Origin of the sequence: Bradyrhizobium sp. F1.13.3, from assembly GCF_040548265.1 — a bacterium.
Taxonomy (GTDB): Bacteria; Pseudomonadota; Alphaproteobacteria; order Rhizobiales; family Xanthobacteraceae; genus Bradyrhizobium.
In genome coordinates this window covers 55,847-111,922 of the sequence record NZ_JBEPRI010000022.1, presented here as the reverse complement: position 1 = coordinate 111,922, position 56,076 = coordinate 55,847, and the positions used below count along the sequence as shown (strand labels likewise).

The following is a 56,076-nucleotide window of genomic DNA, read 5'->3' as shown; positions in this document are numbered from 1 at the left end:
GCTGCACGTTTCGTTACAACCGCATTGAGCAACAAGGCGTGTTCACCAGGTCGTATCCCGCCGGAGGCAGGGCTTAAGCTTTTAGGAACGACCACGCAGTTTGATCTGCTTCTTTAGCTTGGAATAGCGAGCCTCGACCGATGCCTGACTGCGGCCGAGGTATGCTGCAATGTCGCTGAATGACGCTCCGCTCGCGCGCATCTGAAAAAGCATTTCGTCGTCCTCTGCGGACCAAATCGCCGAACTTTTAGGAGCCCCGGATCGGACCAATTTCCACCCTGCTGCCGATTTTGCGATCAGACAAAAAGCAGGACCGCGATCAGCCAAATTATGGCGGGTGGCATCCTAAAAACAACCGCTTACAGGTTGGGCAGTCGTACAGGCGCACGCCGGATCGGCAGTGTTATCACTGTGTCCCAGCAGGAGGGCCTCACCGCTAGGAGCGCCACGCGAAAAGGCCGCAGCGGCAAACCACTGCGGCCAGCCGGGTTAAAATGAAGACGTGAAATATTGATTCCAGCCCCGGCAAGACAAGCCTACAGCGACGGCTCAAGTCCGCAATGTCGGCGATGTCACACTTATGGAAAACTTAAATGTCAGTCTTGCTGACTGAGGGAGGGCTCGCCGGGGCTGGCTAAAGCGAGCCCTCAACCTCGTGTGCGACGCCGCCCCCCGGCTGCCTCATCGCAGAAACAATCTGCACACCCGATCTCGTCGAATTCATGTCAACCAATAGCGATGGTTCGCAAGCCGCGTACTTAACTCACCACCGCGCGATGATATTTTGGCGAGCAGGCCGCCTCATGTTGGCGACGATCACAGCAAGCAGCGCATCGTGCACGTGTGGCCGGAAGATCAACCCGGCAAGCTCATTGAACCGGCGCCTATTGATTGGGCCGCGTACCGCGCAAGCCGCGCACTTATCCAAGCCACTGCGCGAAGGCGTGTCCGCTCCTTCGGCTTGTTCGCCCTCGCTGCTTGCGGAAGCGTTGTAACCGACCGTACACGGCCTGGCGACTGCGACCCAAGCGCTCGCCCAACTCGGTCGCAGTCATGCCCTCGTCGAATAGCGCAAGTAGTTGCGCTTCTTGTTCGGGCGACCACGGGCGGATCTCTTGTCGATTGTTGGACATAGATTCATGCCAGCAAAAGCGCTGCGGAGCGTCATCGTACGTCAAGATCGTAAACGATAAGTTCAGGAGGAGCCGTGAACGTCGCCTGACTCGCGCTTGCAAACCCAGGGGCACGTGTAACGTCGACCCAAGATACGGCGTCCAGGGTGCTCGTGTAACGATCTGTAAGTATTGGCATGCAAAATAGCGCCTTTCTGCGCGTGATCAGTCCGACCAAGGAGATCGCCGTGATATCAGATAATGATGACGAACTTGCTGTTTTGACGCGAGAGATCGCTGACAAGGTGACCTATGTTCATAGCCAAACGATCCTGACCGAGGTCCTTGGGCGAGACGGACACGACGTATCCGACTATGAGAGAGCGCTAGCCAAAGAGCGGTCGGGCTTGGCAACACGGATCGCGAGGCAGTTTAGACTGCTTGAAATAGCTTCGGCCAATGAAGGACCCGAGACAGCCGCGTCAACTCAAGGATAATCATGTCGGATCGCCGGAAGATCGATCGTTCGGAGGTCGACTTAGCCGCCTACATTTTTGGAGATGGCGGCAGCCGACGTTGCCGCGTGTTCAATATCTCGCAGGACGGTGCTGGGATCGAGTTATCGACGAAGCTGCACATGCCTGCCACATTCAAGATGATGTTGGAAAGAGACCGTATCATCAGAGATTGTCGTCTCGTTTGGTCCAGTGATACTCGCATCGGCGTCGTGTTCAAAGCCGATTGAGTCGGCTCTGGTAGGTTGTCGGTGCCAGCCAAGTGCCCCAGGGGACGAAGTCGGGTAGTGCTACCACGCTATCTAGCGGCAGGCGTCGAGCGTTGTTGCTGCGGGTCAACGACGACGCACGCGGCGTGTGCTGTGAGGAGGGCGCCCGGTGATCCGCTTGCCAAAACCCTGTCACTTTCGACAGGTGCGGGCCGTCCCGACATGTAGGCATGATCGCGGCTTAAGGACGAGGGCCGCGGACATGCGACGCTATTATTCCCCGATTTTACACGACGGCGAGACACAGGCGGACGATGTGGGAGAGCTATTTGGCTCTGCGGAGCAAGCCGTCCAGTACGGCGCCCGCGTCGCTCGGGATATCGCCAGCGATCCAGATTGCGACCGTGATGCAGGCACGGTTGTAATCGTGATCGACGCCTCCGGTGCCGAGATCGCGCGGCATAGGGTTGGCGAGGCAGAACGCTAAGTTGTCCGCGCGCATTGGGTCGGCGGTCGAGACGTCAAGACGGGGTGGTTCGTCGGGTGAGCTGTGTTCCTTGTGCCCAGACATCGTTGTCAACATACGTTTTGAACTGAGCCGTCGCACTGCCGAAAGCGGCGTCATCTAGGGCAGCTGAATTGCAAAGAGAGCGGCCTCTATACTCAAATCCCGCCGGACCATTCCGCGGTCGTTGCGCGAGCTGTGCGATCGAGCATCTGTATTCGTACTGCTTCCATTCCGTAGAGTGATAGTCAGGCACCAAGCCAATCGAGAACAATACCCGGTCGCCACCAGCTACCGAGTAAGCCCCATCCGAAATCGTATAGTAATAGGGGTCTCTAGACGGAGGCTGGAACGACCACCATGCCCAGAACAGCGACAGCGACAAAGCTGCCCCACCAGTAACGATGGCGAACCTGCCCAACCGGCTCTGCACAATCCGCGCCAGTACCATCTGGGAGCGCGCTCCTATTGATGGGTGCCGTAGCGATTGCCGGTTTTGGAGTTCACGTACGTGCCGCCACGATGAGATGAGCCGGAGATGCTCCCAACGAAGCTCCCCCCGTGGCTAGAAGCGTGATGTCCGCCGCCGTAACTGACGCGGCCTCCGTGTGATCCGCCGCGTGCACTCGCATCCTGGGTCAGAGCTAGAACCACCAGCAATCCCATAGTGGCTTTGATCGTATTCTGCACTGTTGCCCCCGCAAATTTTTGAAATTCTGGTTCCGCAAAAAGTTTGAGCCCTACGGGCACTCGCGGAGTGCCAGCAGGTTGTCGTTATAGTAGCCGTCGGCGTGTGTTCGAACGTATTTGCCATTGGGGCCATCGACTACGCCGATGTCAGCCCGCTTGCCATCGACCATTGTGAAAAAAGTGTTTGAGCCCGACTCGATGGATTGAATCACCTGCAATCTAGGCCATTTCCAGTTAGACCCGCCAAGGTGAGTGATGCCCTCATGCGGATTGTCTCTAGGCTGCTTGTTGATACACGTGACCTGAGCATCGGCCATGGCAGTTGATCCTCCGTTCTAGGAAAGGATGTTTCCAGCGAATGCGGTCAGACCCCTGGCGGCCCTTGCGCCACGTCGACGACATGTCGTTCCGTACCTACTGTGATGACGATGGTGTAGCTCTTCTGTGCGCCGGCCTGATCGGTTGGCGGCGCCACATGAAGTTGACCACCGTACCATTCACCTGGCATTAGCGTGTTGTCTTTGATGACCGACTGCTCAAGCACGGCCATGTTGCGCTGCCCAGTTTCCACCGTTGCAGCAATCATAGTCTCGTTCTGCGCTGCTGCGTTGTTTTGTGCGATTACTGCAGCGGTCGGGCTGTAAAACGTGCCAGTGCGCCCGCTCGGAGTGGTGTAGCTCCCATGTCCCGCGTGCGATGCGCTGTAGGCATTGGCTCCTGCTGCCAAGCCTGTGAGGAGGGCGGCTGCGACCTGCCGATTTCGCTCCTCTTGCACCAACATCTCGTAGGTCACGACTTTCATCTCGAAGTCAGAGCCAGCGGCGTGCTGGACAGCTTCGACTTGCGCGACGCGGAAGTCGACCGGCTGCTTGCTTAGATTGTTGATGCCGACGATGAACACAGGTCTCCCGTTCGCCTGGAGCTGGCGCGAAGCTGGTTTGACGAGAACGAGCGAGTTCTTTTGTCGAGACACCAGGGCTGGCTGCCCATCTCGCATAAGCGCCTGCTGCTGCGGATTTGACGCTCGAAAAGAGACGGTCTCGCCACTAGATACGCAGCCGCCTAGTGCGACGCAAAGCGCCACGATGCCAAATCTACGCATGTAAAAAGCCCCCCGGCCTAAAAACAACGGGGCGCACTGAACCTCAACCAGTGCGCGAAATCAATAGGTTGCGCGCGTAAAATGCAGCAACTTGGGAAAAATATGCAAGGCTTGTGGACGAAAAAGCGGAAGCGCCCCGAGGCGGGTGTTTGTTCTGCGAATCATGTGACAGCAAAAGGCCCGCCGGTTCACACTGGCGGGCCTGGCGCTCCTGGCGCTCAAATCCGCAATTGGATTGGCGGCCGAGAGCATTGGGGGCTGGAAGCCCAGCCGTGCCATGTTCGCCTTTGGCTGACAACACCTGAACGTCGGAAACCGGTAGTTGTCCGGAGTCCATTTTCGGAACGGGGTGTTCTACTGTCGGAACACCGGCGCGATTTAAGTACCATCAAATTTCAAGTTGACCCGGATGGCCGCAGTGGGGCTGGAACCACGCTGCGGCCTTTCGCTTGAGCGAACCCAATTCTTTTTTGATCCGTATTTAACGGCGCAATGTTTTCCGGGGGACGATTTGGGAGCATCCAAACCATAGTGGCTACTATATTGGAGCGCGAGCTGGCCGCGCGCGGCGTGCAATCATTGAGGCATTCCGATTGCATGGAGATCGTGGGAAATCTGACTGTTGGCTTGAAGCAGCTGGACCAGGAATTGGCCGCACGAACGATCAAGCAAAGCTAAGCTCGAATGAGAGACGGCCCCGGCTTCAGGGGGGCTTTGAGGTTAGGCCGGGGCCGCTCCGCCAGCTCGGGCGGCGAGCCAGCGCGGATTCAAGCGGAAACGCCCCCGGCAGGTTCCTTAAGGCGCCAACAAATCCTCGCCCGGCGTCAGCAGCCGCACATAGGTGCCGCTCTCATGCAGCTCCAGCCAGCCCTTCTCGACAGCGCACCTAATGCCGGCACCGAACTCTGCGCCGCTTGCCTTGAGCGTGTAGAGGAAGGGGTAGTTGATCTTCTCGATATGGATTCTGCCGTCCTGTACTGCCTCGATGCCCGAAGCCAGCTGAACGAGCTGACGCGCGGCGGCTTCCGGATCGGCAAAAGGGCATTCGGTGACGTGCTTCATCGCTGGAATCAAAACCTCAAGTCCATGCTTGGCCTGACTTGCCCGCGACTGTCATGCCAGTTCGGAACGATATGCACAGATCCTGCGGCGCCGCATGCTGAACAGATCAGGCGCAGCCCGACGCGCGACCACGGCTGATCCTGCGGGAGTGCGTCGAGCCGCACGTCGACCCTACGATGGCAGCGGCCGTTCAGGCATTGAACGTTGCAGGTCACGTGGCCGTCTGCCAGCCATTCCGCGGGGCTGCGGGGCGGATAATGGCCGGCCCATTTCGTGTATCGGTGAGTGCGCATGCCGCCATCAAAGCGGCATCGTAAGCAGCGCGCAAAATATCGATTCCTAGTAGGTCCTGACGCTCGCGAGCTACTGAGTGTCGTGGGTGTGGAGAACCAGCCGAGCAGCTTCCCGGCCGCCAAGCTGAGGCGAGCTATTTCCCGCTCAGCGCGGCGGCGATCTTGCCTGCGATCAGATCCGCAGCCCGCTTTGCAGGATCGACGGCAATATGCGCGTAGCGCGCCGTGGTGCTGGCCTGACTATGCCCCAACAGGCGCCCGATAATAGGAAGGCCAAGATCGGAGCCCGCCCCGACGCTGGCGAAGCTATGGCGTAGGTCATGGATCCTGACGTCATCAATCCCAGCGCGCTTGCGGACTGCACGCCATGGTCGGTTTAGATCGAAGCGTGGGGTTTCGTCTTTCGTGCCGGCCGACTCACCTGCGATCACATAGACCCCGATCCGGGGGAGGGCGTCCAGAATCGCGATAGCGGGCGCGGACAGGACAACCGTCTTCTGGCCAGTCTTTGAATCCGGCAGGAATAGGAGGCCGCGGCCTGCGTCGTATTCCCTCCAACGAAGATCGAGAATCTCGCGCAATCTGCAGCCGGTGAACAACAGCAAACGCAACGCTGCTGCGGCATGCTGATCGATCTTGGTCAGGCGATTCTCAGGCTTGGGGGCGTGCTTGGTCTTCTTCGTCGGATCAGGGTCCCACGGAATGCCAGCGCTTTCAGCCTCGCGGAGCGCGTCACCAAGGCGCTGTAGTTCTTCCCCCGTCAGGTAGCGCTGCCGTTGCTTCTCGTCGAAATGCTCGATGCCAACGGCGGGATTCTCAGCGCCCTTCGGTAAAATCTTCTCCCTCAGCCCGAACGCCCAGATGGCGCCGATTAATGCCACAACGCGGTTCGCGGCGACTTTGTGCGTCTCGCCTATCCTGTTGTGAAGGCGGCTCACGTCGGAGTGCGTGACAGCCGTGGCTTTCTTCCTGCCGAGGGCAGGGCGAATGTGGTTTTTGATATATCCGCCGTTCAATCGAATGGTCCCAGCCTTCCGCTTTGGCTCAAGATGCTTCGTGGTGAAGGCGTCTAGCAATTCATCAACCGTTTCGGCCTTCCTGGCGGCGCCGCGCTCAGCGGCTGGGTCGGCGCCCAGCTTCACCTTGGCAAGTAGCTTTTCAGCGGCTTCCCGGGCCTTCTCAGGCGACAGCGTTGCGGGAGTACCAATCACCATGCGGCGTTTGCTGACGCGCCTACCGCCCTCGCCTGGCCGATATTCGACTATCCAGGAGAGGGCGCCATTGGCTGTGGCTTTGACGCCAAAACCCGTCAGGTCGGAGTCATAGAAAATCGTTGTTTTCGTAACGGAAGGCAGGCCGGTAACGGCACGTCGTCCAAGCTTAAGGATTGGCATTGTTTCCCCCAGAGTCGCCACCGAGTAGCCACCGGGTTATGTATTGAGCGGAAACAACGGGAAAGCAACGGAAATGAGGCGGCGTTAAATATTCATTAGATTCAGGAATTTACGCAAAGAACGAAAATCAGAGCCACCAAGCGGCACCCACCGGAAAACAGTCTGCTAAGTTTTGGGTACTGCAGGTCGTTGGTTCGAATCCAGCTGCCCCGACCAGTCCGGAGTTGGGTCAGAACCGCACCAGAGAACAACAGCCATTCGGCGAGGCGCGAGAAGATCCAGGCGAGAGCGCAAGCAGCCGAGCATGGCGCGCGTTCAGTGTCGATGCCCGGAGCTGCCAAAAGTCTTCCTAAACCCTCGGCCCTCATTCTCTGCGCAACGCGACTTCCGCGCGATTTTTCAAGGCATTGGGCGGGTCGGGCGGCGCGGAAATCGTAAAACTTTGTCGAACCTTTAGGCGTCGCCCTAGACATATAGGTGTTGGGGGATTTCAGCGCCCAATGCCTAACGGACGCCGCCAAGCGATGATATTCCGCTTGCGCGGCGTTGCGCTTTTCCAACCATCAGTTCGTCGCGTACCAGCCGAACGGAAACGGCAGGAATGGCCAGGCCAGCTGATTGTCGTTGGCGGCCTTCCGCGGCTCTTGCTCCGGCGTCTTCGCGAGCGGCGCAGGCGGCGTCGATCGCAGCGCCAAGCGCAGACATGCACATTGCAAATTCATCGTGGTGGCCCCGCCCATCAATAGTTTTCAAAAATTCGCGTCAGCCCGGAAATAACCGCGCGCCCTCAAAAAAATGACGCGCTCATTCTCAAATCGTACACAGTCTAGGAAAATCGGCGACCGCTTTCAACCGGTCTTGCCGCGCGCTCACAGGAAGTAAGGTTGATCGGTTAGGTTAAGGGCGAGCGGTTGTTGCGGCCGCCTTAGTGGCTGTTATCAGATCGGTCCGGCTCGCGATGGGCTGCCTGAAACTCGTGCTCACACGACATCACAGTTCGTCGCAGCGCTCGTATCCTGTGAGTTCTGCATCATGTCTTTCGATCGCGACGTCCGAACCATCGGTCCGCAGGCGAGCTGGACCGAGATCTGGCACCTCTGGACGGTGCTCGTGCCGCGCCGCTCGATCAACGGGCAGCTCGTTTACGGCAAGGTCTGGCGCCGCCACGATGGCCGCGACTGGATCTACAAGAAGTTCACCGAGTACGACAGCGAAGCGGCAGCCTGAAGCGGCGTCGCTGTCGTCCGGCGTGGTATCGCTGCTGCCCCTTCAAGCGGCCTTTGCGGCCGCAGGCTTGGGCGGCGGCGGCTTCAGCGGCTTGTCCTGCCTCTTCGACCAGGAGATGTAATAGGCCACCGTCGTCATGATCGCGATGCCGGCGACGCTGACGAAGATCTGCGCGAGCAGCGAGCCCGAGCTCATCGACAGCTCGAAATGACCGACGAAGGACAGGAACACGCCGACGCAGAACACGGCGAGCGACTGCTGGCCGCACACGATGATGGGGTCGAACCCTTTCCATTCCAGGCCCGGCCAGTCCTTCGGCACGAAGCGGATCACCAGGATCACGATCACGACGAAGTGGATGAAGCGGTAGGGCGCGAGGTTGGTCTTGTCGTTCGGGTTGAACGCCGAGAACAGCCATTCCGGGAACATGCCGCCGAGGGTCGGGAAGCGGCCAGCCATGGTCATGACCAGCGCGAACAGCATGTAACCGAGGCAGAGCCACAGCGTGGCCGGCGCGTTGATCAACGTCATCGAGCGCCGCGCGCCGCCCAGGGCGCACCAGGCTCCGAACACGAACAGCACCTGCCAGGCATACGGGTTGAAGTACCACTGTCCGGCCGGATAGGCGTTCAGGTTCAAACCGAAATGGCGCGCCGTCAGCCACAGCACGATGGACAGTGCCATCGTCAGGTCCGGCTTGCGCAGCATGAACCAGAGCACCGGCGGAAACAGCCCCATCAGCACGATGTAGAGTGGCAGCACGTCGAGATTGAGCGGCTTGAAGCGCAGGAACAGGCCCTGGCGCAGCGTCTCGGTGGCGTTGTCGACCAGGCCGGCGACGTTGAACTCGTTGATCATCTCGGAATCGCCGAAGCGCAGCGCCAGATAACTGATCGAGGCGATGTAGATCACGAACAGAATGATGTGGGCGACGTAGAGCTGCCAGACCCGCTTGGTCAGCCTCGTGGCGCCGACCAGGAAGCCGCGCTCAAGCATCATCCGTGCATAGACGAAGGAGGCGGTGTAGCCGGAGATGAAGACGAACAGATCGGCGGCGTCGGAAAAGCCGTAATTGCGGGTGGTGATCCAGTTCACCACGTTGTCGGGGATATGGTCGAGGAAGATCGCCCAGTTCGCAATGCCGCGAAACAGGTCGAGCCTGAGGTCACGGCCCTTCTCGGGGAGCGTGGCGTTGATATTCAGGAAGGACATGCGACGGGAGCTTTCGGAGGGGACGGACAGGGAGAGGTCAACGAAGCAGGGCCGCCAGGCGAGATCCCGGCGCGGAAGGCGGGTACGCAATTGTCACGATGCAGCATAATGATTATACCCATCGGCGAGGCATCCCGGGGGCCGGAATCACCGATCAGTTCCCAAAAGGTGTCTCTATACTATGCCCGCGGTTTCCACCAACTGCTACCGTGACGCATCGAAATCGAACGAAAAGACGAACAAGAGGCCCGGACCATCCATGACCGCACGCATTTTCAAGCCCGCCAAGAACGCGATGCAATCCGGCCGGTCGAAGACCAAGGAATGGCAGCTCGACTACGAGCCCGAGCAGCCGCGCGCGGTCGAGCCGCTGATGGGCTGGACCTCGTCCGGCGACATGAAGCAGCAGATCACGTTACGCTTCCACAGCAAGGAAGAGGCTGTCGCCTATTGCGAGCGCAAGGGTATCGCCTACCAGGTAATCGAGCCGAAGGAATCGGTGCGCCGGCCTGTCGCCTATTCCGACAATTTCTCGTTCCGCCGCGGCGAGCCCTGGACGCATTGAGGGCGGGCCGCGCGTCGAGACTCTCGTTATGCCTGGGCTTGCCGTCTTCGCTGAAGCTTCGCCGGCCCAACACCGAATGCCCGGCGAAGCCTTGGCGGAGCCGGGTCCCGGGCATCTACGTTTTTAGCCTCGGCGTGAAAGCCCGCGGCTGGCCGGGACAAGCTCAGGCAACCACGCGGGTTCTTCCCATCGTCCTGCCCTTGGCAGCCATTCCGCTCCGTGCTTCGCTGCCGCGCATAAGACGAGCATGACGAGGTGGGCTATGGCGGGGCGTGACCAGCTCGACGGCGTCGATCTGAAAATACTCTCCGAGTTGCAGCAGGACGGGCGGGTTCGCAACAACGAGCTAGCGCTCCGCGTCGGGGTGTCCGGGCCCAACTGCGTGAGGCGGCTGAAATCGCTGTTCAGCCGCGGCGTGATCCGGGCGGTGCGCGCCGTCATAGACGAGCGGCTGCTCGGCTACGAGGTGGTGTCGTTCGTCTCGATCCAGCTCGGCAGCCAGGCCCAGCCGGTGCTGGCCGCGTTCGAGAGCTCCATCGCCGCGATCCCGCGCATCCAGCAGTGCTGGCGGATTTCGGGAGACACCGACTATCTTCTCAAATGCGTGGCGCCGAGCGTCGAGAGCATGCGCCAGCAGCTCCTACATTTCGCCGCGATGCCGAACGTGAAGAACGTCCGCAGCTTCCCGGTGCTGGGCGTGGCGAAGGACGTACCGCTGCCGTTGCAGGAGATCGCGGCGGCAGGATAGTTCGGCGGCGACGGATCCCAAACGTGGCTCGCACAACGAGATCCGGAAATCGAAGGCGCGGGATGATTCCGTTATCGGGAAACAGGTTCGGATAAGACGGATAAAAAGATTAGTAACTCACCTAACTGTGACATGTGATTTGGGAAGTCCTGCAATGCGCCGAGACGTGATTGCCGGTTCCCGGCGCCGGCCTACATGCGAAGTGTGAACCTCAGCCTGCGTCGCATGCCGAGGCCTCTTTGTGGGACCCTGAAGCAGGAAAGACAACATGATCTCGACCTCGAAGACGTTCGTCGCATCCGCTGCGACGCTGTTTGCCTCTGCGTTTCTCATGATGACCGCGCCGGCTGCCCAGGCGGAAGACTACTGCATCACCAATGGCGCCCAGGCCGCGCACGGTTGCGGCTATCCGACGATGGAGGCCTGCCGGGCGGCGGCCGGCGGCATCGGCGGCTCGTGCTCGCAGAGCGGCGGCGCGAAGACTTCGACCGACGCGCTGGCCTTCCAGCCGAAGCAGACGCAGTCGCGCACCAAGCTCCGCCCGGGCGGGCAGACCAACTCGAACTGATCGGGACCGGTTTCGAAATGTTGCGGCCTCCGAGTTGGATCTCGGAGGCCGCAACAGCATGACAGGCCGCGCGTCAGCGATACCTGCCGCGAAACTCGCGAGGTGAGGCGCCGGCCCAGGTGCGGAAGGCGCGGGAAAAGCTTTTCTCGTTGCGGAAGCCGGCGATCTCCGCGATCCGCTTGATCGGGCTACGACCGCGCATCAGCTCCTGCTTGGCGAGCTCGAATTTTGCTTCTTCCTTGAGATCGCGCAGCGAGGTCGATTCCTCGCGCAGGCGCCGGTGCATGGTGCGGGTGGAGAGTGCCAGCTCGCTCGCGACATCCTCGGCTCCGAGACTGCGTCCGCGCGCATTGCGGAGCACGCGGCGAACGCGCTCGACCAGCAGCCGGTCGCGCCGATAGGGGAGCACGGTCAGCCGCAGCGCGCCCTTGAGCATGTTGTCGAGGTCCGCCGCGCTACGGGTGAGCGGCAACGACAGATAATGCTTGTCGAAGGTGATGGAAGCGCGGTCCGCATCGAAGCGGATGTTTCGGCAAAAGATGGTCGGATAGACCGAGACATGGCCGGGCTCGGGGTGCGGAAATTCCGCGGTGCGGAGCGCGATCCTGGAATCCACAGCCCAGCAGGAAAAGCCGAGGACATAGCGGAGCAGGGTGACCAGGCAGAATTCGCGCAAATGCCCGAGGTCACGCAGCTCGCGGATGGACACGACCGCGGTCTCCTCGCTGACGGCGAGATCGAGCAGCACGTCCTCGGTGAGCAGACGATGGTGCCGGCACCAGCGCTTGAGTGCGACCTCCAGCGTTGGGGCGGTGATCGAGGCGCGGCACAGCATGCCGTAGGTGCCGAAGGGCAGCCGCCGCGAGAACCAGCCGAGCGCCTCGTCATCGAGTTCGCGCATGGCATGGCCCGCCAGCGCCTCGAACTGGCCGGCCGTGACCCGCCCATCCGGAGAATTGACAAGGTCTGGCGTTACCTGACCCCGGCTCAGCGCCTCGGTCGGATCGCGGCCGTAGCGTTCGTAAGCGGCAACGACCCCGCGGACGAAGGCGGCTGGGGTCACGGCGCGGCGCGGGATTGCGGTTGCGACCTGAAAAGGCATCGGAAATCCTCTGGGAAAATCCTCGCCAAGTTTGGCGGAAAATGCAACCTTTTCGACGGCAGAAGGGCCCCGATGCCGCTAGGTTCGGTCCCCAAAAGACGGAGGAATCGCCTTGAATATCCCGAGCATCGATTTCGATCTGGGCGAAGACATCAGCATGCTGCGCGACACGCTGCGCGCCTTCGTGGAGGCGGAGATCGCCCCGCGTGCCGCCGATATCGAGAAAGCCAATCTATTCCCGGCGGACCTGTGGAAGCGCCTCGGCGACCTCGGCCTGCTCGGCATGACCGCGCCGGAGCAATATGGCGGCTCCAACATGGGCTATCTCGCCCATATCGTCGCGATGGAGGAGATTTCGCGCGGCTCGGCCGCGGTCGGGCTCTCCTACGGCGCCCACTCCAATCTCTGCGTCAACCAGATCCGCCGCAACGGCAATGATGCGCAGCGCGAGCGCTATCTGCCAAAACTGATCTCCGGCGAATATGTCGGCGCGCTCGCGATGTCCGAGCCCGGCGCCGGCTCCGACGTCGTCTCGATGAAGCTGCGCGCCGACAAGCGCGGCGACCGCTACGTGCTCAACGGTTCGAAGATGTGGATCACCAATGGCGGCGATGCCGACGTGCTGGTGGTCTACGCCAAGACCGATCCGGAAGCGGGTCCGCGCGGCATGACCGCCTTCCTGGTCGAGAAGGGGGCCAAGGGCTTCAGCCATGGCCAGCATCTCGACAAGCTCGGCATGCGCGGCTCCAACACCTATCCGCTGTTCTTCGACGAATGCGAGGTGCCGGAGGAGAACGTGCTTGGCAAGGTCGGCGAGGGCGTCAAGGTGCTGATGTCCGGGCTCGACTATGAGCGTACGGTCCTCTCCGGCGGCCCGCTCGGGATCATGGCGGCCTGCATGGACGCGGTGGTGCCCTACATGCACGAGCGCAAGCAGTTCGGGCAGCCGATCGGCGACTTCCAGCTCATGCAGGGCAAGCTTGCCGACATGTACGCGACCTGGCAGGCCACGCGCGCCTATGTCTATGCAGTGGGCCGCGCCTGCGACCGCGCTGATCACGCGCGCAGCTTGCGCAAGGATGCCGCCGCTGCGATCCTCTATTCCGCCGAGAAGGCGACGTGGATGGCCGGCGAGGCGATCCAGGCGCTTGGCGGCGTCGGCTACACATCCGAATTTCCGGTCGGACGTCTGTGGCGCGATGCAAAGCTCTACGAGATCGGCGCCGGCACCTCCGAGGTCCGGCGCATGCTGATCGGGCGCGAATTGATGGCCGAGACGGCTTAAAACCTTCACGCAATTGGATCCAACATGCCGCTCCATTCCAGCATCGATATGTCTTCGTCGGACTTTGCGCGCAATTCCGAGGCCATGCGCACCCTCGTCGCGGATTTGCGCGAAAAGCTGAGCCAGGTCGCCGGCGGCGGCGGCGAGGTCTCGCGCAACCGACATACGTCGCGCGGCAAGATGCTGGCGCGCGAGCGGGTCGACCTGCTGGTCGATCCCGGCACCGCGTTCATGGAGCTGTCGCCGCTCGCGGCCTATGGCCTCCATGGAGGCGACGTGCATTCGGCCAGCGTCGTCACCGGGGTCGGGCGCATCGCGGGCCGCGGATGCGTGATCGTCGCCAACGACGCCACCATCAAGGGCGGTACCTATTATCCCATGACCGTGAAGAAGCATTTGCGCGCGCAGGACGTGGCGCGGCAGAACAATCTTCCCTGCGTCTACATGGTGGATTCCGGCGGCGCCTTCCTGCCGCTGCAGGACGAGATATTTCCGGACGAGCGTCACTTTGGCCGCATCTTCTACAACCAGGCCCAGATGTCCTCGCAAGGTATCCCGCAGATTGCCATCGTGATGGGGTCCTGCACGGCGGGCGGCGCCTATGTCCCCGCGATGTCGGACGAGAGCATCATCGTGCGCAATCAAGGCACCATTTTCCTCGGCGGGCCGCCGCTGGTGAAGGCGGCGACGGGCGAAGTGGTGACCGCGGAAGAACTCGGCGGCGCCGACGTGCATTCGCGGCAGTCGGGCGTGACCGATCATTACGCCCAGAACGATGCGCACGCGATCGGCATCGCCCGCCGCATCGTCGGCACGCTGAAGCCGTCCGTGCGACCGAACCTCAACATGCATCCGCCGCGTGATCCCTTGTTTGCGGCGGAGGAGATCTACGGCGTGGTGCCCGTCGATGGGCGCAAGCCGTTCGACGTGCGCGACATCATCGCGCGCGTGGTCGACGGCTCCGAATTCGACGAGTTCAAGAAGCTTTACGGCACGACGCTGGTCTGCGGCTTCGCCCACATCTGGGGTTTTCCGGTCGGCATCATCGCTAACAACGGCATCCTGTTCAGCGAGAGCTCGCTGAAGGGGGCGCATTTCATCGAGCTGTGCTGCCAGCGCGGCATTCCGCTGGTGTTCCTGCAGAACATCACGGGCTTCATGGTCGGCAAGAAATACGAAGCCGGCGGCATCGCGCGGGATGGCGCCAAGCTGGTGACGGCGGTCGCGACAGCGTCGGTGCCGAAATTCACCGTCGTGATCGGCGGCTCCTACGGCGCCGGCAATTACGGCATGTGCGGTCGCGCCTATTCACCGCGCTTCCTGTGGATGTGGCCGAACGCGCGCATCTCGGTGATGGGCGGCGAGCAGGCCTCGATGGTGCTGAGCCAGGTCCGCCGCGACAATATCGAAGCCAAGGGCGATAGCTGGTCGAAAGAAGACGAGGAGACATTCCGCAGCCCGATCCGCGCGCAATATGAGAGCCAGGGGCATCCATACTATGCGACCGCGCGGCTGTGGGATGACGGCGTGATCGACCCGGCCGATACAAGGCTGGTGCTCGGCCTCGGCCTCTCGGCGGCGTCGAATGCGCCGATCGAACCGACGAAATTCGGCCTGTTCAGGATGTGATGCGATGGACCGCTCAAAGCTCTACCGTCGTTTTCGCACGCTCCTGATCGCCAACCGCGGCGAGATCGCCTGCCGCGTGATCCGCACCGGGCGCGCCATGGGCCTGCGCACGGTCGCGGTCTATTCCGAGGCGGACCGCGGTGCGATGCATGTCGCGCTCGCCGACGAGGCCGTGCTGCTCGGGCCCGCACGCGCCCGCGACAGCTATCTCAATGCCGAGCGGCTGATCGAGGCCGCGCGCAAGACCGGCGCGGAGGCGATCCATCCCGGCTACGGCTTCCTGTCGGAGAATGCCGAATTCGCCCAGGCGTGCTTCGATGCGGGACTGGTCTTCGTCGGCCCGACCGCCGGGATGATGACGGCGATGGGCTCGAAGTCCGGCTCCAAGGCGCTGATGGAGAAGGCCGGCGTGCCGCTGGTGCCCGGCTATCACGGCGAGGCCCAGGACGAGGCGACCTTGGCGAAGGCGGCCGAGAAGGTCGGTTTTCCCATTCTCGTGAAGGCGTCCGCCGGCGGCGGCGGCCGTGGTATGCGCATCGTGCGCTCGGCGGAGGAGCTCGCGCCTGCGATCGTTAGCGCCAAGCGCGAGGCCAAGGCCGCGTTCGGCGACGACCGCATGCTGATCGAAAAATACGTCGACAATCCCCGGCATATCGAGGTGCAGATCATCGGCGACAGCCACGGCAATCTGCTGTCGCTGTTCGAGCGCGAATGCACGCTGCAGCGCCGCCACCAGAAGGTAATCGAGGAGGCGCCGTCGCCGACCCTCAATCCAGCCCAGCGTGAGACGGTCTGCGCCGCCGCGCGAAAAGCGGCGGGCGCGGTGAACTATGTCGGCGCCGGCACAATCGAGTTCGTCTCCGACGGCAAGGACGTGTTCTTCATCGAGATGAACACCCGCCTCCAGGTCGAGCATCCCGTGACCGAGCTGATCACCGGGATCGACCTCGTCGAGTGGCAGCTCCGGGTCGCCTTCGGCGAGGCGCTGCCGCTCAAACAAGATGAGATCAAGCTCAACGGCCATGCCGTCGAGGCTCGGGTCTACGCGGAGAACCCGACCAAGAACTTCATGCCGTCAGTTGGAAAGATTTCGACCTGGCGGTTGCCCGCGGAAACCGGCGGTCTGCGCATCGACGCGGGCTATCGCGAGGGCGATGCCGTCTCGCCGTACTACGATGCAATGCTGGCAAAGATGATCGCCTGGGCACCGACGCGGGATGTCGCGATCGAGCGGCTGAATCGCGGGCTTGAGGATTCAGACGTTCGCGGCATCGTCACCAACATCCCGTTCCTCTCCGCTCTGATCACGCATCCGAAGGTGCGGGCGAATGCGATCGACACCGGCTTCATCGAGCGCGAGCTGGCAGTCCTGACGCAGGCTCCGCCGGCGCCAGGCGAGCTCGAGCTGTGTGCCGCGGTGGCTGCGATCGTCAATGATGAGCGGCAGGCCGCGCAAGGCGAGGCGAGCTCGCCCTGGCAGACCTTTGGCTGGATGCAGGTCGGCCGCCGCCAGCGCAACTTTGCCTTTCGCGTTGGCCACGGGCCGGAGCAGAAGGTTGTGCTGAACTACGGCAGCGGCCCGTCCACACTGGTGATCGGCGAACGCGAGTTGGCGTTCACGATCGCGGCGAAGGGCGGCGGCTTCGACCTGACCCTCGACGGCGTCAAATCGTCGGTCGCGGCCGTGATCGATCGCCATGAGCTGTATTTGCGCACGCGCAACGGCCGCTTCGATCTGCACTGGGTCGATCCGTTCGGCGGCGAGATGGAGGAGCAGGCCGGCGCGGACAAGATCGCGGCGCCGTTGCCGGGCACCGTCGTCGCCGTGCTGGCGGAGGAGGGTGCCAACCTCGAGAAGGGCGCGCCGATCCTCACCCTGGAAGTGATGAAGATGGAGCAGACGCTGCGGGCGCCCTATGCCGGCGTGCTGAAGTCCATCAAGTGCAAGGTCGGCGACATCGTCCAGGAGGGCGTCGAGCTCGCCGTGGTCGAGCCTTCCGGAGAATGAGATGAGCGATCAGGTCCGCATCATCGAAATGGGGCCGCGCGACGGCTTGCAGAACGAGAAGACGGCGGTCAGCGTCGAGGCCCGCATCGCCTTCATCGAGGCGCTGGTTGCCGCCGGCCTCAATACAGTCGAGGTCGGCGCCTTCGTCTCGCCCAAGGCGATCCCGCAGATGGCGAGCTCGGAGGCTGTGCTGCGCGGCGTCAGCCACCTGACCGGCGCCGAATTCCACGTGCTGGTGCCGAACGAGAAGGGCTATGACGCCGCGCGCGCCGCGGGCGCGAAGGTGGTCTCCGTGTTCGCCGCGGCCTCCGAGGGCTTTTCGCGGGCCAACATCAATTGCACGGTCGCCGAATCCATCGAGCGGTTTAGGCCCGTGCTGGCGCGCGCCAAGGCCGATGGTGTCATGGTCCGCGGCTATGTCTCCTGCGTGCTGGGCTGTCCGTTCGACGGCGAGATCAAGCCGAAGGCGGTGGCCGATCTCGCCACCACGCTGTGGGAGCTCGGCTGCTATGAAATCTCGCTCGGCGACACCATCGGGGTAGGCACGCCGGCCAAAGCCAAAGAGATGCTGCGGGCGGTCAGCGCCAACATCCCTCCCGCCAACCTCGCGATGCATTTTCACGACACCTACGGCCAGGCGCTCGCCAATCTCTATGCCGGCCTGGAGGAGGGTGTCCGTGTCATCGATGCCGCCGCCGGCGGCCTCGGCGGCTGCCCCTACGCGCCGGGCGCGACCGGCAATGTCGCGACCGAGGACGTCGTCTACATGCTCGAGGGCATGGGAATCAGGACCGGTGTCGATATGGACCGACTGCTGGCCGCCACGAATGAGATGAGCGGCGTGCTGGGCAAGTCGCCCGTGAGCCGCGTGGCGTCCGCGCTGAACGCCAGGCTGATGCGCGCCGCGATCTAGCTTACGCTGCCTTCAGCCCCACATCGGGCAGGCGCGGCCGGCTCTTTAGCGCCTTGGCCATCATCGCCTCGACCTCGGCCTTCTCCTGCGGCAGCAGCGCGAGGCGGGGCGGGCGCGTCAGCGCGGTGCCGCGGCCCATGATGTGCTCGCACAGCTTGATGCACTGGACGAGGTCCGGGCGCGCATCGAGATGCAAGAGCGGCATGAACCATTCGTAGAGCGGCATCGCCTCGGCAAAGCGCCCCGCCTTGGCCAGACGAAACAGCGTCTCGCCCTCGCGCGGGAAGGCATTGGACATGCCGGAGACCCACCCCACGGCGCCCATCGCGATGCTCTCGACGATGACGTCGTCGAGGCCGGCGAACAGCACGAAGCGATCGCCGACCATGTTCCTGGTGTCGATAAAGCGCCGAGTATCTCCGGAGGAATCCTTGAAGCAGACGACGGTCTCGACGTCGGCGAGCGTGGCCAGGATGTCGGGAGTGACGTCGTTCTTGTAGATCGGCGGGTTGTTGTAGAGCATCACCGGCAGGTCCGTCGCGGTGGCGACGGCACGGAAATGCGCGGCGGTCTCGTGCGGCTTGGACGAATAGACCAGGGCCGGCATCACCATCACGCCGTCGATGCCGACGCGCGCGGCCTCCTTCGCGGTTTCGACCGCGAAGGCCGTGGTGAATTCGGCGATGCCGCACAATACGGGGACGCGGCCGGCCGTGACGGACTTCGCGGTCTCCATGATCGCGACCTTCTCCTTGCGCTCCAGCGAGGTGTTCTCGCCGACCGAGCCGCAGACGATCAGGCCGGAGACGCCGTCACGGATCAGCCCGTCCATCACCTTCGCGGTCGCGGCGATGTCGAGCGAGAGATCGTCGTGGAATTGCGTGGTGACGGCCGGGAAGACGCCTTCCCAGGAAACGCGGCGGCTCATGGTTTGACTCCGAGTGGATTTTGCCGGCGGGAGGCTGGATCCGCCGGGTGTTTTGAAGGGGATGGCGGGTGGGATCAGAGCGTGGCGCCGACCTTGCGCAGCTCGGCGAGGACAGGTGCCTTGGGCAGCCAGATCTTGTCGAACTCGGCAATGACAGCTTCGGTATCGCCGGCTGGCACCTGGCGGATCGGGATCGGGGCGTTGCGGAAATTCTCGATCAGGGTGGGCTCGTTGGAGGCCAACTCGTCGATCTGCGCATCCAGCGTCGACTTGACGGTCTTGGCGATCAGCTCGCGGTCGGCGGCGGGGAGCGACTGCCAGACCCGGCCCGACACCACTGCGGCCATCGGCATGAAGACGGCGTTCATCTGCAGGATCACCTTCGATACCTTGTCGAAGCGCTGGTTCCAGGAGAATTCGAGGTCGGCTTCGAGGCCGTCGACCTGGCCGTTGGCCATCGCGTCGAACACCTGCGGCGTCGGAATCGGCGTCGGGGCTGCACCCAGCGATGAGTAGAAATCGCGATAGACCGGCGTCGGATTGATCCGCAGCTTCATGCCCTTGATGTCGGCGAGCGAAGTCAGATCCTTGGAGGAGAATACCGCCCGCATCCCGGTGATGCCCCAGCCTAGCCCGATCGTCCCGGTCTCCTGCGGCAGCACCTCGAACAGCTTGACCGCCGCCGGATGCCGCACGAATTTCGCGACCGCAGGGGTCGAGCGGACGATGTAAGGCGCGTTGATCGCAGCGATGTGCGGCACGCGCGAGCCGAGCTCGGCGGCCTGGATGAAGCCCATGTCAAGCGCGCCGGACTGCAATTGCTGCATCATCGCGGGCTCGTTGCCGAGTTGGCCGGAGTGGAACACGGTCAGGGTCAGGCGGCCGTTGGTAGCGGCTTTGAGGTCTTCGCCGAATTTGAGCGCAGCCTTGTTCCAGGAATGGCCGTTCGGCGTGATCAGGCCGAGGCGGAATTCCTTGGCCTGCGCGAGCGCCAGCGACGGCGCAAACACCGATGCGGCGGCGCTGGCTGCGAGAAAGCGGCGGCGTGATAGCGGCATGGTCGGGCTTCCTTTTTGACGGGCCTATTTGATGAGGATCAGCGAGAGCGACGGATAGAGCGAGAGCAGCACCAGCAGGACGCAGGAGATGACGAAGAAGGGCAGCGTCACCATGAACATCTTGCCGGGCTTGGCGCCGGTGACGGCGGCCGCGACGAAGAAGCAGAGCCCGACCGGCGGGGACAACAGGCCGAGAACCAGGTTGATCACCACCACGACGCCGAAATGCCGGGGATCGATGTGATAGACGTCGGTTGCGACCGGCAGCAGGATCGGCACCGTCATGATCAGGCCGGGAATGCCGTCGATCACTGTGCCGATCACCAGCAGGATGACGTTGCAGATCAGCATGAAGCTGATCGGGTCCTTGGCGGCCGTCTGGATCCAGGCGGCGGTTTCCTGCGGCACCTTGCCGAAGATCAGCACCCAGGAGAACACCGCCGCGGCGGCCACCAGGAACAGCACGATCGCCGCATAGATCGCGCTGCGCAGCATCATCTGCGGCAGCTGCGAGAATTCGAACTGAACTTTCCGACCAGGGCGGCGGCAACGGCGCCGACGGCGGCGGATTCCGTCGCGTTGGCGAGACCGCCGAGGATTGTGCCGACGATGACGATCGGGATCAGCAGGGTGGGCGAGGTCCGCAGGATCGTCGCCACGCGCTGCCGCGGCGTCTGATAGTCGGCGCGCGGATAGTTGTAGATGTAGCCCATCAGGGCGATGACGACGCAGAACATCACCGTGAGGATGACGCCCGGCACGATGCCGGCGATCAGCATGTCGCTGACCGAGACCTGCGCGAGCACGCTGTAGACCACGAACATCACCGACGGCGGGATGATCGGGCCGAGCATGCCGCCATAGGCGGTCAGTCCCGCCGCAAACGTCTTGTCGTAGCCCTTCTTCTCCATCTCCGGCACCATGATCTGGGCCATGATCGCGACCTGTGCGGTCGCCGATCCCAGGATCGAGGAGATGAACATGTTGGCGAGGATGTTGACGTAGGCGAGCCCGCCCTTGAGCGAGCCGACGAAGGCCATCGCCATGTCGACGATGCGCCGCGTGATGCCGCCGCCGTTCATGATCTCGCCGATCAGGATGAAGAGCGGAATGGCGATCAGGCCATAGCTGTCGACGCCTCCGAACAGCTGGAGCGGATAGGACTGGAACAGCACCGGATTGCCGGACGCCGCGATGTAAACCAGGCCGGCAAGGCACAGGCAGAGCCCGATCGGCACGCCGACCAGCATGATCGCGAGAAAGGCTGCCGACGTGATCATCAGTTGACCCCGTCGAGTTCGGAGAGCGCAAAGCCCTTCGGTTGCGTGCGCGGGACCAGCTCGAGGTCTTCCAGCAAATTGGCGAGGCCATGCACGGTCATCGACACCGCGAACATCGGCAGCGTCAGATAGAGCACCCAGGTCGGCCAGTTCAGCGTCTGGGTATGCTCCGTGTAGAGGAAATTGAAGGTCTGGGCCGCCAGCTTGCGCCCGTCGAAACCGGCGCGGGCAAGGCCAATCGGGTCCATCCAGAGCACGCAGGTGACGATCAGGGCGAGGCCGAACACGACGACGAGGCCGATCGAGATCACCTTCGCGATCTTCTGGGCGCGGCGCGAAAGACGTTCCGTCAGCATCGTCACCGCGAAATCGAGCCGCAGCCGCGTCATCGCGGACGCCCCGATGAAGGTCAGCCAGACCACGCAATAGACCGCGGATTCGTCGATCCAGTAGATCGGAAAATGCGAGTAGCGGGTGACGACGTTGACCAGGATCAGGCCGGTGAGCAGGTACATCAGGCCCATCAATGCGATGCGCTCGACAGCGAGCAGGGCGCTGGAAGCGCGGACGATCATGCGTCGAACGCTGAACGCGCGCGTGGCCGGCATCGTCTGCTCGATCATGAAGAGGCCCCATTGCCCGCAAGATTTGTCGTGCGATGGCCGAATGTATAATTTATACATTTTGGCTGTCAAATGGAATTGCGGGCTGCCTCGAAGGCGTGCACGACCTTTTCGCGGGGGACGGGATGACATCAACATGCAAGACAGGGACCGTTCCGGCCGGCCGAGTCGGGAACGGACGGAATATCGGATGAAAGCGCCTCTGAAGCATCGCACCCTGTCGGCTGCGATCGTCGACCAACTCCGACAGGCAATCCTCGACGGGACCTATCCGGCCGGATCGCAACTGCGCCAGGATGCGCTTGGCGAGGCCTATGGCGTCAGCCGTATCCCCGTGCGCGAGGCGCTGTTTCAGCTCGAAGCGGAGGGCCTGGTGCGGATCGTTCCGCAGAAGGGCGCCATCGTCTCCGAGCTGTCACTGGACGAGATCAACGACGTCTTCGACCTGCGCCGGATCCTGGAGCCGCGGCTGCTAGCGCACTCGGCCCCCCGATTCACCGTGGAGGATTTCGCGGGGCTCGACGACATCCACAAGAGCTTCGAGAAGGCGATCAAGGCCCGCAACGTCAGCGAATGGGGGCAGCTCAACGCCGACTTCCACATGGCGTTGTATGTCCATGCCCCGCAGCCCCGCACCCGGGCGATCGTGCTGTCACTGCTCCAGACCAGCGACCGCTATACGCGTCTCCAGCTCTCCAACACCAAGGCGATGGGGACCGCCGAGAAGGAGCACGCTCATCTGATCGCGCTCTGCCGCACGCAAAAGATCGAGGAGGCCTGCCGGTTTTTGGAGCGGCACATCGAAGCCGTGCGCAAGGATCTGTTGCAGGTGGTGGCGATCGCACCGCGGTCGCGGCGGAAAGAGAAATCGTAGAGTGGGTTAGCGAAGCGTAACCCACCTCTTTCTGACCGCATTGACGAGAAGAGGTGGATTACGCCTTCGGCTAATCCACCCTACGGGAGTTTTACCTGCTCCCGTCCGGGCCCATCACCAGATCCGGCAGCGCGGTCGAGATCTCCGGCACGAAGCACAGCAGCAGCACCGCGACCATCATCAGCAGCACGAACGGCAGCGTGCCCCAGATCACCTCGCGCAAGGGAATGTCGGGCGCGACGTTGCGGATGACGAAGATGTTGAGGCCGACGGGTGGATGGATCAGCCCCATCTCCATCACGATAGTCATGACGACGCCGAACCAGATGATGTCGAAGTTCGCCGCGCGAAGCGGCGGCAGGATGATCGGCGCGGTCATGAGAATAATCGAGACCGGCGGCAGGAAGAAGCCGAGCACGACGACCATGACGAGGATCGCGAACAAGAGGCCCCAGCGCGGCAGATGCATCGCGACGACGGATTCGGCCGCCGATTGCGAGATGTGCAGATAGCTCATCACGTAGGAGTAGAGCAGCGACATGCCGATGATCATCATCAGCATCGTCGATTCCCGGATCGTCGATTTCAGGATCGGGGCGAGGTCGCTCGGCCGCCACACGCTGTAGATCGCCGCAATCAATGCCAGCGCCAAGAGGCCGCCGAGGCCGGCGGTCTCCGACGGCGTGGCGTAGCCGCCATAGAGCGCGATCATGACGCCGGTGAGCAGCAGCACGAAGGGGATCACGCGCGGCAGCACGCTGAAGCGTTCCGCGAGCGTGTACTCGTCGCGGGCGAGGATCGCAGCTTCCGGGCCGCCGTTCTTGTAGATCGCTTCGGCCGCGGCATATTCCTGGCGGAAGCGGATCACGGCGTAGATGCCGAACAACGAGACCAGCAGCAGGCCGGGTCCAATGCCGGCGAGGAACAGCCGTCCCAGCGATTTTTCGGCGGCGACAGCAAACAGGATCATGGTGATCGACGGCGGCAGCAGGATGCCGAGCGTGCCGCCGGCGGCGATGATGCCGGCGGCAAAACCGCCGGAATAGCCGCGCTTGCGCATCTCGGGGATTCCGGCCGAGCCGATTGCCGAGCAGGTTGCGGGCGAGGAGCCCGCCATCGCCGCAAACAGCGCGCAGGCGAACACGTTGGCGACGCCGAGGCCGCCGGGGACGCGGTGCAGCCAGGCGTGCAGAGCCGAGTAGAGATCCTGGCCCGCGCGCGACTTGCCGATCGCGGCGCCCTTCAGGATGAAGAGCGGGATCGAAAGCAGCGTGATCGAGGCCATTTCCTCGTAGACGTTCTGCGTCACCGTATCGAGAGAGGCGGCGGGCATGTAGATGCCCATGAACACGACCGCGACCGCGCCGAGCGCGAACGCAATCGGCATGCCCGAAAACATCACGACCAGCGTCGCGATCCCGTACGCGAGGCCGATACCGAAAACGCTCATGAACGCCTGGCTCCAGCGAAAGGCAGCGCAAGCTGCACGAGGATCTGGACGCAGAGCAGGCTCATGCCGAACGCCATCAGCGAATAGGGGATCGCCAGCGGCGGCGACCACATCGAGTTCGAGACCTGGCCGTCGACATAGGCTTCATGCGCCAGCGTCCAGGACTTCCAGGCGAAGAAAGCGCAGAACAGAAGCGTCACGGCATCGACCAGCCAGAGCCTGATCCGGTTCGCCAGCGGCGAGAGCAGGCCGACGAAGGCCTCGATGCCGATGTGACCGCGGTTCTGCTGCACGTAGGCGGCAGTCATGAAGGTGGCGCCCACCAGCAGGAACACCGCCGCCTCGTCCTGCCAGTAATTGGCGGCCTTGAACAAAGCGCGGCTGAGCACGCTGTAGCTCAGGATGGCGCAGGCCGCGATCAGTGCGATCGCGGCGAACACGACGATGATGCTGTTGACGATGGCGAGACCGCGATCGATCGCCGCCGCAAGGCCGGTCCTTGCGGCAGCGTTGGCCTGGTCGTCACGATCCGGAAGCGGACCGTGGCTCATGCGGCGACGTCGGTCGCGAGCTTGAGCAGGTTGGCCGAGGTCGCGGTCTTGGCGCCGTAGTCCTTCCATGCGGTGTCGCGGGCGATGTCACGCCACTTGCCGACGGTTGCGGCATCGAGCGCCGAGACCTTGGCGCCGGCCTTCTCGTAGACCTTGGCGACCTCGACGTCGTCGTCCTGCGCGCCCTTGCGGCCGAATGCTTCGAGCTCGGTGCCGACCGCGAGCAGGATGTCCTGCTGGTTCTTCGGCAGCTTGTCGAAGATCGCCTTCGACATCATCAGCGGCTCGAGCATGAACCAATAGGACGCGCCTGCGCCAGAGGTCAGCGATTTCGCGACTTCTTCAAGGCGGAACGAGATCAGGCTGGTCGAGGAGGTGATGCCGGCATCGCAGGCACCCGTCTGCATCGCTGCGTAGATTTCGTTTGAGGGCACCGACAGCACCGAGGCGCCGGCGGTCTGCAGCACCATGTCCATCTCGCGCGAGCCGCCGCGCACCTTGAGACCCTTGGCATCTTCGGGGGCCACGATCGGCTTGGAGCGGCTGGCGACGCCGCCGGCCTGCCACACCCAGCTGAGCAGGATGATGCCCTTGTCGGCGAGGAAGTCGGTCAACGCCTTGCCGACCGGCTCCTTCTTCCAGCGCATGCCCTGGTCGTAGGTGGTGACGAGGCCCGGCATCAGGCCGATATTGGTTTCCGGCAATTCGCCGCCGGCATAGGGCATCGGATAGAGGCTGATGTCGAGCGCGCCCTTACGCATCGCGGAGAACTGCGCGTTGGTCTTGATCAGCGAGGAGTTCGGATAGATCTCGGCGGCGATGTCGCCGTTGCTGCGCTTACTGACTTCGGCGGCGAACATGCGGCAGAGCCGGTCGCGGAAATCGCCCTTGTCGACGGTGCCGCCCGGGAACTGATGCGAGATCTTCAGCGTGGTCGCGGCATGCGCGGTGCCGGTGCCGAAACGGAGAATGGCGGGTGCGGCGACGGCAGTCGCGATCAGGTGGCGGCGCGTGAGCATGGTGTGATTCCCTTGGGCGGTTTTTTGAACGGTTCTTTGGAGGGTTCTTGTTTGCCGTGATTTTGGGTCGGTCTTCGAAACCGTGCTGAGGCCCATCCTAGCCGGTCTTTCAGACAATGTTCTCTAGTCTGATAGTTCGAGACCGAATGCCGCGGCAAGAGGCGGCTATGTTGCGTTGCACACACCCGATCTCCTGCATCCGCCGAACGAAGGACGGCGGCGGGCGCGCAGAAATTTATCAGCGGCCGCGTAACAACGCCCCGTGGCAATCCGTCGAGATCAGATAGCGGCGTCCGTCGCTGACAAACATCCATCTCGAAGGGAAGACCAGTCATGACCATTCGTACCCGCATCGCGCTCGGCGTTTCGGCGGCCGTTCTCTCGCTCGGCCTCGCGCTGTCGCCGGCCGCTTTTGCCCAGGACAAGATGGGCAAGGATGACGGCATGATGAAAAAGGACACGATGTCCAAGGACGGCATGAAGAAGGACACCATGTCCAAGGACGACGGCATGAAGAAGGACACGATGTCGAAGGACGGGATGAAGAAAGACGACGGGATGATGAAGAAGCACTGATCTTCCATCGTCGAGGAGGCGCTTGCGACAGACAGACGCGCGCCAAAAATCCGGGGGCGGTCACGTATGACCGCCCCCCAGAGTGTTGTTTCAGTCCAAATTCAATTGAACGTGACTTGCGAGCGTTAGACTTGCGAACGTTACTTGCGCTTCGCCTTGCGGGCGGCGTAGCGAGCGTCTCGCTTGGCCTTTTGCTCGGCCTCGGCTTCGGCCGCCTTCGCGACGGCTTCTTCGGCTTCGCGGGCGATCCGCGCGGACTCGAGCGCGGCAGCCTCTTCTTGAAGGCGCTTCTGCTCGGCCTTTTCCGTCTCTCGCGCAGCCTTTGCCTCGGCGCGCTTGGCCGCAAGGGCCTCGCGCTCCGCACGCTTCGCCACAACCGCCGGATCATCCGGCCCTGGCTGCGACTTGAATTTGTTCAAAAGGTTCTTGCGTGCTTCCTGTGCCGCCTTTTGTCGGTCGGAGAAGCCTGGTTCCCTAAATCCACTCATCGGCGAACCTTGTCATCCTCGCTTTCGATCCTACATCACTGCCTGTTGGTACGTCGGCTGGGCATAGCGGGCGCCGCGCGACGCAGATGCGTGTACATCGGCGCGCGCCGTGATGCCACCTATAATCGCAGCCGATCAGGTAGACGAAAATCGCCGCCCCCGACGATCTCTCGTAGCCCCGAAAAACTGCCGAATTGTGATGTCCCTCATATGGGGGCACCAGGGCGGTGCCTAGCGTCCCGCCCGGTATGAGACGCGGAGCACGGGTATGACGATCTCAAGACTGAGCGTGAAGGCGCTCGCAATCGCCGTCACGGTGGCAGCCCTGGCCGGTGCCACGCTGCTCCTCGCCCGGCCGCAGCCGATCGAAAGTGCCGTCCTGGGCGCAGATTGGGAATGCACCCAGACCGCGTTCGTGCTCACGACCTGCGCACCGCGGGTCCAGCAGGCGATCCCGGCGGTCGAAACCTCGCGCAAGGAAGCGATCCGGCCCACCCGAGGCTAACCGGGAGAAGCTTGGGCGAGATGTGACGCCACGCCGCAGAGGTGATAAAGCCCGCTCGCCCCCGTGATCGGCCAGCCATGTCCAAGTCCGAAGCAAAGTCCGAAGCAAAGTCCGAACGTAAGCCCGAACCGGGCGCGAAGCCCAAATCCCCTCCAAAACCTCAATCCGGTGACAACCGCCGCGGCGCCATTGCGGGCTTGATCATCGCGATCGTGATCCTCGGCGTCGGCTGGTGGCTCGCGCGCGATCTCACCTCGGCCAGCAAGATGCAGGACTGCCTGATGTCCGGGCGAAGCAACTGCAACGTGATCGAGCCGGCCCGCTAGAAGCACTCCAGCGCGGCCCGCGCGGACGAAAAAAATGTCGTGATCTTAATCATTTGTAACGGGACTTGGGCGACCAAAGCAGGTCAGTCATGTCAGCCGGCATCAGCTCAGCGCGAGCCGAATCGTCTATCGCGCCAGGCATCACGGCCATTGACCGCAATCGAGAGAATAGGGGGCAAGCACGCATGAGTGCGTCCAGTCGCATCAAGATCATCATTCCCTTGGTTTCGGCGATGTCGATGCTCGCCGTCCCGGCGCAGGCTCAGGAGGCCAGGCCGCCGAGAGACGCCGCCCAGCCATCGGCCGGACCGGGCGCCAGTGCTCCGCCTCAGAACATGCGCAAGGGTCCGCCGCCGCAGCAGGTTGCCCGGCCGGCGCCACGGCCCGGCGGCCAGCCTCACGCCGGCGGCCCCGGTCATGCAGGTCCGGGCCTTAGCGGTCCAGCTCCGGCGCCGCGCAATGCCGGCGGCCCGCCCCCCGGACGCAATTACGCCAGGGGTCCCGCACCGGCGCGCGATTGGGGCGGTCACAGCTATCGCGGCCATCTCGCCTGGGATGGCGGACGCTGGCGCCACGAAGTCCACAACGGCCGCTCCGGCTGGTGGTGGGATGTGGGCGGCGCGCGGTATTATTATCCGCAGCGGATGGCCGGCCCGCCGGCCTACATCTCGGAGGATTATTACGATGACGTGCCTGTGGCCTACGCCCCGCCGCCGGTCGCCTACGAACCGCCGCCGCCACCGCCACCCGCCGATCCCGGCGCGAGCGCGCTTGGCGGCGCCATCGTCGGCGGCTTGCTGGGCGGCCTGATCTCGGGCAACGCCTCAGGTGCGGCCGCAGGCGCCGTGATCGGCGGTGCCACCGGCGCGATCGCCGGCGCGACGGCTGCTTCGCGTCCTGGCTACTATCTGGCCCAGGGCAACTGCTACTACCGCTATCCGAGCGGCCAATATGTGCAGGCTGACCCCCGCGCGTGTTACTGAGCACTCCAGGCAAGACCTGATGCGAAGAGGCGGATGAAAAGTCCGCCTCTTTTCATTTGTGGCGTGGCCGCGCGCGTCAGGACACCAGCCAGCTGAAGAACGCGATCGCGGCCCAGACCAGGCCCGCGATCCAGGCCAGCATCACGATACCGATGGTCGCAAGATATGCGATGCCGAGCGGATCGGATCTTTCGCGTCGCGTCGGGACGGCAATTTCGGCTGCGGCTTCTTGTGTCATGACGGGACCACCTCCCATGCCTTCTCGCTCCTGAGAGCGCTGAGGACTGTTTAGCGGAGGCGTCGGGCGCCGGCTGTGACGCACTTCACAGATCGGTGCGCATCAAGGCCAGACAGATGCGTGAACTGGATCGAGTCGCAAATCCCCAAGTGCGGATTAACCCCGCAATCATACGGACGAAATTGCCACGCGCTTGTCCAGATCGTCCGGCTAGAATTGGCTTCATGTGTACTAAGTACGATCCACAGCACGAAGCCGAGGCGGCGATGAAGCGCGCCGTGGCGGCCGAAGGCCCCGACCGGCAACGTCTCATCGAGCTGGCCCTGGCCTGGCATCAACTCGCCCGCGACCGGCGCGAAGAGCGGACGGACTGAGCCCACGTTCTTGCGACAATACCCGTATTCACAGAAAAACCCCGTGCTCGGGGGACAAGCACGGGGTTCTCGAGAGCCGATCGGGGCTGGCAAATCGGCACCACTCGATAGCGAACGCGCCGACCGGAGGTTCGTTCCGCGCCTCCTCAATTCTTTTCGCGCGAGATCATGAAGGCCGGCCGGGGAGGCGCATCTTGCCGATGGAACGTCGGTTCCTCGCCGACGTTGAGCCGCTATGAACGATCCCGAGTTGCGCGCAGAGTCCTTCGAGATTGCCTGGAAATATCTCGACCAATCCGGCCTGCTTACTGGCGAGCGCAGGGACGCGGCCCGGTTCATCCTGAACAGGATCGACCGCATGATGCGGGGTGGCGAACGCCGACGGTTGCTGCTGTCCAACGCCGCGATCGACGCCTACCGCTTGTGGCCCGTACTCGTGACGCTCGACGCCTCACGAGAGTCGCAGAAACGCGACGTTAAGACTTGTTCGGACGACGATTTTCCGATCGCGATTCGTTTCGCGGAACGAAGCGGAGCAGGACCGTGAACAAACAAAAAGCCTCCGGGGAAATTTGCTGACTCAGGCCGCTTCCGACTTCGGCACCGCGTCGGCATTGACCGAAAGCTTGACGATATCGCCTTCGACGGCACCCACATATTTCGTGTCGATGTAATGATGATGGTCCTTGTGACCTTCCGGGCTGTCCTTCCGCGTCAGCTTGATGCGGTTTCCCTCGACGGGGTCGACGGTGCCGACAGGCGCGCCGTCCTTGCCGATGATCTTCATATGCTCTCTGATCTCGCTCATGATGTTCTCCTTGTGAAGTGTCAACGGCGAGGACCGGTCTTCGTTGCAAGGACGAGCGGGTCGACTGTCTGGAGCCAATGCGTTCGCCGAGCGTTGAAAGGCAACCGCAATTGCCAGGACCGTTATCAATATCCGCATGGAGACCTCCGAGGCCTATCTCGAACGAAAGCACAGGGAAATCGGGCTGCTGAACGATTGCCTGAGGAGCCCGCTGCATTTGGCTCGGCCGCAATCGGTCGACGAGGTCGTGGACTCCAAATTTCGGCTCGCCGCCGCGCTGCGCGCGGAGCATGCGCTGCAGGACTGGAAGGCGACGGAGACCGCCTGGTCGCACGCGGCGTCTCCCACCAGCGGTCCGTTCGTGTTCAGCTACGATTATCAGCGCGCGGACCTCAAGGTCCGCGGTCCCTCGTTCTATGAACTCGAGCGCGGCTGCCGGAGCGAGGCGATCTATACCGCATCCGGCATGGCCGCGATCTCCGCGCTGCTGCTCGCGTCCGCACGAATCACCGGCAAGGCGGACATCGTGGTGCTGCCGGGCACATACGGCGAGACACTGGAGCTGATCGAGAGCCTCGTCCCCCATTTGCGACTTGTCACCGCCAGACTGCCGCTGGCCGAAGCGTTCGCTGCGGCAGCCTCGCCACGGCTTCTCCTGCTGGATTCATGCGCTCCTGCCGGGGCGTTCGAAGCGGCTTTGCGTTGCGACGGTTCGGGGCTCGATCTGTTGATTTTCGACACCACATGTTTCGCCGGCAGATCGGGGCGCATCCGGCGCGTCCTGAGATGGGCCGCGCGATGGGACATTCCCGTCGTGTTGGTGCGAAGCCACAACAAGCTGGATTCGCTCGGGGTGGAATACGGCCGGCTCGGCTCTGCCGTGTTCGTGCATTGGAGCCGGAAGGACCTCAAGGCAGGCCAGCTGCTGTCCGAAAGCCTGGCGGCGGAAACCCGCAACGCCGTCCGGCTTCTCGGTGGCGCGGCGTTGCCGGCGCACTTCCCGCCATTCGTGGGCTCAGCGGGCTATTGGGCCCTGACGAAAAGGCGCGTCGCGGCGATCCTGCGCAACGGTCGCCACACGGCGCGATATTTCGCCTCCGAGCTCGCTTCGCTCTCGGCCGAGCTGCATTTCACCCACGGCCTCTATGTCACGCTTCGCGGCAGGCGCGCCCTCGACGAGGCGACCGCGCGGCAGGCCGCCGACGACATGAGCCGCGACCTCAGCGCCAAAGGCTTCCCCATTCGCCACGCCGGCAGTTTTGGTTTCGATTTCGCGGCGACCGAGTGGTTTCACGACGCGACCAAGGATCGGTACAGCGTCCGGGTCGCCGTGCCGGATTTGCCCACGGCGTTGTGGAAGGATCTCGCGGCGGCGATTGCCGGGTGGTGGGCGCGACATCAGGGCGAGACTGAAGGGTGAGTACGGTGCAAGGCCATGACAGAGCGATCGAACGCGTTTCCTTACAGGGAATGCACGTGGCATGTTTCAGACGAACAGTCCCAGCAATGGCTTGCGGTGCTTGAAAAGACGGGTGCAACCAACGTCCGAGCGCGGCTAGCCCAGACCGACGCGGCATCCGCAGGAGCGATTGCGATCGGAACCGCGCCCGTCATGACGATCGGGTTCGCCCAGGAATGGCTGAACTGGAAAGATAATCAAAAATCCGAGGCGGATATCGAACGGCACGAGCGGCAGATCTGGTGGACCCGGACCGCGGCAATCGCCGCATCGGTCGCCGCCTTGAGCGCACTGTTCGGCTGGATTTGGACGATCTTCATCCGGGGGAATAATGGCCTGTAACAAACATGATTGTTATGTTGCGCATACATCCGCGAAACGAAAGCGGCGACAAACTGCGCTGTTTCAATCGATCGCCAGGCATTCTTCCACGGCCGGCTTCTGGTGGCCGCGACGCGTCCATGCCTGAACGGCGAAGGCGAGTTGATGCTGGCTAGCCGCCGCGTCCGCGATGGAAGCCCGCGCCGTCGCGATGGGCTTCGTGATGGCGCCGGAGTTCACGACTCCCGCGTCAACTGCCAGGAACGATATTGCCACAATCGCGACCGCAGATGCGATAGCCATTCTCGTCAAGTCGGATAGTGGCATCGAAGTCCTTATCGGGCGCACGTCGCTCGGCGGATAGATAGGGCTCGTTTGCCTGGATCAAAGCCCGGAGCGAGGCGACCCACGCGTTCGTGAAGGACGGTGGATTCTGCAGGCGCGCATCGTAGACCGGGCTCACGATGAACGCTCGAGACTGAAATGGCGATCCCGGCAGGAATCGAACCTGCAACCCTCAGAGTAGAAATCTGATGCTCTATCCAGTTGAGCTACGGGACCGGCTTGAGCCGCCCTGGTTGGGGGCCGGCTGTTCATCTACCATGCCATTATGAAAAATATCGTCTTTCGCCAAGCCTGAACCGAACCGTTTTCCTCGAAGCCGCGACAAAGCGGAACGGTGGGGTGTCAGGGTGCCGGGTTGAGCGGCAGCGGACTGGACGATGGATCACATCGCCGGGAACGCTGGCCAGCTTCCGGGACACGGCCGCCGGACGACTGGTCGGGTATTGCTGCGCCATCAGGACGGCGTGCGCGGCGGTAGCTTGATCGGTCTCCTCTGGGCGTGCCTTGTCATGGCGAATGCGACGGTTTGCAGCTTTGGTTCCATCGCCTTGAGTCCGTCACCTTTCCGCGCATTTCATGCGACAAGCGGCGTTCGTCCGCGATTTCCGGGAGTCCATCCATGATCGGTCTTGTTCGCGCCGTCACACTCTGCGCCACGCTGGCGTTCGGCCTTAGCGTAGCGCAGGCCGCCGACAAAGCCTTCAAGCGGGACGACCTCGCCGATTCCGCGATCAAGCTGGAGGCGCAGATCAAGGGCGAGGCGGGGCCGGTCGCCAAGGCTGCCGCGAGCTTGCGCACCGACGCCGATGCTGCCTTCCGGCGCAACGACTACCGCACCGGCCTGTCGGTGCTCGGCCAGATCGCGGCGACCACGCCGGAGGACGCCGGCAACTGGCTGCGCCTGGCGAAAGTCATCTTCCAGATATCGCCGAAGAGCTCGAGCGAGCAGACGTTCCTGCTGGAGCGCGCCTCGACTGCCGCCTACATCGCTTACCAGCGCGCCGGTAATGCGGGCGAGGAGGCCGATGCGCTCGCGGTGCTCGGCAAGTCGCTATCCGAACGCAAGCTGTGGCGGCCGGCGCTGGATGCGCTGCGGCTGTCGCTCGACATGCAGGAGGTCGCCGACGTCCGCGGCCAATATGAGAAGATGCGCGACGAGCACGGTTTCCGGCTGCTCGACTACACTGTGGACTCGGACTCCGCCAGCCCGCGCGCCTGCTTCCAGTTCTCGGAGGAGCTGGCAAAACGCACCGATTTCGCGCCGTACCTCGCGTTGGCGGGCCAGGACAAGCCTGCCCTGTTGGCCGAGGGCAAGCAGCTCTGCGTCGACGGGCTGAAGCACGGCGAGCGCTACAACATCAATTTGCGCGCCGGCCTGCCGTCCACCGTGAAGGAAGGCCTGCCGAAGTCGGCCGAGTTCAACGTCTATGTGCGCGACCGCAAGCCCTTCGTGCGCTTCACCAGTCGCGCCTATGTGCTGCCGAGGACCGGCCAGCGCGGCATTCCCGTCGTCAGCGTCAACACGCCAGCCGTCAACATCAACGTATTCCGGATCGGCGACCGCAATTTGATCAACTCGGTGGTCGATAGCGATTTCCAGAAGACGCTGTCGAAATACCAGCTCAGCGATCTCGGCGGCGAGCGCGGCGTGAAAGTCTGGACCGGCGAGCTCGCGACCGCGATGACGCTGAACCAGGACGTCACTACCGCATTCCCGGTCGATCAGGCGCTCGGCGAGCTCCAGCCCGGCGTCTATGTCATGACGGCCGCGGCGAAGGGCCCGGGCTCGGACGACGACTACCAGCTCGCCACGCAATGGTTCATCGTCTCCGATCTCGGCGTCACGGCCTATTCCGGCAATGACGGCATCCATGTCTTCGTGAATTCGCTGGCCTCGACCGATCCGGTCGGCAAAGCCGAGGTGCGGCTGGTCGCGCGCAACAACGAGATCTTGGCCACCCGCAAGACCGATGAGAGCGGCCATTTGCTGTTCGAGGCGGGGCTTGCGCGCGGCGAGGGCGGCCTGTCGCCGGCGATGCTCACCGTGACCGGCGAGAAGGCCGACTATGCCTTCCTCAGCCTCAAATCTTCGGCCTTCGACCTGTCCGACCGTGGCGTTGCGGGTCGCGTGGTGCCTGCGGGCGCCGATGCCTTCGTCTATGCCGAGCGCGGCGTCTACCGCTCCAGCGAGACCGTCTATCTCACCGCCCTGTTGCGCGACGGGCAGGGCAATGCCGTCACCGGCGGGCCGATGACTCTGGTGATCGAGCGTCCCGACGGCGTCGAATACCGCCGCGCCGTGCTGTCCGACCAGGGCGCCGGCGGGCGCACCTTGTCCGTGCCGCTCAACCCGGCCGTCCCAACCGGGACCTGGCGGGTGCGCGCCTTCACCGATCCGAAGGGGTCTTCGGTCGGCGAGACCACTTTCATGGTTGAGGACTACGTCCCTGACCGGATCGAATTCGACTTGTCTGCCAAGGACAAGCTGATCAAAGCTAACGCTCCAGTGGAGCTTAAGGCGGACGGTCATTTCCTCTATGGAGCGCCGGCCTCGGGTCTGGCGCTCGAAGGCGACATGCTGGTCGCGCCCGCGTCCGAGCGGCCGGGCTTCGCCGGTTACCAGTTCGGCGTCGCCGACGAGGAGACCTCCTCGAACGAGCGCACGCCGCTGGAGAACCTGCCGGAAGCTGACGCCAACGGCGTTGCGACCTTCCCGGTCACGCTCGACAAGCAGCCGGCCTCGACGCGGCCGCAGGAGGCGCAGATCTTCGTCCGCATGGTCGAGACCGGCGGCCGCGCCGTCGAACGCAAGATCGTGCTGCCGGTCGCGCCTGCTGCCGCCATGATCGGCATCAAGCCGCTCTTCGGCGACAAGAACGTCGCCGAGGGCGACAAGGCCGAGTTCGATGTCGTGTTCGTCTCGCCTGAGGGTGAGAGGCTTCGCCGCGACGGCCTGCGCTACGAGCTCCTGAAGATGGAGTCGCGCTACCAATGGTATCGCCAGAGCAATTACTGGGAGTACGAGCCGGTCAAATCGACCTCGCGCGTCTCTGACGGCGACGTGACCGTCGCCGCGGACAAGCCGTCGCGAATTTCGCTGACCCCAAAGCCCGGCCGCTACCGGTTGGACGTGAAGTCGAACGACGCCGACGGCCCCGTGACCTCGGTGCAGTTCGACGTCGGCTGGTATTCCGACGGCAGCGCCGACACGCCGGACCTCCTGGAGACCTCGATCGACAAGCCGCAATACGCCTCGGGCGACACGATGACCGTGTCGGTCAACGTCCGCAGCGCCGGCAAGCTGACCGTCAACGTGCTCGGCGATCGCCTGCTGACGACGCAGACCATCGACGTCAAGGAAGGCACCGCGCAGGTGAAGCTCCCGGTCGGCAAGGACTGGGGCACCGGCGCCTATGTGGTCGCGACGCTGCGCCGGCCGCTCGATGCGGCCGCGCAACGCATGCCGGGCCGTGCGATCGGACTGAAATGGTTCGGCATCGACAAGCAGACCCGCACATTGCAGGTGAAGCTGACGCCGCCGGCACTGATCCGGCCGAATGCAATGTTGAAGATCCCGGTCAAGCTTGACGGGCTCAATCCGGGCGAAGACGCCAAGATCGTGATCGCTGCGGTCGATGTCGGCATCCTCAACCTCACCAATTACAAGCCACCGGCACCGGACGACTACTATCTCGGCCAGCGCCGCCTGAGCGCGGAGATCCGCGACCTCTATGGGCAACTCATCGACGGCATGTCGGGCACGCGCGGGCAGATCAAGTCCGGGGGCGACGCCGGTGCCGCCGAGCTCCAGGGCTCGCCGCCCGCGCAAAAGCCGCTCGCGCTCTATTCGGGCATCGTCACCGTCGCTGCCGACGGCACGGCGGAAGTGAGCTTCGATATTCCGGAGTTCGCCGGCACCGCGCGCGTGATGGCGGTGGCGTGGACCGCGACCAAGCTCGGTCGCGCCAACACGGACGTAGTGATCCGCGATCCCGTGGTGCTGACCACGACCCTGCCGCGCTTCCTGCTCAACGGCGACCACGGCACGGCCAATCTCGAGATCGACAATGTCGAAGGGCTGGCCGGCGATTACGTCATCAACGTGAAGACCGGCGGCCCGGTAAAGATGACCGGCAATCCCGCAACCACGGTCAAGCTCGCCGCCAAGCAGCGCAACTCCTTCTCGCTCGCCATCGACGCGACGGCGGCGGGGCAGGCGACGCTCGACGTCGACATCAGGGGGCCGAATGGCCTGGCGCTGGCGCGCCACTATGCGCTCGACGTCAAGGCGGCGACGCAAGTCCTGGCGCGGCGCTCGATCCGGACGCTCGCGAAGGGTGAGAGCCTGACGTTGACCTCGGATATGTTCGCCGATCTCGTGCCGGGTACCGGCAGCGTCTCGGTCTCGGCCAGCCTGTCGACTGCGCTCGATGCGGCGACGATCCTTAAAGCGCTCGACCGCTATCCCTATGGCTGTTCGGAGCAGATCACCAGCCGCGCGATGCCGTTGCTCTATGTCAACGATCTCGCGGCCGGCGCGCATCTGGCCATGGACACTGAAGTCGACCAGCGCATCCGCGACGCCATCGAGCGGCTCCTGGCGCGCCAGGGCTCGAACGGCTCGTTCGGCCTGTGGTCGGCAGGCGGTGACGACGCCTGGCTCGACGCGTACGTGACGGACTTCCTGACCCGCGCCCGCGAAAAGGGCTTTGTGGTCCCGGATGTGCTGTTCAAGACCGCGCTGGATCGTATCCGCAACTCGGTCGTCAACGGCAACGAGCCGGAGAAGGACGGCGGCCGCGATCTCGCCTACGGCCTCTATGTGCTGGCGCGCAATGGCGCGGCGCCGATCGGTGACCTCCGCTATCTCGCCGACACCAAGCTGAGCAACCTCGCAACTCCCATTGCGAAATCGCAGCTCGCCGCGGCGCTCGCGTTGGTCGGTGACCGCAATCGCGCGGAGCGGGTCTATGGCGCCGCGCTCGACAGTCTCGCGCCAAAACCTGTTCTGGAGTTCGGACGCACCGACTACGGCTCGCAGCTCCGCGATGCCGCAGCGCTGGTGTCGCTTGCCAGTGAAGGCAATGCGCCGAAGGCAACGCTGACGCAGGCGGTGTCGCGGGTCGAGACCGCGCGCGGGCTGACGCCCTACACCTCCACGCAGGAGAATGCGTGGCTGGTGCTGGCGGCACGCGCGCTCGCCAAGGAGAACCTGTCGATGGAGGTGGACGGCCAGCCGGTCAAGACCGCGCTCTACCGCAGCTACAAGGCCGCGACACTGGAGGGCAAGCCGCTGAAGATCACCAACACCGGCGATGCGCCGGTGCAGGCGGTGGTCTCGGTGTCGGGTTCGCCGGTGACGCCGGAGCCTGCGGCATCGAACGGCTTCAAGATCGAGCGCAGTTTCTTCACGCTCGACGGCAAGCCTGCCGACATCAGCAAGGTCAAGCAGAACGACCGCTTCGCCGTGGTGCTGAAGATCACCGAGGCCAAGCCCGAGTACGGCCACATCATGGTGTCCGACTATCTGCCGGCCGGTCTGGAGATCGACAATCCAAAACTGGTATCGTCGGGCGACAGCGGCACGCTGGGCTGGATCGAGGATGGCGAAGAGCCCGAGGATACCGAGTTCCGCGACGACCGCTTCACGGCGGCCGTCGACCGCGCCTCGGATTCCAAGGCGGTCTTCACGGTGGCCTATGTCGTGCGTGTCGTCTCGCCCGGCAAATACGTGCTGCCGCAGGCCTATGTCGAGGACATGTACAATCCCTCGCGCTACGGCCGCACCGGGACCGGCACGGTCGAGGTGCGGGCGGCCAAGTGAGTGAGATGAAAGCCGAGCCACATACTCAGTCGTCATGCCCGGGCAAAAGCGCGAAGCGCGTCTTCGCGCAGATGTCCCGGGCATCCACGAACTGTGGTGCCGTCGGCAAGAACGTGGATGGCCGGGACAAGCCCGGCCATGACGGAGCAAAGGACAGGGGCCTGAATGTCCTCTCCGCGCTAGCTCTCGCCCTCATCCTCACCATCGTCGGCTTCGTCGCGTGGGTTTACTCCCTCGGTCCGCTGCCTTTCGACGAAGCCCGCCAGGTTTCCACCACCATCGTCGATCGCAACGGCAAGCTGCTGCGTGCCTATGCGATGGCGGACGGGCGCTGGCGGCTGCCGGTCGAGACAAAAACGAACGTCGATCCGACCTATCTGAAGCTGCTGCTCGCCTATGAGGACCAGCGCTTTTACGCACATGACGGCATCGACCCGCTGGCACTGGGGCGCGCTGCGTTTCAGCTTGGGACGCGCGGCCACATCGTCTCGGGCGGCTCGACCATCTCGATGCAGCTCGCGCGGCTGATGGAGCCGCGGCGGCAGCGCTCGCTCTATGCAAAGCTGCGGCAGATGGTGCGAGCGATCGAGATCGAGCGCAGCTTGAGCAAGGAGCAGATCCTCGACCTCTATCTGGCGCTCGCGCCCTACGGCGGCAACCTCGAAGGCATTCGGGCCGCTTCGATCGCCTATCTCGGCAAGGAGCCGAAGCGATTGTTGCTGGCTGAAGCGGCGTTGCTGGTCGCGCTGCCGCAATCGCCGGAGACCCGCAGGCTCGATCGCCATCCCGATGCAGCGCGCAAAGCGCGTGACCGCGTGCTCGACCGCATGGTCGAGGAGCATCAGATCAGCCTCGACGATGCCAAGCAGGCCAAAGCCGTTCCCGTGCCGAAACTGCGCAAGCCGATGCCGATCTTGGCGCCGCACGCCTCCGATGCGGCGCTCGCGACGGTCAAGGACGCGCTCGTCATCAGGCTGACGCTCGATGCCAACCTGCAAAAGGTGCTGGAGCCGCTGGCGCGAGATCGCGCCATTTCGTTGGGGCCGAACATCTCGGTCGGCATCATCGTCGTCGACAATGAGAGCGGCGACGTGCTCGCACGCGTCGGCTCGGCGGATTATTTTGACGAGCGCCGGGCAGGGCAGGTCGACATGACCCGCGCGGTCCGCTCGCCGGGCTCGACGCTGAAACCGTTCATCTATGGGCTCGCTTTCGAGGATGGCTTCGTTCACCCCGACAGTTTGATCGACGACCGTCCAGTCCGCTTCGGCTCCTACGCGCCGGAAAATTTCGACATGACGTTCCAGGGCACCGTGCCGGTGAAGAAGGCGCTGCAGCTGTCGCTGAACGTGCCCGCGATCGTGCTGCTCGACCGCGTCGGCGCGAGCCGGCTTGCCTCGAGGCTGCGCCAGGCCGGTGGCAATCTGGTTCTGCCCAAAGACGAGGCGCCGGGACTTGCCATGGGCCTTGGCGGCGTCGGCGTGACGCTGCAGGACCTCGCCCAGCTCTATGCTGGCTTCGCCCGGCTCGGCACCACCAGGCCACTGCGCGAGATCATGAGCGACCGGGACGACCGCGAGCCGCTGCGGCTGCTCGATCAGGTCGCGGCCTGGCAAGTGGGTAATGTGCTGCTCGGCACCCCGCCGCCGGAGAACGCGGCTCACAACCGCATCGCTTTCAAGACCGGCACCTCCTATGGCTACCGCGACGCATGGTCGATGGGCTTCGACGGGCGCATGACCATCGGCGTCTGGGTCGGTCGGCCCGACGGTGCGCCGGTTCCGGGCCTGATTGGGCGCGTCGCCGCCGCGCCCATTCTGTTCGACGCCTTCGCCCGGACCGGAAAGACGCTCCTCCCGTTGCCTAAGCCGCCGAAAGGAACTCTCGTTGCCAGTAACGCCAAGCTGCCGTTGCCGCTGAGGCGGTTCCGCCCGGTCGGAGACCTAGTGCGAACCGGGGGCGAACAGGCCCTGCACATCCAGTTTCCGCTGAACGGCTCGCGGATCGATGTCGATCGCTCAGGTGGCGAAGGTGGCGCAGCCATGCCGGTCAAGGTCGCCGGCGGCGTTCTGCCCATGACCGTCATGGTTAACGGAACGGCGCAGGGCGAGATCGACGGACGGCGCCAGCGGCTGATCGATCCGCCCGGTCCGGGCTTTGCGCGGCTGACGGTCATCGATGCCACGGGCGCCGCGGACACAGTTGTCATTCGAATTCAGTGATCCTGCCGCAAGCGGTTGTGGCGATGGCGGTTTCAGCGTAAGCGGAACCGATGGCCGAGACCTACCCAGCACCCCGTTTTGGAGCTCCTCGCGAGCCGAAATCCCCGGTGAATCCGGGCAGCCGGCTCGTGTCCATGTTCGACATCGCCACGGCCAGCCACGTCCGCGCGGTCGCCTTCCTGCTGCTGTGCGCGCTGCTGTTATTCCTGCCGGGCTTCTTCACAATTCCGCCGGTTGACCGCGACGAGGCCCGCTTTGCGCAGGCCACCAAGCAGATGGTCGAGAGTGGCGATTATGTCGATATCCGCTTCCAGGAGGACGTCCGCTACAAGAAGCCGGTCGGCATCTATTGGCTGCAATCGGCCGCGGTCGAGACGGCATCGGCGCTCGGTCTGCCGCGGGCCGAATTGCGGATCTGGGTTTACCGGCTGCCCTCGCTGATCGGCGCCATCGGTGCCGTGCTCATGACCTATTGGGCGGCGCTCGGCTTCGTCACGCGGCGCGCCGCGGTGCTTGCGGCACTTCTGATGTGTGCCTCCGTACTGCTCGGGGTCGAGGCGCGGCTCGCCAAGACCGACGCGATGCTGCTGTTCTGCGTGACCGCTGCGATGGGCGCGATGGCGCGGGCGTATCTGTCGTGGCAGCGCGCCGAGGACGAGACCCATCCGCCCTGGAGTTGGCCTGCGATCTTCTGGACGGCGCTCGCTGTCGGCATCCTGATCAAGGGCCCGCTGATCCTGATGTTCGCAGGTCTGACCATCGTCGCGCTCGCGATCCAGGACCGCGATGCCTCCTGGCTGTGGAAGCTGCGCCCGCTCTGGGGCCTGATGTGGATGCTGGTGCTGGTGCTGCCCTGGTTCGTCGCGATCTTCTGGCGCGCGGGCGATGCCTTCTTCGCCGATTCCGTCGGCGGCGACATGCTGAGCAAGTTGGGCGCGCAGGAATCCCACGGCGCGCCGCCCGGATTGTACCTGGCCCTGTTCTGGATCACGTTCTGGCCCGGCGCGCCGCTCGCGGCGATGGCGGCGCCCGCGGTCTGGCGCGCGCGGCGCGAGCCCGGCGCGCAGTTCCTGCTGGCCTGGCTGGTCCCGTCCTGGATCGTATTCGAGGTGGTGCTGACCAAGCTGCCGCACTACGTGCTGCCGCTGTACCCCGCGATCGCGATCCTCACCGCGGGCGCGCTCGAGCGGCGCGTGCTGTCGTGGTCCTGGTTGATGCGCGGCTCGGCCTGGTGGTTCGCGATCCCCGTTGGCGGCTCGATCATCGCGGTCGTCGGCGCGGTGATGCTGACGCGGCAGCCTGCTTTCGTCGCCTGGCCGTTCATCGCGGCCTCGCTGATCTTCGGCCTGTTCGCCTGGTGGCTTCACGACAACAACCACGCCGAGCGCTCGCTGCTCAACGCGCTGGTCGCAGCCCTGATGCTCGCGGTGACGGTCTACGGCATCGTGCTGCCGTCGCTGACGCCGTTGTTTCCGAGCATCGAGATCGCACGCGCGCTTCGCAACGTCACCTGCGTCGGGCCGAAGGCGGCCGCGGCCGGCTATCACGAGCCGAGCCTCGTCTTCCTGACGGGTACACAGACGTTGCTCACCGACGGTTCGGGCGCGGCGGATTTCCTGCGGCAGGGGAGCTGCCGTTTCGCGCTGATCGAGCAGCGCTCAGAGCGCGGCTTCGTGCAGCGCGCCGAGGCGATCGGACTGCGCTACAAGGTTGGCACGCGCATCGAGGGCTACAATTTCTCGCAAGGGCGCGCGATCTCGATCTCGATCTTCCGCTCGGAAGGTACCGAGTAGGATGTCGGCACCAACCGACATCGCGCCGCGCGCGAGCTATCCCGCGCAATTGCTCACGCTGTCGGGGCGCGCCCTGGCGCAGCTCGTGCGCTCGCCCTCGCATTCGCGCCGCGCCGAGGCCGCGCGAAAGCTGGCGCGGCATTCGCTGTGGCTCAGTGCGGCGGGTGCAGCCTTGGTCATCGCGCTGATGGTCGCGTTCGACCTGACCGAGATTCAGCTGATGCCGGCGCGTGGCACACCGGGCCTGTGGCCGATCCGCATCCTCACCGATTTCGGCAAGGACGAGTATGTGCTCTCGGTGCTCGGGGGCGTGCTGGTGGTGCTGGTGCTCGTTGCGGCGGGATTGCACGGCACAAGCCGCGCGTTGCTGCTCGGCCTCGGCACGCGGCTGCAGTTCATGTTTCTGTCTGTTGCCGTGCCCATATTCGTCGCTGAGATCCTGAAATATCTCATCGGTCGAGGACGTCCGTTCGTCGGCGGCAAGGCCAATCCGTTCAACTTCATCCCGTTCGAGGGGACGGGGGCCTATGCCAGCCTGCCGTCGGGTCATGCGGTGACGGCGTTCGCGCTCGCGTTTGCGGTCTCTGCGTTGTGGCCGCGCCTGCGCGTGTTCATGTTCACTTACGCGATCGTGATCCTGCTGACGCGACTGGTGCTGCTCGCGCATCACCCGAGTGACGTCGTGGCCGGCGCCCTGGTCGGCATGGTGGGAGCCTTGGCGGTGCGCTACTGGTTCGCGGCCCGTAGGCTCGGCTTTGCCATCCGTGCCGACGGCACCATTGTGCCTCTTGCGGGGGCGGTCTCGGCCCGCCTCAAAAGGGTTGCCCACGGGGCATCCGCCCCATAAAAGCGGCTGCCTGCCGGGACCCTCGGTTCCCGAGCCAAGCCAATTCCAACCACGAGCTTTCGATTTGTCGTCGCCCCAGCCTTCGGTTTTCCAGCCCTCGGTTTCCATCGTCGTTCCCGTGCGCAACGAAGCCGACAACATCGTGCCGCTGATCGAGGAGATCGGCGCGGCGCTCGACGGCCGCTGGGCCTATGAGATCATCTACGTCAATGACGGTTCGACGGACGCGACCGGCGAACGGCTCGGCGCGGTCATGAAGCAGCGGGACAATCTGCGCCAGTTGCGCCATGCCAAATCAGGCGGCCAATCCGCGGCCGTGCGCAGCGGCGTCCGTGCGGCACGCGGCGCGATCGTGGCGACGCTCGACGGCGACGGCCAGAACAATCCGGCTTTCCTGCCGGACCTGATCGCGGCGATCGAGAACGGAAGCAAGGTCGGACTTGCCGCCGGACAACGCGTCGGCCGCAAGGATACCGGCTTCAAGAAGTTCCAGTCGCGCGTCGCCAACGGCGTCCGCAACGCGATCCTGAAGGACGGTACGCGCGACACTGGCTGCGGGTTGAAGGCGTTCCGGCGCGAGGTGTTCCTGATGATGCCCTATTTCGACGGGCTGCATCGCTTCCTGCCGGCGCTGGTGCGCCGCGAGGGTTTTGAAATCGCCTATGTCGACGTGATCGACCGGCCGCGACATTCCGGCGTGTCCAATTACGGTTTCTTCGACCGGCTGTGGATCGGCATCATGGATCTCGTGGGCGTGTGGTGGCTGATCCGCCGCAAGAAGCCGACGCCGGATGTGACTGAGGTGAAGGCATGATCATCCAATACGGTCAGGCGCTGAGCAACTATTTCTACGACGTTTTCGTCGCCAAGTTCGATTTTTGGCTAGCGTTCGGCCTCGTCGCGCAGCTGTTCTTCACAGCGCGCTTTTTGGTGCAGTGGATCGCGAGCGAGCGCGCCGGCAATAGCGTGGTGCCGATGGCGTTCTGGTTCTGCTCCATGGGCGGCGGGCTGATGACGCTGGTCTATGGGGTCGTCAAGCGTGAGCCCGTCATCATCCTCGGTCAGTCGCTGGCGACCATCATCTATATCCGCAACATCATGCTGATCGTGAAGAACCGCGGCCGCGCCTCGAAGACGCTGGAGCGCTGATCCACGCTAGCGCGGCAGCGCCGACGCTGCGTCTGTCGCGGGCAGGGCGGCCGCATCCGCCTCGTGCCTGCGATGGGGCTCGCCGGCCGCGTCGAGCACGGGATAGGCGACCGAGCAGATATGCGAGTGGATGCGGCGCAGGTCCCGCAGCACGTCGAGATGCAGCGACGTGGTCTCGATGGTCTCGGGACGGCCCTCGCGGAGGCGATCGAGGTGGCGCTCGACGGCGGCAAGCTCGGTGTTGCGCAGCGCCGTCTTCTCCACCAGCAGCTTGCGTGCCTCGTTGGCGTCGCCCGACATGAAGACGCCAAAGGCGATGCGCAGCGAATCCATCGTGCGCTTGTGGAAGGCGGCGAGCTCCTCGGCGCCCTCGGGCGAGAACTGGAATCGGCGCTTGATCTTCTTGGTCGCGAGCTCGCTCAGGCTCTTGTCGATGATGTCGCCGATATGTTCCAGATTGATGGCGAAGGAGATGATCTCCATGGCGCGCCGGCCCTCGCTCTCGTCGAGGCTGCCCCGCATGAGTTTGGTCACGTAGAGCTTGATGGCTTCGTCGAGGCCGTCGACGATGTTGTCCATCTTCGAGACCTGGTCGACCAGCGCGCGGTCGCCGCTCATCATCGCCGCCATCACCTTGCGCAGCATGATCTCGACCAGATCGCCCATGCGCAGGGTTTCGCGGCCGGCATCGGCCAGCGCCAGCGACGGCGATTCCAGCGCGGTCTCGTCGAGATAGCGCGGCCGGGCCGGATCGGCCTCCTGAACACGATCGGGCAGGAGCCGGGTCAACAGGCGCGACATGGTGTCGAGCAGGCCGATGAAGATCACGGCCGTACCGACGTTGAAGGCGATATGAAACGCCGCCGTCATCCTGGCGAGATCCGGCTGCCAGGCGTGCATGTGCTCGGCGATCGGGCCCAGGAAAGGCAGCATCAGCGCGATCCCGATCACGCGGTTGACGAGATTGCCCACCGGCAGGCGATAGCTGGCGGGATCGTCACGCTTGGCGCCTTCGAATACGGGATTGATGGCGCTGCCGAGATTGGCGCCAAGCACCAGTGCGAGCGCGGCGTAAGGCGAGATGAACTGCGAATAGGCGAGTGACATGATCAGCAGCACGCTGGCGACGCTCGAATGCACCGCCCAGGTGACGAGCGCCGCAATCACGATGCACAGAACGGGATCGCCCGTGATGGAGGACATCACGAGGCGAACGCCCGGTGCGTTCTCGGCTGGCGCCAGCGTGTCGAGCAGGATGTGCAGCGACAGCAGCATCAGTCCGAGACCGATCAAGACACGGCCGACGTCCTTGATCCGCGAGCGCGGACCCGCGCGGAAGGCGACCAGTCCAAGCACGAACAGGACCGGCGCAACGGCGGCGATATTGAACGACAGCACCTGCACGATCAACGTCGTGCCGACATTGGCGCCGAGCATGATGGCAAGCGCGGTGACCAGGCTGAGCAGGCCCTCGGCTGCGAACGAGCTCGTGAGCAGCGCGGTCGCCGTGCTGCTCTGGAGCAGCGCCGTCAGCCCGAGGCCGGCGGCAAACGCGTTGAAGCGGTTGCCAAGCGCCTTGCCGAGCAGCCGTCGCAGGTCCGGGCCAAAGGCGCGCAGAATCCCGCTGTGGACCATGTGCAGGCCCCACAGCAACAGCGCCACGCCGCCCATCAGATCGAGCAGTACCAACGTTCCCATGCTCCGTGTCCGGATGAGAGTCGATTGGTGAGGCTAGCGCCAAATGCTTGAGGTTCAAACCATTTGTTGGCGCGTCGGCGTTAACGTTTGCGGCAGCTGCACGTTCCCGCGGCGCGCGTTGGCGCGTCCGCCGGCGCGCGATTGCCGCGTCCCGAGGCGCGATGCCTTGTGAGCAGGCTCACATTGCTGCCTTGAGGGCAGCGAAGCCGCGATCAAGATCCGCCTTGAGATCGTCGGTGCTCTCGAGACCGATGTGCAGACGCAAGGTAGGCCCGCCCGGTGCCCACTTGGTCGCGGTGCGATAGGCGTCGCAATCGAAGGGAATCACCAGGCTCTCGAAGCCGCCCCAGGAGAAGCCCATGCCGAACAGCTTTAGCGTATCGAGCATGGTGTCGACCGCCTTCTGCGGCGCCGGCTTCAAGACGATGCTGAACAGGCCCGACGCGCCCGTGAAGTCGCGCCTCCAGATCGCATGGCCTGGATCGGTCTCGAGCGCCGGATGCAGCACACGCGCGACCTCGGGACGGCTCGCAAGCCAGCGCGCCATGTCGAGGCCGGAGCGATGATGGTGCGCCAGCCGCACCGACAGCGTACGCAGGCCACGCAGCGCCAGGAAGACGTCATCGGGACCGGCGCAGACGCCGAGCAAGCGGATGCCTTCGGCGATCTGAGGCCAGGCCTTGGCATTGGCCGAGATGGTGCCGAACATGATGTCGGAATGGCCGCCGATATATTTGGTGGCGGCCTGCATGCTGATGTCGACGCCCTGTTCGAGCGAACGGTGATAGAGCGGCGTCGCCCAAGTGTTGTCGTCGATGACGAGCGCGCCGCGCGCATGCGCGACCTCGGCGATGGCGCGGATGTCGGGCATCTCGAACGACTGCGAGCCGGGCGCTTCGACCAGCACCGCGCCTGTGTTGGGCTTGAAAAGCTTGTCGATGCCGGCGCCGATCATCGGATCGAAGTAGGTGGTCTCGACGCCGTAGCGGGTGAGCATGCCGTTGCAGAAATTGCGCGAGGGCCGATAGACGTTGTCGCAGACCAGGATGTGGTCGCCGGCCTTAAGCACCGAGAGCAGGGTGGTCGAGATCGCCGACAGGCCCGACGGCACGATGCCGACGCCGGCGCATTGCGGCCCCTCCAGCGCCATCAGGGTGTCCTGGAACGCACGGGTCGTCGGCGTGCCGTGCCGGCCGTACTGGAACTCGCCGCGATGGGCGTGCAGGTCCTCGGCGGTCGGATAGAGCACGGTCGAGCCGTGGAAGACGGGCGGGTTGACGAACCCCTTCTGCGCCTTGGTGTCGCGGCCGGAGGTGACCAGCCGGGTTTCGGCGTGCTGCTCGGAGGGGTGTGAGGAATCCATGCGTCTGCTTTCAAAAGCGCGTTTCCAGTAGGCGCCCTGCGCCCGCGGGCTGGCCGAAAGGCCGCTGTCGTTAATAACAGAACACAGAAGAGTCCCGTCAACCCCTTGACCCGGCACGCCAGTCGTTCTGTTATCGCAGTGCTATTCAGTCGCTGCATGTTGAGGGGCCTGCCGCGACCTTCGATCCATCGCTTGACCGGACCATGCGCCACAGCCGTAACGGCGGGCGCTTTCGGCGGGGATTAAGGTAGGGCCTCCCGGGATCGGCGGGTGATCGGCAAGGTTTTCCAGCATGACTCTTGCAGGGCTAGTCTTGATATGGCTAGCCCTGGCAGAGACGATCGCAAAGACAACGCTCCTGACCTTGAGACGACTTTGAAAGGCCCAAAGCCCATGAAACGCGTAACCCTGGCTCTCACTCTCGCACTCGCCGCCGGCCTGACTGCCCAAGCCGCCGATGCGCAAACGCTCAAGACCGTCAAGGACCGGGGCATGCTGTCCTGCGGCGTCAGTCAGGGCCTGCCCGGCTTCTCCTCGCCGGACGACAAGGGCAACTGGACCGGGCTTGACGTCGACGTCTGCCGCGCGATCGCCGGGGCGATCTTCAACGATCCGACCAAGGTCAAATACGTGCCGCTGTCCGCCAAGGACCGCTTCACGGCGCTGCAATCCGGCGAAGTCGACGTGCTGTCGCGCAACACCACCTGGACCATCTCGCGCGATACGTCGCTTGGCGCCAACTTCACCGGCGTGACCTACTATGACGGGCAGGGCTTCATGGTGAAGAAGTCGCTCAAGGTGAACTCGGCGCTCGAGCTCAACAGCGCCTCGGTCTGTGTCCAGACCGGCACCACGACCGAGCAGAATCTCGCCGACTACTTCAAGGCCAACAACATGAAGTACGAGGTGATCGCGTTCGGCACCAACGACGAAACGGTCAAGGCCTACGAGGCCGGGCGCTGCGACGTCTTCACCACCGACCAGTCGGGGCTGTACGCCAACCGCCTGAAACTCGCCAATCCCGGCGATCACATGGTGCTCCCGGAAATCATCTCGAAGGAGCCGCTCGGACCAATGGTGCGCCACGGCGACGACCAGTGGTTCGACATCGTGAAATGGACGCTGTTTGCGCTGGTCACCACCGAAGAGCTGGGGGTGACCGCGAAGAACGTCGACGAGAAGACGAAACAGGAAAATCCGGAGCTGAAGCGCGTCCTCGGCACCGACGGCAATTTTGGTGAACAGCTCGGCCTGAGCAAGGACTGGGTGGTGCGCATCGTGAAGGCCGTCGGCAATTACGGCGAAGTGTTCGACCGCAACGTCGGCGCGGGCTCGCCGCTTGGTATCAGTCGGGGTCTCAACAATCTCTGGAACAAGGGCGGTCTCCAGTACGCGCCGCCGATCCGCTGACCCCGCCTGACCCGCGCTCGCGGCGATGAGCATCGAGGCTCGCAAACCCCCGCCCCAGATCGCGCTGAAGATCAGGCGCGTGCTGGGGGGCAAGACAGGCTGGAACGGCATCGCCGTCCAGTTTGCCTTCGCTGCGGTCCTGGGCTGGATTGCCTATGAAATCGTCTCCAACGCCCGCGCCAACCTCGAGAACCAGCACATTGCCGCCGGCTTCGGTTTCCTCGCGAACAACGCCGGTTTCGACGTCAATCAGACGCTGATCTCGTATACCGGCTCGGACACGTTCCTGCGCGTGTTCCTTGTCGGGCTCCTCAATACGCTCGTGGTCTCGGTGGTGGGCATCGTGTTTGCCACCGTGATCGGCTTTATCGTCGCACTGTGCCGGCTGTCTCCCAACTGGCTGCTCGCGCGCGTCGGCGAGATCTATGTCGAGATCATCCGCAACCTGCCGCTGCTGTTCCAGATCCTGTTCTGGTACCTGGCGGTGCTCGCGGCCTTGCCCAATCCACGACAGAGCATTTCGCTGCTCGGCATCGCCTTCGTCAGCAATCGCGGTCTCGTCATTCCCCGCCCGATCGGCGAGAGCGGCTTCGAGGCGTTTCTTGCCGTGCTGGCGCTCGGCATCGTGGCTTCGCTGGCGCTGCGCATCCATGCGCGCCAGGCGCTGTTCCAGCGGGGGCAGATGATCCGGATCTGGCCCTATGTGCTGGGCCTGCTGTTCGGACTGCCGCTCATCACCATGCTGGTAGCGGGTCTGCCCTTCAGCTTCGAGCTGCCACAGCTCAAGGGCTTCAATTTTGCCGGCGGCTCGCGGATCATCCCGGAGTTTGTGGCGCTCACGTTGGCCTTATCGACCTATACGGCTGCCTTCATCGCCGAGATCGTGCGCGCGGGCATCCTCTCCGTTCACAGCGGACAGATGGAGGCGGGATCGTCGCTGGGACTGAGCCGCGGCACTACGCTCCGCCTGGTCGTCGTGCCACAGGCGATGCGCGTGATCGTTCCGCCGCTGACCAACCAGTACCTCAATCTCACCAAGAATTCGTCGCTGGCCGTCGCGATCGGCTATCCTGACCTCGTCTCCGTGTTCGCCGGCACGTCGCTGAGCCAGACCGGGCAGGCCATCGAGATCATCGCCATGACGATGGGCGTCTATCTCCTGATCTCGCTGATCACCAGCGCCGTCATGAGCGTCTACGGTTGGCGCGTCAGCCGGAGTCTCGGCGCATGAGCGATATCACCTCGTCCAGCTTCGTTCGCCAGGATCTTCTCGGTGAGCGTCCCGCGCCGGTGAAGACCACGGGCTTCATCGGCCTGGTGCGGACGCGCCTGTTCAACTCGCCGACCAACATCCTGCTCACGATCGTCGGCGCCTTGCTGCTATGGTTCACCATCATCCCTTCCGTCAGATTCCTGATGATCGATGCAGTCTGGACCGGCAAGGATCGCACGGCCTGCCTCGCCGAGAACACCGGCTTTGCGGTTGGGGCCTGCTGGCCCTACATCCAGGCCAAGCTGCCGCAACTGATCTACGGCTTCTACCCCGAAGCCGAGCGCTGGCGGGTCAACCTCACGCTCGTGCTGTCGGTGGTCCTGCTGGTGCCGTTGCTCATTCCGCGGCTGCCGTCGAAAGGATTGAACGCGGGTCTGTTCTTCTTTGCGTTTCCGGTGGTCGCATTCTTTCTGCTGCATGGCGGCGGCATCAAGGGATTTGGCCTGAGCTGGACCGCTGACCTGCTGCAATTATTCGACGACAGCATCATCGGCGCCGGGCAGGCTCTGCTCAGTCTCGGCAAGACGTCGTCTGCCGCTCCGCTGTTGTGGGTCGTCGGCAATGTCATCGTGCTCGGGGGGACCGCGATCTACTGGCTGATCTTTCCGCTGACCTGGCTGCGAGACCAGCTGCAGGGGACAGGCCAGTCGGTCTGGACCGATTTCGCCATCACGGCCGCGATCGTCTCCCTGATCGCCTTCGTTCTCGGCGGCGGCATCCGCACCGGGGGACGGGCCCTGACATCCAGCATCGCCACCTTCGTCGCCATCGCAATCGTGATCAAGCTGATGGGGCTCGACCACGGCGGACTGCCGATCGTGCAGACGAACCTTTGGGGCGGACTTCTGGTGACGCTGGTGGTCTCCGTCACCGGCATCGTCACCTCGCTGCCGATCGGCATTGCGCTGGCGCTTGGCCGCCGCTCGACCATTCCGCTGATCCGGATCTTCTCGATCGCCTTCATCGAGTTCTGGCGCGGGGTGCCGCTGATCACCGTGCTGTTCTTCGCCACCTACATGCTGCCGCTGTTTCTGCCGGGCAATTTCACGGTCGACGGGTTGGTGCGTGCGCTGATTGGAATTTCGCTGTTTACGGGCGCCTATCAGGCCGAGAACGTCCGCGGCGGGCTGGCTGCGATCCCGCGCGGGCAGGGCGAGGCGGCCGCTGCATTGGGGCTGTCCTGGTGGAAGACGACATCGCTGATCGTGCTGCCGCAGGCGCTGCGCCACGTCATTCCGAATCTCGTCAACAGCTTCATCTCGCTGTTCAAGGACACTTCGCTGGTCTCGATCGTGGCGCTGTTCGATCTCTTGGGCTCGCTGCGGGCGTCGTTCTCGGATCCGAAATGGTCGTCGCCGTCGACCGCGTTCACCGGGTTCGCCTTCGCCGGGATCATCTACTTCATCTTCTGCTTTGGAATGTCGCGCTACTCGCTCTTCGTCGAGCATCGCCTCAACGCTCACCGGCGCAACTGATCGAGGTCACCATGTCCGACCCCATCGTCAAGATTTCCGGCCTGAACAAATGGTACGGCGAGTTTCACGTGCTGCGCGACATCGACCTTGCGGTTGAGAAGGGCGAGCGCATCGTGATCTGCGGCCCATCCGGCTCGGGCAAGTCGACGCTGATCCGCTGTATCAACGCGCTCGAGGAGTTTCAGGAAGGCGAGATCGTCGTTGACGGCATCGAGCTCGGGCCGAACCTGAAGCACGTCGATGCGGTGCGGCGCGAAGTCGGCATGGTGTTCCAGAGTTTCAACCTGTTTCCGCACCTGTCCGTGCTGGACAATTGCACGCTGGCGCCGATCTGGGTGCGCAACATCCCCAAGAAGGACGCCGAGGCCGCGGCGATGAAGTTTCTGGAGCGGGTCAAGATTCCGCACCAGGCCAACAAGTTTCCGGGACAGATGTCCGGCGGTCAGCAGCAGCGCGTCGCGATCGCCCGCGCGCTGACGATGAACCCGAAGGTGATGCTGTTCGACGAGCCGACCTCGGCGCTCGACCCCGAAATGGTCAAGGAGGTGCTGGACACCATGGTCGACCTCGCCGAGGAGGGTATGACCATGCTGGTGGTCACCCACGAGATGGGCTTTGCCCGCGAGGTCGCCAACCGCGTCGTGTTCATGGACGCGGGCCAGATCATCGAAGTCAATACGCCCAAGGAGTTCTTCGCGGCCCCGCAGCACGCCCGCACAAAACTGTTCCTGAGCCAGATCCTGCGCTGAGCACCTGCAATCCGGGTGACGTCGCTGGTCTAACCGCCCCGCCAGCTTGGCACCATGCGAATCGGCCAGCCTCTTTTCGGGCCATACTCCGGAGAGAGACTTTGCAGAGCAGCGCCGGCGCGCGCGCATTCCAGAACGCGCGATTGCAAAAGAAGTTGAAGAAGCAGGCGGACGCGGTCATGTCCGCCGCGGTTCAGGCACTCGGGCAGGGCAGATATGCGGAGGTCGAGACACTCTGCCGTCGGATTCTGACGGAGGTTCCGGATCATTTCGACGCCGCGCACCTGCTCGGCCTGCGCGCGTATGATTGTGGGCGGCTCGAGGAGGCGCAACAACTGCTCGAGCGCGCGACCGTGCTCGATCCGCGTTCGCCCGATGCCCATGGCAATCTCGGGGCAGTGTATTTCAATCTCCAGAAGTTTCAGGACGCTCGCGCATGCCAGGAGAGGGCCATTGCGCTGAAGCCGAATTCTCCGATCGCCTTGACCAATCTCGGCAATACGCTGCTGCACATGGGCCTCGCCGAGCAGGCTATCGAGCTGCACGATCGCGCTATCAGGCTGAAGCCGGACTATGCCGATGCATTTTGCAATCGTGGCATGGCGGAGCTGATCGAAGGCCAGTTCCAGCGCGCCAAGGAGAGTTTCGACCGCGCCCTCGCGTTTCAGCCGCGTCACGCGGAAGCAGTCGCGGGCAAGGGCATGGTGTGCATCGAGCTCCGGCACTATGGAGAGGCGGCCGCAGCTATCGCGGCAGGGCTCGCGATCAAGCCGGATTCGCCGAAGATTCTGGCGCAGCGCGGACGGCTCAATCTCGATCTGTCGCGGCTGGAGCAGGCGCTTGCGGATTTCGATGCGGCGCTGGCGCTTTCACCGAGGCTCGAAGTGGCCTTGCAGGGAAAGGCGCAAGTCAACATTCTCAAGGGCAACACGGCCGGGGCGATTGCGGCGGTCAAGACCTTGCTGGAGGAAAATCCGCGGTCCGACATCGGAATTGCGCTCCTCGCTTCCTGCTATGCGAGCCAGGGTGACATCGTGACGGCGCTCGAACATCTCGATGCGGGGCTGGCAATTGCGCCGGATTATGCGGACTTGATCGGGCGCAAGATATTCTTTCTGGATTATCTCCCCGACGCCGATTTTGCAGTCCAGCAGGCCGCACGAAAGCAGTGGTGGGACGCAATCGGCTCGAAGTTGCCGCCAAGGGCGTTGGCGCCCCGCACGCTCGATCCGGACAAGCGGATCTTGATCGGATATGTCGCTTCCGAATTCAGGAACCACTCGGCAGCGTTCGCTCTGTTGCCGGTGCTGCGCCATCATGATCACGCCAGGTTCGAGATCGTCTGCTATTCGTGTTCGCCGTTACAAGATGAGATAACGGACGAGTTCAAGTCGATGGCGGACGTCTGGGTCGACGCCTGGCAGCTTTCAGATGACGAACTGGCCGATCGCATTCAGGCCGACAAGGTCGACATCCTGATCGACGTGTCCGGGCACACGACCGGCAACAGGCTGCATGTTTTCGCTCGCAAGCCGGCCCCGATCCAAGTCTCGGGGTTTGGCCATGCTACAGGCACTGGCCTTCAGACCATGGACCACGTGCTCGCAGATCCCATCTTCATTCCGCAATCGGCGCGTCATCTGCTGGCTGAAAAAGTCTACGACCTGCCGTGCCTGATCACGATCGATCCCATCCTGGATGTGCCGCCTTCGGAGCCTCCCATGCTCCGCAACGGTTATGTCACCTTCGGCGTATTCAATCGCATCTACAAGATCTCGGACGAGGCCATCCGGGTGTGGTCGAAAGTGATGCGCGAGGTGACGGGTTCGAGGATCATCATCAAGCATACCCTGCTTGACGATCCCATGCTGCGCGACAATTTGGTCGCACGGTTCGTGGCGCAGGGCATTGCCGAGGACAATGTCACCTGCCTGGGCTCGTCCCCGCGCCACGAGCACCTGCGGGCGTTTGCGAAGGTCGACATATCGCTCGACACGTTCCCGCAAAACGGCGGCGTCAGCACTTGGGAATCGCTCTATGCGGGTGTTCCGGTCGTGGCCAAGCTCGGCAACGGCGCCTCATCGCGTGCCGGCGGTTCGATCGTGGCTGCTGTCGGTCTCGACGACTGGGTCGCCGCGGATGACGAGGGCTATGCTGCGATCGCCTGCAAATATGCGGCGCAGCCGGCGCATCTGGCGAAGTTGCGCGCGGAGTTGCCGGCCCGGATCGCCGCGTCCCCCGCCGGCAATGTCGAAATCTACACGCGCGAGGTCGAAGCGGCTTACCGCCGGTTCTGGCGCGACTATTGTGCCGCGGCTGCCGAAGGCAGCGACGTTGCGTAGGGGACCTGCAGCGCCGGGCCGCTGAGCCCCGGGAAATCCCGGGGTGTCGCCGCGCCAGCTGACCGCAGGTCGGGCTCGCGAATCAGCTAGACTCGCCCCGGGCCATCCTCCGGAGAGACACCTTGCAGAGCAGCGGCGGCGGCGCGCGCGCATTCCAGAACGCGCGATTGCAGAAGAAATTGATGAAACAGGCGGATGCCGTCCTCTCCGCCGCGGCTACCGCTTATGGCCAGGGCCGATACGCTGAGACCGAAGCACTCTGCCGGGATATCCTGAAAGCGCTGCCCGATCATGTCGACGCGATGCACCTGCTCGGCATGTGCGCGCATGACGGCCGCCGCCTAGAGGAGGCGCAACAGCTGCTCGAGCGCGTGATTGCGCTCGAACCGCGCCTGCATGATGCCCACAACAACCTCGCGACCGTGCATTTCGACCTCGGCAATTACGAGGCGGCGCGGCGGTGCCAGGAGAGGGCCATCGCGCTAAAGCCGAATTTTGCGGTGGCGCTGACCAATCTCGGCAACACGCTGATGCATCTGGGCCAGTACGAACAGGCGCTCGAGCTGCACGAGCGCGCCATCAAGATCAAGCCGGATTATGCCGACGCGTTCTGCAATCGCGGCATGATCGAGATTGTGCTTGGACAGATCATGCGCGCCAAGGAAAGCTTTGACCGCGCCCTGCTGTTTCAGCCCCGTCACGCCGAGGCCATCGTCGGCAGCGGCATGGTCAGCATGGAGCTGCGGCACCACGACGAGGCGGCGGCCAAGCTTGCCACGGCGCTGGCGATCAAGCCCGGCTCGCCGCGGATCCTGGCCCAGCGCGGGCGGCTCAGTTACGAACTGCAGCGCCTGGAGCCGGCGCTTGCGGATTTCGAGGCGGCGCTTGCGATTTCCCCCAAGCTTGAACTGGCCCTCCGAGGGAAGGCCCAGACCTGTCTCGTGATGGGAAGGACGGCGCAGGGAATGGCAGCCGCAGCGGCTTTGATCGAGCACAATCCGCGCTCGGAGACAGGGCTGGCGCTGATGGGCTTCTCCTATTCGAACCAGGGGGACATGGACGCCGCGATCGAATATCTCGATCGCGCGCTGGCGGTCCGGCCGGACTATGGGGATGCGATCAGAGGAAAGATCTTCCTGGAGGACTACCGCGCCGAGGCCGATTTTGTGGTCCAGCAGGCGGTGCGAAAATCCTGGTGGGACCAGATCGGCTCCAAGCAGCCGCGAAGGGAGCTGCCGAAGCGGCCGCTGGATCCGGAAAAGCGGATCGTGGTCGGCTATGTCGCTGCCGAATTCCGACAGCACTCCGCGGGGCTCACGCTGCTGCCGGTGCTGCGCCATCATGATCACACCAAATTTGAAATCATCTGCTACTACTCTTGGCCGGGCGCTGACGAGTACACCGCCATGTTCAAATCATTGGCCGACGTCTGGGTCGATGCCTGGGGGCTTTCGGACGACGAACTCGCCGATCGTATCCAGGCCGACAATGTCGACATCCTGATCGACGTTTCGGGCCACACGACCGGTAACAGGCTGCAGTGTTTCGCGCGCAAGCCGGCCCCGATCCAGGCCACTGGCTTCGGA

The 56,076-nt window shown here is 63.8% G+C and carries 50 protein-coding genes, 1 tRNA gene and 1 pseudogene (1 of these 52 running past the window's edge); 32 read left to right on the top strand and 20 right to left on the bottom strand.

The features are described from left to right. Positions 1–920: 920 nt before the first annotated feature. Complete coding sequence (locus ABIB66_RS37955; RefSeq protein WP_354258400.1) at positions 921–1,133, bottom strand: helix-turn-helix domain-containing protein; 213 nt, start codon at positions 1,131–1,133, stop codon at positions 921–923. A 478-nt stretch (positions 1,134–1,611) separates the two neighbouring features. Here ABIB66_RS37955 and ABIB66_RS37950 point away from each other — a divergent pair, with 478 nt between their 5' ends. Together ABIB66_RS37950 and ABIB66_RS37945 are read left to right on the top strand one after the other, a co-directional pair. Then, positions 1,612–1,857, top strand: coding sequence for a PilZ domain-containing protein (locus ABIB66_RS37950; RefSeq protein ID WP_354170706.1), 246 nt, complete (start codon positions 1,612–1,614; stop codon positions 1,855–1,857). A 241-nt stretch (positions 1,858–2,098) separates the two neighbouring features. Then, complete coding sequence (locus ABIB66_RS37945) at positions 2,099–2,323, top strand: DUF6894 family protein (protein ID WP_354258397.1); 225 nt, start codon at positions 2,099–2,101, stop codon at positions 2,321–2,323. Between the two features lie 758 nt (positions 2,324–3,081). Here ABIB66_RS37945 and ABIB66_RS37940 read toward each other — a convergent pair. The 4 genes from ABIB66_RS37940 to ABIB66_RS37925 form a co-directional block, all read right to left on the bottom strand. Continuing rightward, positions 3,082–3,348 carry a DUF3892 domain-containing protein gene (locus ABIB66_RS37940; RefSeq protein ID WP_354202964.1) on the bottom strand — a complete coding sequence of 89 codons (267 nt, stop codon included), beginning with the start codon at positions 3,346–3,348 and terminating at the stop codon, positions 3,082–3,084. A gap of 47 nt (positions 3,349–3,395) precedes the next feature. Beyond that, positions 3,396–3,932 (bottom strand): hypothetical protein, encoded by a 537-nt coding sequence (locus ABIB66_RS37935; RefSeq protein WP_354258394.1) that lies wholly within the window; start codon positions 3,930–3,932, stop codon positions 3,396–3,398. A gap of 996 nt (positions 3,933–4,928) precedes the next feature. After that, a complete protein-coding gene (locus ABIB66_RS37930) occupies positions 4,929–5,195 on the bottom strand; it encodes a hypothetical protein (protein WP_354258391.1) in 267 nt (88 codons plus the stop codon). Between the two features lie 427 nt (positions 5,196–5,622). Further along, entirely contained in the window at positions 5,623–6,882 is a 1,260-nt protein-coding gene (locus ABIB66_RS37925; RefSeq protein ID WP_354258388.1) for a tyrosine-type recombinase/integrase, read from the bottom strand. A gap of 1,032 nt (positions 6,883–7,914) precedes the next feature. On the opposite strand from ABIB66_RS37925, the gene ABIB66_RS37920 reads away from it, so the two are divergent. Beyond that, positions 7,915–8,109, top strand: a complete 195-nt coding sequence (locus tag ABIB66_RS37920) for a hypothetical protein (RefSeq protein ID WP_354203554.1) — start codon at positions 7,915–7,917, stop codon at positions 8,107–8,109. Positions 8,110–8,151: 42 nt separating this feature from the next. Here ABIB66_RS37920 and ABIB66_RS37915 read toward each other — a convergent pair whose 3' ends face one another. Beyond that, positions 8,152–9,321, bottom strand: a complete 1,170-nt coding sequence (locus tag ABIB66_RS37915) for an OpgC domain-containing protein (RefSeq protein ID WP_354203552.1) — start codon at positions 9,319–9,321, stop codon at positions 8,152–8,154. A 259-nt stretch (positions 9,322–9,580) separates the two neighbouring features. Between ABIB66_RS37915 and ABIB66_RS37910 the strand changes: the two genes are divergently transcribed. The 3 genes from ABIB66_RS37910 (at position 9,581) to ABIB66_RS37900 (ending at position 11,202) form a co-directional block, all read left to right on the top strand. Further along, positions 9,581–9,886, top strand: coding sequence for an ETC complex I subunit (locus ABIB66_RS37910; RefSeq protein ID WP_247499210.1), 306 nt, complete (start codon positions 9,581–9,583; stop codon positions 9,884–9,886). A 262-nt stretch (positions 9,887–10,148) separates the two neighbouring features. Next, positions 10,149–10,634 (top strand): Lrp/AsnC family transcriptional regulator, encoded by a 486-nt coding sequence (locus ABIB66_RS37905; protein WP_007591345.1) that lies wholly within the window; start codon positions 10,149–10,151, stop codon positions 10,632–10,634. A 268-nt stretch (positions 10,635–10,902) separates the two neighbouring features. After that, entirely contained in the window at positions 10,903–11,202 is a 300-nt protein-coding gene (locus ABIB66_RS37900) for a DUF3551 domain-containing protein (protein ID WP_354203549.1), read from the top strand. 73 nt (positions 11,203–11,275) lie between these two features. Here ABIB66_RS37900 and ABIB66_RS37895 read toward each other — a convergent pair whose 3' ends face one another. Then, positions 11,276–12,304 (bottom strand): AraC family transcriptional regulator, encoded by a 1,029-nt coding sequence (locus ABIB66_RS37895; RefSeq protein ID WP_354203547.1) that lies wholly within the window; start codon positions 12,302–12,304, stop codon positions 11,276–11,278. Between the two features lie 157 nt (positions 12,305–12,461). On the opposite strand from ABIB66_RS37895, the gene ABIB66_RS37890 reads away from it, so the two are divergent. The 4 genes from ABIB66_RS37890 to ABIB66_RS37875 are packed head-to-tail and all read left to right on the top strand — an operon-like array spanning position 12,462 to position 18,139. After that, on the top strand, positions 12,462–13,589 hold the full coding sequence (locus ABIB66_RS37890; RefSeq protein WP_473318217.1) for an isovaleryl-CoA dehydrogenase: 1,128 nt from the start codon (positions 12,462–12,464) through the stop codon (positions 13,587–13,589). 24 nt (positions 13,590–13,613) lie between these two features. Continuing rightward, entirely contained in the window at positions 13,614–15,218 is a 1,605-nt protein-coding gene (locus ABIB66_RS37885; RefSeq protein WP_354258385.1) for a carboxyl transferase domain-containing protein, read from the top strand. A 4-nt stretch (positions 15,219–15,222) separates the two neighbouring features. After that, on the top strand, positions 15,223–17,226 hold the full coding sequence (locus tag ABIB66_RS37880) for an acetyl/propionyl/methylcrotonyl-CoA carboxylase subunit alpha (protein ID WP_354203541.1): 2,004 nt from the start codon (positions 15,223–15,225) through the stop codon (positions 17,224–17,226). Between the two features lies 1 nt (position 17,227). Further along, complete coding sequence (locus ABIB66_RS37875) at positions 17,228–18,139, top strand: hydroxymethylglutaryl-CoA lyase (RefSeq protein WP_354203539.1); 912 nt, start codon at positions 17,228–17,230, stop codon at positions 18,137–18,139. A 1-nt stretch (position 18,140) separates the two neighbouring features. Here the strand turns inward: ABIB66_RS37875 and ABIB66_RS37870 are convergent, their stop codons facing one another. The 4 genes and pseudogenes from ABIB66_RS37870 to ABIB66_RS37855 all read right to left on the bottom strand — a co-directional run bounded on the left by ABIB66_RS37870 (position 18,141) and on the right by ABIB66_RS37855 (position 22,013). Further along, positions 18,141–19,067: a dihydrodipicolinate synthase family protein gene (locus ABIB66_RS37870; protein ID WP_354203537.1), complete on the bottom strand. Its 927-nt coding sequence runs from the start codon at positions 19,065–19,067 to the stop codon at positions 18,141–18,143. 74 nt (positions 19,068–19,141) lie between these two features. Beyond that, the gene (locus tag ABIB66_RS37865; protein WP_354203535.1) at positions 19,142–20,125 is read right to left on the bottom strand and encodes a TRAP transporter substrate-binding protein; all 984 of its coding nucleotides are present in this window, start codon (positions 20,123–20,125) and stop codon (positions 19,142–19,144) included. A gap of 24 nt (positions 20,126–20,149) precedes the next feature. Continuing rightward, positions 20,150–21,405: pseudogene (locus tag ABIB66_RS37860) on the bottom strand (TRAP transporter large permease). Beyond that, the gene (locus ABIB66_RS37855; protein ID WP_354204533.1) at positions 21,405–22,013 is read right to left on the bottom strand and encodes a TRAP transporter small permease; all 609 of its coding nucleotides are present in this window, start codon (positions 22,011–22,013) and stop codon (positions 21,405–21,407) included. The pseudogene ABIB66_RS37860 and the gene ABIB66_RS37855 overlap by 1 nt, the downstream one beginning before the upstream one ends. A gap of 205 nt (positions 22,014–22,218) precedes the next feature. Here ABIB66_RS37855 and ABIB66_RS37850 point away from each other — a divergent pair, with 205 nt between their 5' ends. Beyond that, a complete protein-coding gene (locus tag ABIB66_RS37850) occupies positions 22,219–22,902 on the top strand; it encodes a GntR family transcriptional regulator (RefSeq protein WP_354203532.1) in 684 nt (227 codons plus the stop codon). 91 nt (positions 22,903–22,993) lie between these two features. On the opposite strand, the gene ABIB66_RS37845 is transcribed toward ABIB66_RS37850, so the two are convergent. The 3 genes from ABIB66_RS37845 to ABIB66_RS37835 are packed head-to-tail and all read right to left on the bottom strand — an operon-like array spanning position 22,994 to position 25,922. Continuing rightward, positions 22,994–24,352 (bottom strand): TRAP transporter large permease, encoded by a 1,359-nt coding sequence (locus ABIB66_RS37845; RefSeq protein ID WP_354203530.1) that lies wholly within the window; start codon positions 24,350–24,352, stop codon positions 22,994–22,996. After that, entirely contained in the window at positions 24,349–24,903 is a 555-nt protein-coding gene (locus tag ABIB66_RS37840) for a TRAP transporter small permease (RefSeq protein WP_354258382.1), read from the bottom strand. Before ABIB66_RS37840 ends, ABIB66_RS37845 begins: the two co-directional genes overlap by 4 nt. Next, positions 24,900–25,922: a TRAP transporter substrate-binding protein gene (locus ABIB66_RS37835; RefSeq protein WP_354203526.1), complete on the bottom strand. Its 1,023-nt coding sequence runs from the start codon at positions 25,920–25,922 to the stop codon at positions 24,900–24,902. The genes ABIB66_RS37840 and ABIB66_RS37835 overlap by 4 nt, the downstream gene beginning before the upstream one ends. Positions 25,923–26,255: 333 nt before the next feature. Between ABIB66_RS37835 and ABIB66_RS37830 the strand changes: the two genes are divergently transcribed. After that, positions 26,256–26,498, top strand: coding sequence for a pentapeptide MXKDX repeat protein (locus ABIB66_RS37830; RefSeq protein ID WP_007591301.1), 243 nt, complete (start codon positions 26,256–26,258; stop codon positions 26,496–26,498). A gap of 140 nt (positions 26,499–26,638) precedes the next feature. Here the strand turns inward: ABIB66_RS37830 and ABIB66_RS37825 are convergent, their stop codons facing one another. Continuing rightward, entirely contained in the window at positions 26,639–26,986 is a 348-nt protein-coding gene (locus tag ABIB66_RS37825; protein WP_275172633.1) for a DUF6481 family protein, read from the bottom strand. A 268-nt stretch (positions 26,987–27,254) separates the two neighbouring features. On the opposite strand from ABIB66_RS37825, the gene ABIB66_RS37820 reads away from it, so the two are divergent. The 3 genes from ABIB66_RS37820 (at position 27,255) to ABIB66_RS37810 (ending at position 28,800) form a co-directional block, all read left to right on the top strand. Then, positions 27,255–27,491, top strand: a complete 237-nt coding sequence (locus ABIB66_RS37820) for a hypothetical protein (protein ID WP_275172632.1) — start codon at positions 27,255–27,257, stop codon at positions 27,489–27,491. A 77-nt stretch (positions 27,492–27,568) separates the two neighbouring features. Next, on the top strand, positions 27,569–27,817 hold the full coding sequence (locus ABIB66_RS37815; RefSeq protein WP_354203523.1) for a hypothetical protein: 249 nt from the start codon (positions 27,569–27,571) through the stop codon (positions 27,815–27,817). A gap of 185 nt (positions 27,818–28,002) precedes the next feature. Next, entirely contained in the window at positions 28,003–28,800 is a 798-nt protein-coding gene (locus ABIB66_RS37810; protein WP_354258379.1) for a hypothetical protein, read from the top strand. A gap of 76 nt (positions 28,801–28,876) precedes the next feature. Here ABIB66_RS37810 and ABIB66_RS37805 read toward each other — a convergent pair whose 3' ends face one another. Next, positions 28,877–29,038, bottom strand: a complete 162-nt coding sequence (locus ABIB66_RS37805) for a hypothetical protein (RefSeq protein ID WP_007610185.1) — start codon at positions 29,036–29,038, stop codon at positions 28,877–28,879. A 224-nt stretch (positions 29,039–29,262) separates the two neighbouring features. Between ABIB66_RS37805 and ABIB66_RS37800 the strand changes: the two genes are divergently transcribed. Beyond that, positions 29,263–29,412, top strand: coding sequence for a hypothetical protein (locus ABIB66_RS37800; protein ID WP_197031201.1), 150 nt, complete (start codon positions 29,263–29,265; stop codon positions 29,410–29,412). Between the two features lie 235 nt (positions 29,413–29,647). Further along, positions 29,648–29,959 carry a hypothetical protein gene (locus tag ABIB66_RS37795; RefSeq protein WP_473317958.1) on the top strand — a complete coding sequence of 104 codons (312 nt, stop codon included), beginning with the start codon at positions 29,648–29,650 and terminating at the stop codon, positions 29,957–29,959. 33 nt (positions 29,960–29,992) lie between these two features. On the opposite strand, the gene ABIB66_RS37790 is transcribed toward ABIB66_RS37795, so the two are convergent. Further along, complete coding sequence (locus ABIB66_RS37790) at positions 29,993–30,220, bottom strand: DUF2171 domain-containing protein (protein WP_354203518.1); 228 nt, start codon at positions 30,218–30,220, stop codon at positions 29,993–29,995. A 136-nt stretch (positions 30,221–30,356) separates the two neighbouring features. On the opposite strand from ABIB66_RS37790, the gene ABIB66_RS37785 reads away from it, so the two are divergent. The 3 genes from ABIB66_RS37785 to ABIB66_RS37775 all read left to right on the top strand — a co-directional run bounded on the left by ABIB66_RS37785 (position 30,357) and on the right by ABIB66_RS37775 (position 32,364). After that, positions 30,357–31,640, top strand: coding sequence for a hypothetical protein (locus ABIB66_RS37785; protein WP_354203516.1), 1,284 nt, complete (start codon positions 30,357–30,359; stop codon positions 31,638–31,640). A gap of 15 nt (positions 31,641–31,655) precedes the next feature. Beyond that, positions 31,656–32,021 carry a hypothetical protein gene (locus ABIB66_RS37780; RefSeq protein WP_354203514.1) on the top strand — a complete coding sequence of 122 codons (366 nt, stop codon included), beginning with the start codon at positions 31,656–31,658 and terminating at the stop codon, positions 32,019–32,021. Positions 32,022–32,190: 169 nt separating this feature from the next. Beyond that, positions 32,191–32,364: a hypothetical protein gene (locus ABIB66_RS37775; protein ID WP_354203512.1), complete on the top strand. Its 174-nt coding sequence runs from the start codon at positions 32,191–32,193 to the stop codon at positions 32,362–32,364. A gap of 120 nt (positions 32,365–32,484) precedes the next feature. Here ABIB66_RS37775 and ABIB66_RS37770 read toward each other — a convergent pair. Then, a tRNA-Arg gene (locus ABIB66_RS37770) sits at positions 32,485–32,561 on the bottom strand. A 403-nt stretch (positions 32,562–32,964) separates the two neighbouring features. On the opposite strand from ABIB66_RS37770, the gene ABIB66_RS37765 reads away from it, so the two are divergent. The 6 genes from ABIB66_RS37765 (at position 32,965) to ABIB66_RS37740 (ending at position 44,180) form a co-directional block, all read left to right on the top strand. Then, positions 32,965–38,169: an alpha-2-macroglobulin family protein gene (locus ABIB66_RS37765; protein ID WP_354258376.1), complete on the top strand. Its 5,205-nt coding sequence runs from the start codon at positions 32,965–32,967 to the stop codon at positions 38,167–38,169. 113 nt (positions 38,170–38,282) lie between these two features. Next, complete coding sequence (pbpC, locus tag ABIB66_RS37760) at positions 38,283–40,391, top strand: penicillin-binding protein 1C (RefSeq protein WP_502917404.1); 2,109 nt, start codon at positions 38,283–38,285, stop codon at positions 40,389–40,391. A 50-nt stretch (positions 40,392–40,441) separates the two neighbouring features. Next, positions 40,442–42,184, top strand: a complete 1,743-nt coding sequence (locus ABIB66_RS37755; protein WP_354054490.1) for an ArnT family glycosyltransferase — start codon at positions 40,442–40,444, stop codon at positions 42,182–42,184. A 1-nt stretch (position 42,185) separates the two neighbouring features. After that, complete coding sequence (locus ABIB66_RS37750) at positions 42,186–43,031, top strand: phosphatase PAP2 family protein (RefSeq protein ID WP_354258373.1); 846 nt, start codon at positions 42,186–42,188, stop codon at positions 43,029–43,031. A 64-nt stretch (positions 43,032–43,095) separates the two neighbouring features. After that, positions 43,096–43,845 carry a glycosyltransferase family 2 protein gene (locus ABIB66_RS37745; RefSeq protein WP_354258370.1) on the top strand — a complete coding sequence of 250 codons (750 nt, stop codon included), beginning with the start codon at positions 43,096–43,098 and terminating at the stop codon, positions 43,843–43,845. Then, positions 43,842–44,180 carry a lipid-A-disaccharide synthase N-terminal domain-containing protein gene (locus ABIB66_RS37740; protein WP_275172619.1) on the top strand — a complete coding sequence of 113 codons (339 nt, stop codon included), beginning with the start codon at positions 43,842–43,844 and terminating at the stop codon, positions 44,178–44,180. The genes ABIB66_RS37745 and ABIB66_RS37740 overlap by 4 nt, the downstream gene beginning before the upstream one ends. 6 nt (positions 44,181–44,186) lie before the next feature. Here the strand turns inward: ABIB66_RS37740 and ABIB66_RS37735 are convergent, their stop codons facing one another. Next, positions 44,187–45,878 carry a Na/Pi cotransporter family protein gene (locus ABIB66_RS37735; protein WP_354210348.1) on the bottom strand — a complete coding sequence of 564 codons (1,692 nt, stop codon included), beginning with the start codon at positions 45,876–45,878 and terminating at the stop codon, positions 44,187–44,189. A 178-nt stretch (positions 45,879–46,056) separates the two neighbouring features. Beyond that, a complete protein-coding gene (gene metC / locus ABIB66_RS37730) occupies positions 46,057–47,241 on the bottom strand; it encodes a cystathionine beta-lyase (protein WP_354210347.1) in 1,185 nt (394 codons plus the stop codon). A gap of 393 nt (positions 47,242–47,634) precedes the next feature. Here metC and ABIB66_RS37725 point away from each other — a divergent pair, with 393 nt between their 5' ends. From ABIB66_RS37725 to ABIB66_RS37700, 6 genes are all read left to right on the top strand, one after another. After that, positions 47,635–48,651 carry an amino acid ABC transporter substrate-binding protein gene (locus tag ABIB66_RS37725; RefSeq protein WP_354054481.1) on the top strand — a complete coding sequence of 339 codons (1,017 nt, stop codon included), beginning with the start codon at positions 47,635–47,637 and terminating at the stop codon, positions 48,649–48,651. Positions 48,652–48,676: 25 nt separating this feature from the next. Beyond that, positions 48,677–49,882: an amino acid ABC transporter permease gene (locus tag ABIB66_RS37720; protein ID WP_275172615.1), complete on the top strand. Its 1,206-nt coding sequence runs from the start codon at positions 48,677–48,679 to the stop codon at positions 49,880–49,882. Next, on the top strand, positions 49,879–51,399 hold the full coding sequence (locus ABIB66_RS37715) for an amino acid ABC transporter permease (protein WP_354258366.1): 1,521 nt from the start codon (positions 49,879–49,881) through the stop codon (positions 51,397–51,399). The genes ABIB66_RS37720 and ABIB66_RS37715 overlap by 4 nt, the downstream gene beginning before the upstream one ends. A gap of 11 nt (positions 51,400–51,410) precedes the next feature. Beyond that, entirely contained in the window at positions 51,411–52,148 is a 738-nt protein-coding gene (locus ABIB66_RS37710; RefSeq protein WP_354258363.1) for an amino acid ABC transporter ATP-binding protein, read from the top strand. A 101-nt stretch (positions 52,149–52,249) separates the two neighbouring features. Continuing rightward, the gene (locus ABIB66_RS37705) at positions 52,250–54,490 is read left to right on the top strand and encodes a tetratricopeptide repeat protein (RefSeq protein WP_354258360.1); all 2,241 of its coding nucleotides are present in this window, start codon (positions 52,250–52,252) and stop codon (positions 54,488–54,490) included. Between the two features lie 122 nt (positions 54,491–54,612). Then, positions 54,613–56,076: the 5' portion of an O-linked N-acetylglucosamine transferase, SPINDLY family protein gene (locus tag ABIB66_RS37700; RefSeq protein WP_354210343.1), read on the top strand. 780 nt of this gene lie beyond the right edge of the window; 1,464 of the gene's 2,244 nt are visible here — the first part of the coding sequence; its start codon is at positions 54,613–54,615; its stop codon lies off the right edge, out of view.

Excerpts from the sequence above, each read along its gene's own strand:
- ABIB66_RS37955 (WP_354258400.1), bottom strand. The coding sequence starts at position 1,133 with ATGTCCAACAATCGACAAGAGATCCGCCCGTGGTCGCCCGAACAAGAA.
- ABIB66_RS37950 (WP_354170706.1), top strand. The coding sequence starts at position 1,612 with ATGTCGGATCGCCGGAAGATCGATCGTTCGGAGGTCGACTTAGCCGCC.
- ABIB66_RS37945 (WP_354258397.1), top strand. The coding sequence starts at position 2,099 with ATGCGACGCTATTATTCCCCGATTTTACACGACGGCGAGACACAGGCG.
- ABIB66_RS37940 (WP_354202964.1), bottom strand. The coding sequence starts at position 3,348 with ATGGCCGATGCTCAGGTCACGTGTATCAACAAGCAGCCTAGAGACAAT.
- ABIB66_RS37930 (WP_354258391.1), bottom strand. The coding sequence starts at position 5,195 with ATGAAGCACGTCACCGAATGCCCTTTTGCCGATCCGGAAGCCGCCGCG.
- ABIB66_RS37925 (WP_354258388.1), bottom strand. The coding sequence starts at position 6,882 with ATGCCAATCCTTAAGCTTGGACGACGTGCCGTTACCGGCCTGCCTTCC.
- ABIB66_RS37920 (WP_354203554.1), top strand. The coding sequence starts at position 7,915 with ATGTCTTTCGATCGCGACGTCCGAACCATCGGTCCGCAGGCGAGCTGG.
- ABIB66_RS37915 (WP_354203552.1), bottom strand. The coding sequence starts at position 9,321 with ATGTCCTTCCTGAATATCAACGCCACGCTCCCCGAGAAGGGCCGTGAC.
- ABIB66_RS37910 (WP_247499210.1), top strand. The coding sequence starts at position 9,581 with ATGACCGCACGCATTTTCAAGCCCGCCAAGAACGCGATGCAATCCGGC.
- ABIB66_RS37905 (WP_007591345.1), top strand. The coding sequence starts at position 10,149 with ATGGCGGGGCGTGACCAGCTCGACGGCGTCGATCTGAAAATACTCTCC.
- ABIB66_RS37900 (WP_354203549.1), top strand. The coding sequence starts at position 10,903 with ATGATCTCGACCTCGAAGACGTTCGTCGCATCCGCTGCGACGCTGTTT.
- ABIB66_RS37895 (WP_354203547.1), bottom strand. The coding sequence starts at position 12,304 with ATGCCTTTTCAGGTCGCAACCGCAATCCCGCGCCGCGCCGTGACCCCA.
- ABIB66_RS37890 (WP_473318217.1), top strand. The coding sequence starts at position 12,462 with ATGCTGCGCGACACGCTGCGCGCCTTCGTGGAGGCGGAGATCGCCCCG.
- ABIB66_RS37885 (WP_354258385.1), top strand. The coding sequence starts at position 13,614 with ATGCCGCTCCATTCCAGCATCGATATGTCTTCGTCGGACTTTGCGCGC.
- ABIB66_RS37880 (WP_354203541.1), top strand. The coding sequence starts at position 15,223 with ATGGACCGCTCAAAGCTCTACCGTCGTTTTCGCACGCTCCTGATCGCC.
- ABIB66_RS37875 (WP_354203539.1), top strand. The coding sequence starts at position 17,228 with ATGAGCGATCAGGTCCGCATCATCGAAATGGGGCCGCGCGACGGCTTG.
- ABIB66_RS37870 (WP_354203537.1), bottom strand. The coding sequence starts at position 19,067 with ATGAGCCGCCGCGTTTCCTGGGAAGGCGTCTTCCCGGCCGTCACCACG.
- ABIB66_RS37865 (WP_354203535.1), bottom strand. The coding sequence starts at position 20,125 with ATGCCGCTATCACGCCGCCGCTTTCTCGCAGCCAGCGCCGCCGCATCG.
- ABIB66_RS37855 (WP_354204533.1), bottom strand. The coding sequence starts at position 22,013 with ATGCCGGCCACGCGCGCGTTCAGCGTTCGACGCATGATCGTCCGCGCT.
- ABIB66_RS37850 (WP_354203532.1), top strand. The coding sequence starts at position 22,219 with ATGAAAGCGCCTCTGAAGCATCGCACCCTGTCGGCTGCGATCGTCGAC.
- ABIB66_RS37845 (WP_354203530.1), bottom strand. The coding sequence starts at position 24,352 with ATGAGCGTTTTCGGTATCGGCCTCGCGTACGGGATCGCGACGCTGGTC.
- ABIB66_RS37840 (WP_354258382.1), bottom strand. The coding sequence starts at position 24,903 with ATGAGCCACGGTCCGCTTCCGGATCGTGACGACCAGGCCAACGCTGCC.
- ABIB66_RS37835 (WP_354203526.1), bottom strand. The coding sequence starts at position 25,922 with ATGCTCACGCGCCGCCACCTGATCGCGACTGCCGTCGCCGCACCCGCC.
- ABIB66_RS37830 (WP_007591301.1), top strand. The coding sequence starts at position 26,256 with ATGACCATTCGTACCCGCATCGCGCTCGGCGTTTCGGCGGCCGTTCTC.
- ABIB66_RS37825 (WP_275172633.1), bottom strand. The coding sequence starts at position 26,986 with ATGAGTGGATTTAGGGAACCAGGCTTCTCCGACCGACAAAAGGCGGCA.
- ABIB66_RS37820 (WP_275172632.1), top strand. The coding sequence starts at position 27,255 with ATGACGATCTCAAGACTGAGCGTGAAGGCGCTCGCAATCGCCGTCACG.
- ABIB66_RS37815 (WP_354203523.1), top strand. The coding sequence starts at position 27,569 with ATGTCCAAGTCCGAAGCAAAGTCCGAAGCAAAGTCCGAACGTAAGCCC.
- ABIB66_RS37810 (WP_354258379.1), top strand. The coding sequence starts at position 28,003 with ATGAGTGCGTCCAGTCGCATCAAGATCATCATTCCCTTGGTTTCGGCG.
- ABIB66_RS37805 (WP_007610185.1), bottom strand. The coding sequence starts at position 29,038 with ATGACACAAGAAGCCGCAGCCGAAATTGCCGTCCCGACGCGACGCGAA.
- ABIB66_RS37800 (WP_197031201.1), top strand. The coding sequence starts at position 29,263 with ATGTGTACTAAGTACGATCCACAGCACGAAGCCGAGGCGGCGATGAAG.
- ABIB66_RS37795 (WP_473317958.1), top strand. The coding sequence starts at position 29,648 with ATGAACGATCCCGAGTTGCGCGCAGAGTCCTTCGAGATTGCCTGGAAA.
- ABIB66_RS37790 (WP_354203518.1), bottom strand. The coding sequence starts at position 30,220 with ATGAGCGAGATCAGAGAGCATATGAAGATCATCGGCAAGGACGGCGCG.
- ABIB66_RS37785 (WP_354203516.1), top strand. The coding sequence starts at position 30,357 with ATGGAGACCTCCGAGGCCTATCTCGAACGAAAGCACAGGGAAATCGGG.
- ABIB66_RS37780 (WP_354203514.1), top strand. The coding sequence starts at position 31,656 with ATGACAGAGCGATCGAACGCGTTTCCTTACAGGGAATGCACGTGGCAT.
- ABIB66_RS37775 (WP_354203512.1), top strand. The coding sequence starts at position 32,191 with ATGGAAGCCCGCGCCGTCGCGATGGGCTTCGTGATGGCGCCGGAGTTC.
- ABIB66_RS37765 (WP_354258376.1), top strand. The coding sequence starts at position 32,965 with ATGATCGGTCTTGTTCGCGCCGTCACACTCTGCGCCACGCTGGCGTTC.
- ABIB66_RS37755 (WP_354054490.1), top strand. The coding sequence starts at position 40,442 with ATGGCCGAGACCTACCCAGCACCCCGTTTTGGAGCTCCTCGCGAGCCG.
- ABIB66_RS37750 (WP_354258373.1), top strand. The coding sequence starts at position 42,186 with ATGTCGGCACCAACCGACATCGCGCCGCGCGCGAGCTATCCCGCGCAA.
- ABIB66_RS37740 (WP_275172619.1), top strand. The coding sequence starts at position 43,842 with ATGATCATCCAATACGGTCAGGCGCTGAGCAACTATTTCTACGACGTT.
- ABIB66_RS37735 (WP_354210348.1), bottom strand. The coding sequence starts at position 45,878 with ATGGGAACGTTGGTACTGCTCGATCTGATGGGCGGCGTGGCGCTGTTG.
- metC (WP_354210347.1), bottom strand. The coding sequence starts at position 47,241 with ATGGATTCCTCACACCCCTCCGAGCAGCACGCCGAAACCCGGCTGGTC.
- ABIB66_RS37725 (WP_354054481.1), top strand. The coding sequence starts at position 47,635 with ATGAAACGCGTAACCCTGGCTCTCACTCTCGCACTCGCCGCCGGCCTG.
- ABIB66_RS37720 (WP_275172615.1), top strand. The coding sequence starts at position 48,677 with ATGAGCATCGAGGCTCGCAAACCCCCGCCCCAGATCGCGCTGAAGATC.
- ABIB66_RS37715 (WP_354258366.1), top strand. The coding sequence starts at position 49,879 with ATGAGCGATATCACCTCGTCCAGCTTCGTTCGCCAGGATCTTCTCGGT.
- ABIB66_RS37710 (WP_354258363.1), top strand. The coding sequence starts at position 51,411 with ATGTCCGACCCCATCGTCAAGATTTCCGGCCTGAACAAATGGTACGGC.